The organism is Streptomyces sp. NPDC031379, assembly GCF_055569615.1.
In genome coordinates this window covers 288,651-344,496 of the sequence record NZ_JBVIIT010000004.1, presented here as the reverse complement: position 1 = coordinate 344,496, position 55,846 = coordinate 288,651, and the positions used below count along the sequence as shown (strand labels likewise).

Annotated in this window: 48 protein-coding genes, 3 tRNA genes and 5 pseudogenes (2 of these 56 only partly in view); 25 read left to right on the top strand and 31 right to left on the bottom strand. The window is 72.3% G+C overall.

Annotation, left to right across the window (positions count from 1 at the left end):
* From ACZ5CW_RS08375 to ACZ5CW_RS08335, 9 genes and pseudogenes are all read left to right on the top strand, one after another.
* A protein-coding gene (locus ACZ5CW_RS08375) for a hypothetical protein (protein ID WP_468599485.1) crosses the window boundary here: on the top strand, positions 1 to 221 show its final stretch. 673 nt of this gene lie to the left of the window's left edge; the window shows 221 of its 894 coding nt (coding positions 674-894); its start codon lies beyond the left edge, outside the window; its stop codon occupies positions 219 to 221.
* Between the two features lie 50 nt (positions 222 to 271).
* Positions 272 to 465 (top strand): annotated as a pseudogene (locus ACZ5CW_RS08370) (GntR family transcriptional regulator); the annotation flags it as partial.
* 2 nt (positions 466 to 467) lie between these two features.
* Positions 468 to 1,049: pseudogene (locus ACZ5CW_RS08365) on the top strand (FAD-dependent oxidoreductase); the annotation flags it as partial.
* Positions 1,046 to 1,753, top strand: a complete 708-nt coding sequence (locus tag ACZ5CW_RS08360; protein ID WP_468599484.1) for an HAD family hydrolase — start codon at positions 1,046 to 1,048, stop codon at positions 1,751 to 1,753. The pseudogene ACZ5CW_RS08365 and the gene ACZ5CW_RS08360, both read left to right, overlap by 4 nt.
* Positions 1,754 to 1,932: 179 nt before the next feature.
* A complete protein-coding gene (locus ACZ5CW_RS08355; RefSeq protein ID WP_468599483.1) occupies positions 1,933 to 2,712 on the top strand; it encodes an HAD-IIA family hydrolase in 780 nt (259 codons plus the stop codon).
* Positions 2,713 to 2,833: 121 nt separating this feature from the next.
* A complete protein-coding gene (locus tag ACZ5CW_RS08350) occupies positions 2,834 to 3,388 on the top strand; it encodes a hypothetical protein (RefSeq protein ID WP_468599482.1) in 555 nt (184 codons plus the stop codon).
* Between the two features lie 8 nt (positions 3,389 to 3,396).
* On the top strand, positions 3,397 to 4,056 hold the full coding sequence (locus tag ACZ5CW_RS08345; RefSeq protein ID WP_468599481.1) for a class F sortase: 660 nt from the start codon (positions 3,397 to 3,399) through the stop codon (positions 4,054 to 4,056).
* 93 nt (positions 4,057 to 4,149) lie between these two features.
* Positions 4,150 to 5,175 carry a glycoside hydrolase family 6 protein gene (locus tag ACZ5CW_RS08340; protein ID WP_468599480.1) on the top strand — a complete coding sequence of 342 codons (1,026 nt, stop codon included), beginning with the start codon at positions 4,150 to 4,152 and terminating at the stop codon, positions 5,173 to 5,175.
* A 201-nt stretch (positions 5,176 to 5,376) separates the two neighbouring features.
* On the top strand, positions 5,377 to 6,075 hold the full coding sequence (locus tag ACZ5CW_RS08335; RefSeq protein WP_468599479.1) for a CDP-alcohol phosphatidyltransferase family protein: 699 nt from the start codon (positions 5,377 to 5,379) through the stop codon (positions 6,073 to 6,075).
* 9 nt (positions 6,076 to 6,084) lie between these two features.
* Here the strand turns inward: ACZ5CW_RS08335 and ACZ5CW_RS08330 are convergent.
* The 5 genes and pseudogenes from ACZ5CW_RS08330 to ACZ5CW_RS08310 all read right to left on the bottom strand — a co-directional run.
* Positions 6,085 to 6,519 (bottom strand): annotated as a pseudogene (locus ACZ5CW_RS08330) (FAD synthase family protein); the annotation flags it as partial.
* Positions 6,516 to 8,051 carry a fibronectin type III domain-containing protein gene (locus ACZ5CW_RS08325; protein ID WP_468599478.1) on the bottom strand — a complete coding sequence of 512 codons (1,536 nt, stop codon included), beginning with the start codon at positions 8,049 to 8,051 and terminating at the stop codon, positions 6,516 to 6,518. The pseudogene ACZ5CW_RS08330 and the gene ACZ5CW_RS08325, both read right to left, overlap by 4 nt.
* 56 nt (positions 8,052 to 8,107) lie before the next feature.
* Positions 8,108 to 9,655: an oligosaccharide flippase family protein gene (locus ACZ5CW_RS08320; protein WP_468599477.1), complete on the bottom strand. Its 1,548-nt coding sequence runs from the start codon at positions 9,653 to 9,655 to the stop codon at positions 8,108 to 8,110.
* Positions 9,652 to 11,244, bottom strand: coding sequence for a hypothetical protein (locus ACZ5CW_RS08315; RefSeq protein WP_468599476.1), 1,593 nt, complete (start codon positions 11,242 to 11,244; stop codon positions 9,652 to 9,654). Before ACZ5CW_RS08315 ends, ACZ5CW_RS08320 begins: the two co-directional genes overlap by 4 nt.
* Positions 11,219 to 12,673, bottom strand: a complete 1,455-nt coding sequence (locus tag ACZ5CW_RS08310) for a hypothetical protein (protein WP_468599475.1) — start codon at positions 12,671 to 12,673, stop codon at positions 11,219 to 11,221. Before ACZ5CW_RS08310 ends, ACZ5CW_RS08315 begins: the two co-directional genes overlap by 26 nt.
* 179 nt (positions 12,674 to 12,852) lie before the next feature.
* Between ACZ5CW_RS08310 and ACZ5CW_RS08305 the strand changes: the two genes are divergently transcribed.
* Positions 12,853 to 14,091, top strand: a complete 1,239-nt coding sequence (locus tag ACZ5CW_RS08305) for a glycosyltransferase (protein ID WP_468599474.1) — start codon at positions 12,853 to 12,855, stop codon at positions 14,089 to 14,091.
* Between the two features lie 50 nt (positions 14,092 to 14,141).
* On the opposite strand, the gene ACZ5CW_RS08300 is transcribed toward ACZ5CW_RS08305, so the two are convergent.
* The 4 genes from ACZ5CW_RS08300 to ACZ5CW_RS08285 form a co-directional block, all read right to left on the bottom strand.
* A complete protein-coding gene (locus ACZ5CW_RS08300; protein ID WP_468599473.1) occupies positions 14,142 to 15,668 on the bottom strand; it encodes a PQQ-binding-like beta-propeller repeat protein in 1,527 nt (508 codons plus the stop codon).
* 205 nt (positions 15,669 to 15,873) lie between these two features.
* The gene (gene gmd / locus ACZ5CW_RS08295) at positions 15,874 to 16,917 is read right to left on the bottom strand and encodes a GDP-mannose 4,6-dehydratase (protein WP_468599472.1); all 1,044 of its coding nucleotides are present in this window, start codon (positions 16,915 to 16,917) and stop codon (positions 15,874 to 15,876) included.
* A 42-nt stretch (positions 16,918 to 16,959) separates the two neighbouring features.
* The gene (locus ACZ5CW_RS08290) at positions 16,960 to 18,075 is read right to left on the bottom strand and encodes a glycosyltransferase (RefSeq protein WP_468599471.1); all 1,116 of its coding nucleotides are present in this window, start codon (positions 18,073 to 18,075) and stop codon (positions 16,960 to 16,962) included.
* The gene (locus tag ACZ5CW_RS08285) at positions 18,072 to 18,644 is read right to left on the bottom strand and encodes an LbetaH domain-containing protein (RefSeq protein ID WP_468599470.1); all 573 of its coding nucleotides are present in this window, start codon (positions 18,642 to 18,644) and stop codon (positions 18,072 to 18,074) included. The genes ACZ5CW_RS08290 and ACZ5CW_RS08285 overlap by 4 nt, the downstream gene beginning before the upstream one ends.
* Before the next feature lie 54 nt (positions 18,645 to 18,698).
* Here ACZ5CW_RS08285 and ACZ5CW_RS08280 point away from each other — a divergent pair, with 54 nt between their 5' ends.
* On the top strand, positions 18,699 to 19,670 hold the full coding sequence (locus ACZ5CW_RS08280) for a GDP-L-fucose synthase family protein (RefSeq protein ID WP_468599469.1): 972 nt from the start codon (positions 18,699 to 18,701) through the stop codon (positions 19,668 to 19,670).
* Between the two features lie 19 nt (positions 19,671 to 19,689).
* Here ACZ5CW_RS08280 and ACZ5CW_RS08275 read toward each other — a convergent pair whose 3' ends face one another.
* The 5 genes and pseudogenes from ACZ5CW_RS08275 to ACZ5CW_RS08255 all read right to left on the bottom strand — a co-directional run bounded on the left by ACZ5CW_RS08275 (position 19,690) and on the right by ACZ5CW_RS08255 (position 26,314).
* On the bottom strand, positions 19,690 to 21,156 hold the full coding sequence (locus tag ACZ5CW_RS08275; protein WP_468599468.1) for a sugar transferase: 1,467 nt from the start codon (positions 21,154 to 21,156) through the stop codon (positions 19,690 to 19,692).
* A gap of 95 nt (positions 21,157 to 21,251) precedes the next feature.
* Entirely contained in the window at positions 21,252 to 23,189 is a 1,938-nt protein-coding gene (gene glxA / locus ACZ5CW_RS08270) for a radical copper oxidase GlxA (protein WP_468599467.1), read from the bottom strand.
* Entirely contained in the window at positions 23,186 to 25,207 is a 2,022-nt protein-coding gene (locus ACZ5CW_RS08265) for a glycosyltransferase family 2 protein (protein ID WP_468599466.1), read from the bottom strand. The genes glxA and ACZ5CW_RS08265 overlap by 4 nt, the downstream gene beginning before the upstream one ends.
* Positions 25,208 to 25,519: 312 nt before the next feature.
* Positions 25,520 to 26,138: pseudogene (locus ACZ5CW_RS08260) on the bottom strand (FadR/GntR family transcriptional regulator).
* Positions 26,139 to 26,240: 102 nt separating this feature from the next.
* Positions 26,241 to 26,314 (bottom strand) — tRNA-Lys (locus ACZ5CW_RS08255).
* 186 nt (positions 26,315 to 26,500) lie between these two features.
* Between ACZ5CW_RS08255 and ACZ5CW_RS08250 the strand changes: the two genes are divergently transcribed.
* The 6 genes and pseudogenes from ACZ5CW_RS08250 (at position 26,501) to ACZ5CW_RS08225 (ending at position 32,636) form a co-directional block, all read left to right on the top strand.
* Positions 26,501 to 27,799 carry a peptidoglycan-binding protein gene (locus ACZ5CW_RS08250; RefSeq protein ID WP_468599465.1) on the top strand — a complete coding sequence of 433 codons (1,299 nt, stop codon included), beginning with the start codon at positions 26,501 to 26,503 and terminating at the stop codon, positions 27,797 to 27,799.
* Between the two features lie 206 nt (positions 27,800 to 28,005).
* On the top strand, positions 28,006 to 29,139 hold the full coding sequence (locus tag ACZ5CW_RS08245) for an SPFH domain-containing protein (protein WP_468599464.1): 1,134 nt from the start codon (positions 28,006 to 28,008) through the stop codon (positions 29,137 to 29,139).
* A gap of 114 nt (positions 29,140 to 29,253) precedes the next feature.
* Complete coding sequence (locus tag ACZ5CW_RS08240) at positions 29,254 to 29,859, top strand: lytic polysaccharide monooxygenase auxiliary activity family 9 protein (RefSeq protein ID WP_468599463.1); 606 nt, start codon at positions 29,254 to 29,256, stop codon at positions 29,857 to 29,859.
* A 94-nt stretch (positions 29,860 to 29,953) separates the two neighbouring features.
* The gene (locus ACZ5CW_RS08235; RefSeq protein ID WP_468599462.1) at positions 29,954 to 30,385 is read left to right on the top strand and encodes a hypothetical protein; all 432 of its coding nucleotides are present in this window, start codon (positions 29,954 to 29,956) and stop codon (positions 30,383 to 30,385) included.
* A 95-nt stretch (positions 30,386 to 30,480) separates the two neighbouring features.
* Entirely contained in the window at positions 30,481 to 30,945 is a 465-nt protein-coding gene (locus ACZ5CW_RS08230; protein ID WP_468599461.1) for a DUF3592 domain-containing protein, read from the top strand.
* A 40-nt stretch (positions 30,946 to 30,985) separates the two neighbouring features.
* Positions 30,986 to 32,636 (top strand): annotated as a pseudogene (locus tag ACZ5CW_RS08225) (AMP-binding protein).
* A gap of 56 nt (positions 32,637 to 32,692) precedes the next feature.
* Here ACZ5CW_RS08225 and ACZ5CW_RS08220 read toward each other — a convergent pair.
* From ACZ5CW_RS08220 to ehuB, 6 genes are all read right to left on the bottom strand, one after another.
* Positions 32,693 to 32,766 (bottom strand) — tRNA-Lys (locus ACZ5CW_RS08220).
* A 132-nt stretch (positions 32,767 to 32,898) separates the two neighbouring features.
* Entirely contained in the window at positions 32,899 to 33,657 is a 759-nt protein-coding gene (locus tag ACZ5CW_RS08215) for an IclR family transcriptional regulator (RefSeq protein ID WP_468599460.1), read from the bottom strand.
* Positions 33,658 to 33,875: 218 nt separating this feature from the next.
* Complete coding sequence (ehuA, locus tag ACZ5CW_RS08210; RefSeq protein WP_468599459.1) at positions 33,876 to 34,652, bottom strand: ectoine/hydroxyectoine ABC transporter ATP-binding protein EhuA; 777 nt, start codon at positions 34,650 to 34,652, stop codon at positions 33,876 to 33,878.
* Positions 34,653 to 34,662: 10 nt separating this feature from the next.
* A complete protein-coding gene (gene ehuD, locus ACZ5CW_RS08205; protein ID WP_468599458.1) occupies positions 34,663 to 35,313 on the bottom strand; it encodes an ectoine/hydroxyectoine ABC transporter permease subunit EhuD in 651 nt (216 codons plus the stop codon).
* Positions 35,310 to 36,029, bottom strand: coding sequence for an ectoine/hydroxyectoine ABC transporter permease subunit EhuC (gene ehuC, locus ACZ5CW_RS08200; RefSeq protein WP_468599457.1), 720 nt, complete (start codon positions 36,027 to 36,029; stop codon positions 35,310 to 35,312). Before ehuC ends, ehuD begins: the two co-directional genes overlap by 4 nt.
* Complete coding sequence (gene ehuB / locus ACZ5CW_RS08195) at positions 36,026 to 36,943, bottom strand: ectoine/hydroxyectoine ABC transporter substrate-binding protein EhuB (protein WP_468599456.1); 918 nt, start codon at positions 36,941 to 36,943, stop codon at positions 36,026 to 36,028. Before ehuB ends, ehuC begins: the two co-directional genes overlap by 4 nt.
* Before the next feature lie 47 nt (positions 36,944 to 36,990).
* On the opposite strand from ehuB, the gene ACZ5CW_RS08190 reads away from it, so the two are divergent.
* A complete protein-coding gene (locus tag ACZ5CW_RS08190) occupies positions 36,991 to 37,485 on the top strand; it encodes a DUF3830 family protein (RefSeq protein ID WP_468599455.1) in 495 nt (164 codons plus the stop codon).
* Here ACZ5CW_RS08190 and ACZ5CW_RS08185 read toward each other — a convergent pair.
* Both ACZ5CW_RS08185 and ACZ5CW_RS08180 read right to left on the bottom strand, forming a co-directional pair.
* The gene (locus ACZ5CW_RS08185) at positions 37,466 to 38,872 is read right to left on the bottom strand and encodes an amidase (RefSeq protein WP_468599454.1); all 1,407 of its coding nucleotides are present in this window, start codon (positions 38,870 to 38,872) and stop codon (positions 37,466 to 37,468) included. The two genes, ACZ5CW_RS08190 and ACZ5CW_RS08185, sit on opposite strands and share 20 nt — an antisense overlap.
* Positions 38,873 to 38,889: 17 nt before the next feature.
* Complete coding sequence (locus ACZ5CW_RS08180) at positions 38,890 to 39,843, bottom strand: D-2-hydroxyacid dehydrogenase (protein ID WP_468599453.1); 954 nt, start codon at positions 39,841 to 39,843, stop codon at positions 38,890 to 38,892.
* 127 nt (positions 39,844 to 39,970) lie between these two features.
* Between ACZ5CW_RS08180 and ACZ5CW_RS08175 the strand changes: the two genes are divergently transcribed.
* From ACZ5CW_RS08175 to ACZ5CW_RS08165, 3 genes are all read left to right on the top strand, one after another.
* Entirely contained in the window at positions 39,971 to 40,756 is a 786-nt protein-coding gene (locus tag ACZ5CW_RS08175; protein ID WP_468599452.1) for a maleate cis-trans isomerase family protein, read from the top strand.
* Positions 40,753 to 41,484 carry a maleate cis-trans isomerase family protein gene (locus ACZ5CW_RS08170; protein ID WP_468599451.1) on the top strand — a complete coding sequence of 244 codons (732 nt, stop codon included), beginning with the start codon at positions 40,753 to 40,755 and terminating at the stop codon, positions 41,482 to 41,484. The genes ACZ5CW_RS08175 and ACZ5CW_RS08170 overlap by 4 nt, the downstream gene beginning before the upstream one ends.
* Positions 41,485 to 41,627: 143 nt before the next feature.
* Entirely contained in the window at positions 41,628 to 42,716 is a 1,089-nt protein-coding gene (locus ACZ5CW_RS08165; protein WP_468599450.1) for an LLM class flavin-dependent oxidoreductase, read from the top strand.
* Here ACZ5CW_RS08165 and ACZ5CW_RS08160 read toward each other — a convergent pair.
* Positions 42,695 to 44,500, bottom strand: a complete 1,806-nt coding sequence (locus tag ACZ5CW_RS08160) for a putative bifunctional diguanylate cyclase/phosphodiesterase (protein ID WP_468599449.1) — start codon at positions 44,498 to 44,500, stop codon at positions 42,695 to 42,697. The genes ACZ5CW_RS08165 and ACZ5CW_RS08160 overlap by 22 nt on opposite strands.
* 321 nt (positions 44,501 to 44,821) lie before the next feature.
* On the opposite strand from ACZ5CW_RS08160, the gene ACZ5CW_RS08155 reads away from it, so the two are divergent.
* On the top strand, positions 44,822 to 46,081 hold the full coding sequence (locus ACZ5CW_RS08155) for a M6 family metalloprotease domain-containing protein (protein ID WP_468599448.1): 1,260 nt from the start codon (positions 44,822 to 44,824) through the stop codon (positions 46,079 to 46,081).
* Positions 46,082 to 46,171: 90 nt separating this feature from the next.
* Here the strand turns inward: ACZ5CW_RS08155 and ACZ5CW_RS08150 are convergent.
* The 7 genes from ACZ5CW_RS08150 to ACZ5CW_RS08120 form a co-directional block, all read right to left on the bottom strand.
* Positions 46,172 to 46,245, bottom strand: a tRNA-Lys gene (locus ACZ5CW_RS08150).
* Complete coding sequence (locus ACZ5CW_RS08145) at positions 46,236 to 46,805, bottom strand: bifunctional DNA primase/polymerase (protein ID WP_468599447.1); 570 nt, start codon at positions 46,803 to 46,805, stop codon at positions 46,236 to 46,238. Before ACZ5CW_RS08145 ends, ACZ5CW_RS08150 begins: the two co-directional genes overlap by 10 nt.
* Positions 46,806 to 46,939: 134 nt before the next feature.
* Complete coding sequence (locus tag ACZ5CW_RS08140; RefSeq protein WP_468599446.1) at positions 46,940 to 47,308, bottom strand: hypothetical protein; 369 nt, start codon at positions 47,306 to 47,308, stop codon at positions 46,940 to 46,942.
* 124 nt (positions 47,309 to 47,432) lie between these two features.
* Entirely contained in the window at positions 47,433 to 48,770 is a 1,338-nt protein-coding gene (locus ACZ5CW_RS08135) for an AAA domain-containing protein (protein WP_468599444.1), read from the bottom strand.
* Positions 48,767 to 50,365, bottom strand: coding sequence for a hypothetical protein (locus ACZ5CW_RS08130; RefSeq protein WP_468599442.1), 1,599 nt, complete (start codon positions 50,363 to 50,365; stop codon positions 48,767 to 48,769). Before ACZ5CW_RS08130 ends, ACZ5CW_RS08135 begins: the two co-directional genes overlap by 4 nt.
* Entirely contained in the window at positions 50,356 to 51,624 is a 1,269-nt protein-coding gene (locus ACZ5CW_RS08125) for a hypothetical protein (RefSeq protein WP_468599440.1), read from the bottom strand. The genes ACZ5CW_RS08130 and ACZ5CW_RS08125 overlap by 10 nt, the downstream gene beginning before the upstream one ends.
* On the bottom strand, positions 51,521 to 52,465 hold the full coding sequence (locus ACZ5CW_RS08120; protein ID WP_468599438.1) for a phosphatase PAP2 family protein: 945 nt from the start codon (positions 52,463 to 52,465) through the stop codon (positions 51,521 to 51,523). Before ACZ5CW_RS08120 ends, ACZ5CW_RS08125 begins: the two co-directional genes overlap by 104 nt.
* A 239-nt stretch (positions 52,466 to 52,704) precedes the next feature.
* Here ACZ5CW_RS08120 and ACZ5CW_RS08115 point away from each other — a divergent pair, with 239 nt between their 5' ends.
* Positions 52,705 to 53,301: a histidine phosphatase family protein gene (locus ACZ5CW_RS08115; protein ID WP_468599437.1), complete on the top strand. Its 597-nt coding sequence runs from the start codon at positions 52,705 to 52,707 to the stop codon at positions 53,299 to 53,301.
* Between the two features lie 148 nt (positions 53,302 to 53,449).
* Here ACZ5CW_RS08115 and ACZ5CW_RS08110 read toward each other — a convergent pair whose 3' ends face one another.
* Positions 53,450 to 54,940: a hypothetical protein gene (locus ACZ5CW_RS08110; protein WP_468599435.1), complete on the bottom strand. Its 1,491-nt coding sequence runs from the start codon at positions 54,938 to 54,940 to the stop codon at positions 53,450 to 53,452.
* 266 nt (positions 54,941 to 55,206) lie between these two features.
* On the opposite strand from ACZ5CW_RS08110, the gene ACZ5CW_RS08105 reads away from it, so the two are divergent.
* Both ACZ5CW_RS08105 and ACZ5CW_RS08100 read left to right on the top strand, forming a co-directional pair.
* Positions 55,207 to 55,617 carry a hypothetical protein gene (locus ACZ5CW_RS08105; RefSeq protein ID WP_468599433.1) on the top strand — a complete coding sequence of 137 codons (411 nt, stop codon included), beginning with the start codon at positions 55,207 to 55,209 and terminating at the stop codon, positions 55,615 to 55,617.
* 72 nt (positions 55,618 to 55,689) lie between these two features.
* On the top strand, positions 55,690 to 55,846 hold the beginning of the coding sequence (locus tag ACZ5CW_RS08100) for a spermidine synthase (RefSeq protein WP_468599431.1). 713 nt of this gene lie beyond the right edge of the window; the window shows 157 of its 870 coding nt (coding positions 1-157); it begins with the start codon at positions 55,690 to 55,692; its stop codon lies off the right edge, out of view.

Here is a 55,846-nt window from a genome sequence, read left to right as displayed (position 1 = left end):
GGACCCCGACCACCCCGCCCGGCAGTCCGCCGGCCACGCCCGGCACCGCCACCCCCGATCCCTCCCCGACCTTCGCCCAGGAGGCGCGGGACGACGGGGAACGGGCCCGCGAGCTGGCGCGTACCGGCCCCGGACCGGACCGCGCCCTGCTCGCGGCCGCCGCCGGCCTGCTCGCGGTCGGTGGCGGGGGCGCGTTCCTGCTGGTGCGCAGGCGCCGCTGAGGCGCGGACCGCCGTACGGCACACGTCACCCCGTCTGCGACCATCCCTGCGTGGACTACCCGAACGACCAGGCCCCCGGCGCCCCCGTCCGCTCCGGCATCCCCGAGCACGGGCGCATCCCAAGTACTACGCGGTGAAGGCGCGGATCGCGGCGCTGCTGGAGGAGCTGGGGGAGGGCGGTGTCATCCCCACCGAGCGGGATCTCGCCGAGCGGTACGACGTCGCCCGCGAGACCGTGCGGCAGCTCACGGGGACGTGCACCACGCCGACGCGGTCGTCCTGTGCACCGGCGCCTGCCTCGGCGGCCTGGTCCGCGAACTCGCCGGGCCCGGGCTGCCCGTGCGCCGCGTCCGGCTGCAGATGATGCAGACCGACCCGCTCGGCGAACCGCTCCCCACCTCGGTCGCCGACGCCGACAGCTTCCGCTACTACCCCGCCTACGCCTCCCCGGCGCTGGACGAACTCGACGCCCGGCAGCCGCAGGCCGAGACGGCCGCCGCCCACCGTATGCAGCTGCTCATGGTGCAGCGTGCCGACGGCGGCCTGACCATCGGCGACACCCACGAGTACGAGCACCCCTTCGGCTTCGACACCCTCGAGGACCCCTACGACCACCTCACCGAGGTCGTCGGATCCCTCCTCGGCCGGCCGCTGCCGAAGATCCGCCGCCGCTGGGCCGGCGTGTACGCGCAGTGCACCGACACCAGCCGGGTCGTCCACCGGCAACAGGTGGGCGACGGGGTGTGGCTGGTCACCGGGCCCGGCGGCCGCGGCATGACCTGCTCCCCGGCGATAGCCGAAACGACCGCCGACGAACTGGGCTGGTGAGGAACGTGACCACAGACATCCGCGACATCCGACTCGTCGTCCTCGACATGGCCGGCACCACCGTCGCCGACGGCGGCCTCGTCGAGCGCGCCTTCGCGGCGGCCGCCGCCGAACTGGGCGTCGCGCCCGGCTCGGCCGACCACGCCGAGAAGCTGGACCACGTCCGCGCGACCATGGGCGAGTCCAAGATCTCCGTCTTCCGGCACCTCTTCGGCGCCGAGGACCTCGCCCGGCGCGCCAACACCGCCTTCGAGAAGGCGTACGGCGACCTCGTCGACGCGGGTCTCGTCGCCCCGGTCCCCGGCGCGCGCGAGGCGATCGAGGAACTCGCCGGCAGCGGTCGTACCGTCGTGCTGACCACCGGCTTCGCCCGCGTCACCCAGGACGCCCTCCTGGACGCGCTCGGCTGGCGGGACCTCGTCCCGCTCACCCTCTGCCCGGCCGACGCCGGCGGGCGCGGGCGGCCCTACCCGGACATGGTCCTGGAGGCCTTCCTGCGCACCAAGGCCGCAGAAGCGGTCCGGCAGGTCGCCGTCGTCGGCGACACCTCCTACGACGTGCTCAGCGGCGTACGCGCCGGAGCCGGCCTCGTCGCCGGTGTCCGCACCGGCGCCCACGGCGACGAGGCGTTCCGCGTGGCCGGCGCCACCCACGTCCTCGACTCCGTCTCCGGCCTGCCCGCCCTGCTCGCGGGAGCCCGGTGAGATGGGCATCCGCTCCGACTCCGTCACGGTCATGGAAGTCGGCCACCGGAAGCTGAGCGGGCCGGCCCGCTACCGACCGGGGTCAGGACCGGACCGCTCTGACTAGGCTGGGGGCGTCGGTACGCCGTGGTTCCGGCGCCCCCGCTTCTCGACCGTACGTACGCCAGGAGACGCACAACATGGCAGATCGCAAGCCCATCGAGTCATGGCTCACCGACATGGACGGCGTCCTGATCCACGAGGGTGTGCCGATCCCGGGCGCCGAAGCCTTCCTGAAGAAGCTGCGCGAGTCCGGCCGGCCCTTCCTCGTGCTCACCAACAACTCCATCTACACCGCCCGTGACCTGCACGCCCGGCTGCGGCGGATGGGCCTGGACGTGCCGGTGGAGAACATCTGGACCTCCGCCCTGGCCACCGCCCAGTTCCTGGACGACCAGCGGCCCGGGGGCAGCGCCTACGTCATCGGCGAGGCGGGCCTGACCACCGCACTGCACGACATCGGCTACATCCTCACCGACCACGAGCCCGATTTCGTGATCCTCGGAGAGACCCGCACCTACTCCTTCGAGGCCCTGACCAAGGCCGTCCGCCTGATCAACGACGGCGCCCGGTTCATCGCCACCAACCCCGACAACGTCGGCCCCTCCACCGAGGGCGACCTGCCCGCCACCGGCTCCGTGGCGGCCCTGATCACCGCCGCGACCGGCAAGAAGCCGTACTTCGTCGGCAAGCCGAACCCGCTGATGATGCGGGCCGGCCTGAACGCGATAGGAGCCCACTCCGAGACCTCCGCGATGATCGGCGACCGCATGGACACCGACGTGCTCGCGGGCCTGGAGGCCGGGATGCGCACGTTCCTGGTGCTCACCGGCGTCACCCAGCCGAACGACGTCGACCGCTACCCCTTCCGGCCCTCGCAGGTCGTCGACTCCATCGCGGACCTGGTCGACCTCGTCTGAGCCCACCGGTGCGGGCCGCGCCCGCCCGAAACCCGGCATCACCCGTTCGGAGCAGCGGAGCGGCCCCCGAGGATGCGGGGGCGCTCCGGCGGGGGGACCCTCCTCGTACTGGAGGTTCACGATGGGCTCACTACGTCTCACTCTCTGCACCGGAATCCTGGCCGTGGCCGGGTTCGCGCCGGCGGCCCACGCGGCGGACGGCGGCTCGGTCACCGTGACCCCCGCCTCCCCGGCGCCGGGCGCCGATGTCACCCTGAGGGTGAGCGGCTGCACCGGCGAGCGGGGCACCGCCGCCTCGGCCGCCTTCGTCGCCGACGCCCCGCTGACCGGCGGCCAGGGCGACCTGACCGGTGAGACCCGGGTCGCCTCCTCCCTGGAGCCGGGCGCCTACGGCGTGCGGATCACCTGCTCCGGCACCGTGATCACCGGCACGCTCACGGTCGTGGACGGGGCGGCCGGGCCGCTCGAGCAGCTCATCCGGCCACCCTCCGGCTCCGGCTCCGCGTCGCCCGTCGCCCCGGTCGACGCGGGCGGCGGTGGCACCGCGCACTTCGCCACGGTGGCCACCAGCGGGTCCGGTCCCGGCACCCTCCAGGCGGTGACCGGCCTGGCGCTCGCCGGGACCGCCGCGGTCGCCTTCGGGATCCGCACCCGCCGGAGCCGTGGCGCGCGCTGACGCCCGCCATGAGCGACCACCACGAGCGCGCCACCGGTACCGGGCGGCTCATCACCGGCCTGGCCTGGACGGTCCTGCTGCTGGGGCTGTGGCTGTGGGGGCGCGGTGTGACCGACGTACCGCGCGGCCCGGACGGCCCCGCCACGGGTGACGTGTTCGCCCTCGGTCGCGCCGGGCTGCCCAGCCCGGCGCGACCGCTGGGCGCCGCCCGCCCCCAGCGCATCGACATTCCCCAGCTCGGCGTCCAGGCGCCGGTGGTGGCCCGGGGCCTGGACGCCCGGGGCGCCGTCGACCCGCCGCCCTTCGGCCGGCCCGGCGTGGTCGGCTGGTACGGCTCCGGCACCGCACCCGGCGCCGCGGGAGCGGCCCTGATGGTCGGCCATGTCGACACCGAGACCCGGCCCGCGGTCTTCTACCGGCTCAGCACCCTCGAGCCCGGCGAGACCGTCCGGGTGATCCGCTCGGACGGCAGGGTCGCCGTGTTCACCATCGACGACGTGCGCGTCCTGCCCCGCGACGACTTCGACGCCCAGCAGGCCTACGGCCCCCACGAGCCGGGCCGCGCCGAACTCCGCCTGATCACCTGCGGCGGCACCTTCGACCGCGCGAGCCGCACCTACACGGCGAACGTGGTGGTCTCCGCCTACCTCACCGGCACCGATCCATGACTCGTGTGTCCCGCTCCCGCGTGGCCTCGTGACGGCCGCGGTGGATATGCCAGGATTGGCACCCGAACCAGTGCGCGCCCAGGGGGGAATCGCATGTACGACAGCAGGGTGACCCGGTCTTCGGCACGGGCGCGGGCGACCGCGGCGGTGCTGGGGGCGGCACTCCTGGCCGCCGGGTGCTCCTCCTCGGACGGTGACGGGGCACCGGACCCGGCGGCCCGGATCACCCAGCAGCCCAAGTCCGCCGACCCGTTCTGGGTCAACCCGAACGGCACCGCGGCCCGCCGGCTCGCCGCCTCCGTGAAGGCCGGCAGGAAGGCGGAGGCCGAGCAGATCCGGAAGATCGCCGAGCAGCCGGTGGGGGAGTGGATCGGCCCGGAGAACCCGGAGAAGGAGGCCCGCGGCTTCACCGAGGCCGCCGAGAAGTCCGACCGTACGGCCCTGCTCGTCCTCTACAACATCCCGCACCGCGACTGCGGCCAGTACTCGCAGGGCGGTGCCGCCGACGGCGACGCCTACCGTTCCTGGCTCGACGGGGTCGCCCGGGGCATCGGCGACCGCTCCGCCATGGTCGTCCTCGAGCCCGACGCCGTCCTGCACCTCGTGGACGGCTGCACCCCGGAGGAGTTCCACGAGGAGCGCTACGACCTCCTGAACGGCGCGATCGCCAAGCTCAAGTCCCTGAAGCACACCAAGGTCTACCTGGACGCCGGGAACGCCGGCTGGGGTCACCCCGACCAGATCTTCCAGCCCCTGCGGCGGGCCGGCGTCGACCGGGCCGACGGCTTCTCCGTCAACGTCTCCAACTTCTACTCCACCCAGAACTCCATCGCCTACGGCAAGCAGCTCTCGGCGAAGGTGGGCGGCAAGCCCTTCGTCGTCGACACCAGCAGGAACGGCAACGGACCGTACCGGGACGGCGACCCGTCCGAGCGGTGGTGCAACCCGCCGGGCCGGGCCCTGGGAGAGACTCCGACGACGAAGACCGCGGATCCGCTGGTGGACGCCTATCTGTGGGTGAAGAGGCCGGGAGAGTCCGACGGCCAGTGCAAGGGCGGGCCGAAGGCGGGTCAGTGGTGGGCGAGTTACGCGCTCGGGCTGGCCAGGGCGAGCGGCTGACCGACCGGCGGGTGAGGGGTGGCCGCGGCCTCCTCGGAGATCGGTGCCGGCGTTCCGGCCGTCACCGATGAGGCGCGGCACAGGAGTTGTCTCCGGTCGACATGAGCCGGTTCATCATATCCTTATGTCACAATTTGTCCGGTTATGCTTCCTGTAGTGCCATCCGTGGAGCCACCCGTACGACCACCCATAGGGGATGAAGTGACGGCGTTCGCAGACGTGCTCAGACTGCTGTCGACGGCGCAGAAGCCGGCTGTGGGGGTGTCGCTCTACACCCGGTTCGTGAACCGCCCGGCCGGCCGGCTGTTCGCGGCGATGGCCTACCGGATCGGGGCCACGCCGAATCAGGTGACCCTCCTCAGCGCGCTGTTCACGTTTCCCGCCCTGGCCGCCGTCGCCCTGGTGCCGCCCGGGCCCGGCCTGTCGGTCTGTGTGTGCACGGCCCTGGCCGTGGGCTTCGCCCTGGACTCCGCCGACGGGCAGCTGGCCCGCAGCCGGCGGACGGGAGGCCCCGCCGGGGAGTGGCTCGACCACGTCCTGGACTGCGTCAAGGTCGTGAGCGTCCACACGGCGGTGCTGGTGGCGCTCTACCGTTTCTTCGACGTGCCCAGCCCGGTCCTCCTGCTGGCGCCGCTGCTCTTCCAGTTGGCGGCCGTGCTGGTCTTCTTCGTCGCCATCCTCACGGAGAAGCTGAAGCGCCAGAAGCACGAACCGCTGCCGGCCTCGCACTCGGCCCTGCGGTCCGTGCTCCTGCTGCCCGTCGACTACGGCGTGACCTGCCTGGGCTTCCTATTCCTGGGGAACCAGGCTCTCTTCCTCGGGGTGTACTGCGCCCTGCTCGTGGCCCATCTCGTCTTCCTGCCCGCCTTCCTGGTCAAGAGCTTCCGCCAGCTCAGCTGAGCGAGGCCCGCTCCCGTGGGGCGAGGCGAGGACGTCGAGGGCGGTGCGCAGCAGCGTGCTCGACGTGTGCAGGGTGTACGGGAAGTAGACGACCGCCACACCGACCTCGGCGAACCGGCGCTCGAGGGCGCTCCCCTTCTGCGTGCCGCGCCAGTCGTCGCCCTTGAAGACGGCGTCGAAGCCGACCCTCTCCCACATGTCCATCTTGTCGTCCGTCGCCTCGACGACGGCCTCGTCGACGCACCGCAGGCTGCGGACGATGTCCAGCCGCTCCGAGAGCGGCACCACCGGCGCTCTGCCCTTGACCCGGATCACCTGCTCGTCGCTGACGACGCCCGCGACGAGAAGGTCGCACCGCTCCCGGGCGCGGCGCAGGATGTTGAGATGTCCGACGTGGAAGAGGTCGAAGACGCCGGGTGCGTACCCGATGCGGTGTCTCCTCATGACTGTCCCGGCCTTTGCGCGTAGGCGGTCGTGGTGACCGTGAGGGGAGCGGACCTGGCGGCGGTGCGCCGCCCGTCGGTCACTTCGATCGTGTAGTGGTGGCGGGTGCCGGCGGTGACCGAGTCGGTGTAGCTCATCAGCGGGCGGTTCCAGGGGGCGGACCGCTGCCGCAGCGTGGCCACGCGCTTTCCGTCACGGCGGATCCGGTACGTGAGCACCGCGTCGTCGCGGTCCCAGGCGGCCCGCCAGCCGAGCGTGACCCGTCCGGAGCGGCTGTCCGTCAGCGAGAGGGCGGGAGGATCCTGGACCGGGGCGTCCGAGGTGGTCCCGAAGCGGGTCAGGGACTGCTGGGACTTGCCGTTGACCTCGGTGAACTCGCCCCCCACCCAGAGGATTCCGCGGGCCGCCACCATGGTCCGCGGGCCGACCCCTTCGCCGACGCCGTCGTCCGTGTCGGGATACCAGTGGAGCAGGGCGCCCCGGGCGGCCGACTGGGCCAGCAGGTGCCACCTATGGTCGCGCTCGGGGAAGCCGCCCGGCGTCTCCTGGCAGTCGTGGGCATGGGTTCCGGTGTAGAGAACGCCTCGGTAGGGCAGGACGACCTGGGTCGCGCCGTGGCAGCTGTCCTTCCACAGCAACCGGCCGTCGGTCAGCCGTCCGGCGAGACGTCCGTCGAAGGTGCCGGGGCCGTCGCCCTCGGCCCCGAGGTAGAAGGTCGCCCCCTTTCGCGCCAGCGACTTCACCCGTGAACTCTCCGGGATCCAGTCGGGATAGGAGGCCACGGTCGCGCCGGTTTCGGGATCCAGGGCCACCAGCCCGTGCTCCCAGTCGCCGTCGACCTCGTCGAACTCGCCGCCGACCAGGATCTTCGCGTGGTCGGGTGCCGCCAGGAGCGCCCGCACCGACCCGCTGACCTCCGCCTGGAACGGAAGCAGCTCACCGCCTCGCGTGAATGCCGCTACGTGGCTCCTCGGCCGGTCGCCGACGTCCAGGAAGTCGCCTCCCAGGTACACCGTGCGGTCCGTGACGTCGATGGCCCGGACGGCCCCCGACAGGGCGGGCCGGAAATCCTTGCGCAGCGAGCAGCGCGCCGTGTCGAAGGCGACCGCGTTGGCCACGCCCTCACCGTCGACCTCGCCGAAGGAGCCTCCGACGTACAGCACCTTGCCGTCGGGTGACGCCCTTATCGTGCGTACGGCGCCCTCGCCGCCCGTGAAGGAGTGGGTGCACGGCAGCAGTTTGCCGGTGACGGCGTCGAAGGCGGCGAAGCTGCTGCGCGCCACCTCCCGCTCGCCCGGCTCAGCGCCCGGCGGTCGGACGTTGTCGAAGGTGCCGCCGACGTACACGACACCGCGTGCGGTCGCCACCGACCAGACGATGCCGTCCGTCTGCCAGGTCGCCAAGGGGGCGGCGGTGAAGGCGGGCTCGCCGGTGGCGGGCTTGCCCGACGCTGTGGTGAGTGATGCGGTGGTGAGGACCACCATGGCGGAAGCCGTGATGGCGGTCCTCGCCGTGAGGTGGCGCAGGCGCATGGAACATCCCGGGGGTGATGATCGGCGGGAGGGGGAGTGAGCGGAGTGACGCGGCCTCAGGCGGTGCGTTTGCGCAGCACGGCGACGAGATCGCTCACGCCCAGAGTCGTACGAAAATGCCATAGAACGGTGCCGAACACGCACACCGCCAGAGTGATTCCGAGGGCGAGGCCGGTGCCCGTGTCACCGGCCAGCAGCCGGACGGGAACCACCGCGGCCGTGGTGAGGCCCAGGCCGACGCCCAACGCGGTGAGGTACCCGCCGTCGACGGTCGTGAAGCCGGGATCACGTCGCACCAGGGCCGCCGCCCCGAGGTTCTCCACGACGATCGCCGCCCCCCACGACAGCGCGGCGCCCAGGGCGCCCAGGTGCGGCACGGTGAGTACGCCGACGCTCAGCTGCACCGCGAAGGCCGCGCCGGTGACCACGAGGTGCCAGGAACTCCGGCCGGCCATGAGCATCACCGTCTGGGCGTTGCCCACCCCGACGTTGACCGCCGAGGCGACACAGAGCACGATCAGCGCGTCCGACCCCTGGGTGAACTCCGGCCCGAACAGGGACAGGACGGTCTTGGGGAAGTCGGCGAGGAACACCAGCAGGGGCCAGGAGAACAGCACGATCCACCGCGTGGAGACGCGATGCAGGTGGCAGGCCTCGTCGAGCTGGTCCGTGGCGAGCAGCCGGCTGATCTCCGGCGCGAAGGCCAGCCGGACGGCGAGCTGCAGCAGTGTCGCCGCGCTGATGACCCGGCCGACGGCGGTGTAGATGCCCGCCTCCTCGCTCGTACCCAGGCTGGACAGCAGGATGACGCCCACCCAGACCGCGCTGATGTCGAAGACGGAGGAGATCGCACGGGGCGCGGAGAACGCCCAGAACCCGCGCCGGGCCGCGGCCGCTCCGAGCGGGGGAGCGGGCACGTCCTGCCGGCCGGCACGGCAGCGGCGCAGCGCGAGCCAGGCGGCGAGGGCGCCGGTCAGCGTGGGGACGAGCCAGGCCACGGCCAGGCTCAGCACGCTCGGGGCCAGGACGGCCACGGGTACGGCGATCAGCACGCGCAGCACCGGCTTGCCGATCTGCTCGACGCCGACGAGCGGGAGCACCGTGCCGTAGCCCTGGGTCGCGCCGAGCCAGATCAGGGTGACCGTGGCCAGCGGGAGGAACACCGAGAAGAGCCGGACCAGGGTGACCGCGTCGCCCGGGGCCAGGTTCGACAGCAGGGCGGTGGCGGCGGGGGGAGACAGGAACAGCACCGCGGCCGCCGCCGTGCTCGCCACGGCGCCCGGGACGACGGCGGTGCGCAGGAGCGCGCCCACGTGCCGGCCGTCGTCCGTGGCCACGTCGCGGGAGATGAAGCGCACCAGCCCGGTGTCGGCGCCGAGCTTGCAGGTGTTGCCGAGGATGGTGAAGACGGCGACACCGGTGAACACCGCTCCCGCTCCGTGCGCCCCGAGCGCCCGGGTGACCAGGGCGACGAGCAGATAGCCGAAGAGAGCACTGACGGCCGAGCCCAAAAAGCCCCACCAGCCGCCGCGCGCGGTGGCCGCGATCCCGCTCGGGACGGGCCTGCCGCGGGCGGTGGGTACGGCCGTGCCGGGGGCGCTCATGCTTGTGTGGCGGCGACCGTGGCGTCCGGCGCTGACGAGCCCGGCTGGGCCTGGGCGGGCATCTCCGGGGTGACGGGTGCGTCCGGCGCCGTCGGCCGGCGCCCCAGGGTCCAACGCCGTTCGTGGGCGCCGGCGTTCGTGCCGACGACCGCGCCCAGCACGCGCCCGCCGGAGCAGCCGACGAGTTCGCGGACCCGCCGCAGGTCGTCGCGCCGGGTGCGGTCCAGGCAGGCCAGGACGAGGACGCCGTCCACGCGCTGGGCGACGGCGGGGCCGTCGGTGTGCTCCAGCAGGGGGCGGGTGACGACGAGCGCCGACTGTGCGGTGCCGGCGCGCGACAGCTCGCGGGTCACCATGGGGGACGCCGGGATCCCGCCGGTGGCGGTCCCCGGTGTGCCGGGGGTGAGGGTGAACCGTCCGGCCGCGCCCGCGTTGACGAGGGCACGGCCCTCGGGCAGGCCGGCGGCCTCGGCGTCGCCGCTGCCGCCCGCGTTCACCAGCGGCAGCCGGGCCGCGAGGCCGGGGGCGCCTCCGGTGGCGTCGACCAGCAGTACGTCGTCGCCGCACTCGGCGAACGCGGCGGCGAGGTTCACCGCGGCGGCCTCGGTCATCGCGTCCTGTCTCGGTGCCACGATCAGCAGGGAGCCGCCGGGTGTACGGCCGCCGCCGTGCCGGAGGCGGAAGGCGAGCGTGCGGTAGGTCTCCACGTGGCCGCCGGGGGTGCGGCCCAGCTGCAGCAGTTCGCCGCCCGGGCCGGTGTCCGGGAGGATGCCGAGGACGGGAGCACCCAGCGCGCCCTGGACCTCGGCGATCGAGCGGGCCCGCGGTTCGAGGGCGGAACGCAGCGAGGCGAGCGCGAGGCCCAGAGCGAGGCCGCCGAGCAGACCGAGACCGATGAGGGCCGTGAGTCCGGGGCCCGCCGGGAGGGCCGGCGGCGTGGCCGCGCGGACGATGTCGCCGCCGGTGGTGTCGCGGGAGCGGATGTCCGCGATCCGCTTCTGCAGCGTGTTGATCTGGTCGGCGAGGCCGGGGTTGGGGTTGTCGTCGTCCTTCTTCTGCTTGGCCAGGAGCGGGGTGAGCTGCTGCTTCAGACCGCTGGTCATCCGGTCCGCCGTGTCCTTGGTCCTGGCCTGGCGGTCGGCGAGGTAGGCGTCGAGGAAGGCGTTGGTCACCCGTGCCGCCCGTCGCGGGCTGGTGGCCGTGTAGGCGAAGTTCAGGACCTGCGCGTTGGGTGCGAAGCTGACGCTCAGGTCCCTGCTCAGCGCGGCGGCGTGGGACGGCTCGTGCAGCGTCCGTGCCGCACGGGCCGCGACGTCGGCGCTCAGGGCGATCTGCCGCTCCGTGCCCATGCTCACCTGGTTGTCGACGGACACGCCGAACGGGCTGAACGGGTCGGTCGTCGAACGGACCAGGACCTCACCGGTGGAGGTGTAACTGCGACCGCCCAGCAGCCCGAGCAGCAGTGCGCCGAGCAGCCCCAGGGCGGTGGCCAGCACGATGGTCCCGCGGTACCGCAGCAGCTGACGCAGCTGGTCGCGGAGCCGGTCCGGCTCGTTGTACCAGTCATCGAAGCTGGTGGGACAGGTCACGAATGCCTCCTGTTCCGGAGATCGGGGTGCGGCCGGCGCTCGTGGGCGACGGCGACGGTGAGGGGGCCCGGGACGGCCGGGCGGCGCGGGTCGTGATGAGGAGCGGCAGGGCCAGCAGCAGGAACAGCGGTCCCACGACGCCCATCAGGCTGCCGCGCAGGAAGATCATTTGATAGAAGGCGAAGGCGGGGACGAACAGCACGGCCAGCGTGTCCCGTTCGCCGCGCAGCCGCTCCCGCAGGTCGTCCATCCGGCGTCCGGCCGCCCCGAGCAGAGCGAAGACGGCCGCCACGGCGGGCGCGCCGGCCCACAGGTAGCTCTCGATCCACAGCGGTGCCGAGAGATTCTTGAAGGAGTAGCCGGCCCAGTCGGCGAGGGCGACGCCGGTGTCCTGCGGTTTTCCGGGCCACATCGAGCGCGGAACGGCGAACAGGGCGGGACCGAGCGCGGTGGACGGCGAGAAGCCCTTCTCCTTGACGTAGTCGATCCCGCTCTGCATCTGCTGGTAGGCGTCGTAGTCCATGTTCGTGGTGAACTGCTCGGCCAGGGAGATCACGTGGACCGCTTCCCGGTGGTCGTAGCGGAAGTAGTCGCTGTAGGGGAAGACGAGCAGCACGGTCGCGGTGAGCGCGGCGGCGACGCGCCGGAAGGTGCGCGGGCGGCTGAACCGGCCGACGGCGAAGAACAGGACCAGAAGGACCGTTCCCGCCCAGAAACGCGGCCTGCTGACGGGGTTGTTGACGATCACGTTGAGCGCGATCAGCGGCGGGAGCAGCAGCAGGCGCAGGTTGCGCAGCAGCCGGTCGCTCGGCGTCGTCGCGCGGGACAGCTGCACCAGGGCCACCAGTGCCCAGAACGCGGGGACCGCCACGGACCACACGGCCAGCGTCCGCGTCGAGTCCGAGGCGGCGCCCGACTGCCACACCGCCTGCCGGCTGGTGAAGAAGACCTCCACGCCGCCCAGCTGGGGGATCAGTACGGCACCGAGCGCGAGCGCCATGCCGGACAGCAGGAGTACGCGTACGGGCGCGAACCTGCGGGTCAGCAGGGGTTCGAGCCGGACCGGCCGGCCGCCCGGACGCCGCCGGGCCAGTGCCGCGCCGGCGCTGTAGGCGAGCAGCCCCACCTCGGTCAGGGCCGTGGCGGCGAAGGCCGTGGTCTCGTCCGCACGGTAGTCGTGGGAGTAGGTGCGGGTGGCGAGCATGGCGAGTGGGGCCAGCCCGAGCCACACATAGGAGAAGAGCCAGAATCCGAGGGCGGTCAGCCGCACCCGGGTGTCGGTGAGCACTCGGGTGAGTGCTCCGCCGGTGTGTGCGAGGACGACGCACTGGAGGGCGAGGGCCGGCCCGAGGTGCGTGCCGGGAGTCAGCAGAACCAGTGCGGGCAGCAGGGCGACGAGGACGAAGGCCCAGCCGAACACTGCGGCCACGCAACGGACTTGACCGTCCTGCACCTGACACCTCGATACAGAGAGACCAACGGCGGATGAATGAGGGCAAACTGAGTGAATAGGGGCAAGCCAGTTATAGCTCAGGCGGCTGTCTCATCCGATCGAGTCATGGCGCGTTTCGCTGGATATTGCAGTAATTCGCCCCTTAGTGTTCCTATATGTCCAAACTCCTCGAGGGTCGCCGTCTCCTTCTCGTGTCGACCAACTACGCGCCCGAACACACCGGAATCGGGCCCTACTCGACCGGGATCGCGGAACACCTGGCGGCCGGTGGCGCCGAGGTCGACGTCCTCGCGGGCATGCCGCACTATCCGGCCTGGCGCGTGCAGGACGAGTACCGGGGACGCTGGCGCATGGTGGAGCACCGCGGCGGCGTCCGGATCCACCGGCGGCGCGGATACGTCCCCTCGCGGCAGACCGCGGCGCGCCGGGCGGCCTACGAACTGAGTCTCATGGCGCACGGCTGCGTCCGGCCGCCGGCCCTGCGCCCGGATCTGGTGCTCAGTCAGATGCCCTCCCTCGCGGGAGGCGTCGTCGGCGGCCGGGTCGCCCGGCGTCACGAGGTGCCCCACGTGGTCGTGGTGCAGGACCTCATGGGAGCCGCTGCCGCGCAGAGCGGAATCACCGGCGGCGGCCGCGTGGCCTCCCTGGCGGCGGGGGTGGAGGCGAGGATCCTGCGCTCGGCCGCCCTGGTCGGTGTGGTGCACGAGTCGTTCCTGGACCGCGTCACCGCGGCCGGTGTGCCGGCGGCCCGCGTCCGGGTCGTGCCCAACTGGACCCACGCCAGGCCCTCCCGCGCCGACCGCCGGGCGGTACGGGCCCGGCTCGGCTGGGGGGAGGGTGAGTACGTCGTGCTGCACGCCGGGAACATGGGCCTCAAGCAGGGGCTCGAGGTGCTGATCGACACCGCGCGGCTCGCGGCCTCCAGCACCCCGCGCCTCCGGGTCGTGCTCATGGGGGACGGCAGCCGGCGGGCGCACCTGGCGCGCCTGGCCGCGGACCTTGCGCAGGTGGACCTGCTGCCGCCCGCGGCCGACGCCGACTTCACCGACGTACTGGCCGCGGCGGACCTCCTGGCGGTCACCCAGCGAGCGTCCGTGCTGGACATGAGCCTGCCCAGCAAACTGACGTCCTACTTCGCCAGCGGCCGTCCGGTCGTGGCCTCGGTCGCCGCCTCGGGGGGCACGGCCGGCGAAGTGCGGCGCTCGGGCGCGGGCGTCGTGGTGCCCGCGGAGGATCCCGAGGCACTGTACGGAGCCGTCCGGGCGCTGGCCCAGGACCCCGGCCGCGCGGCCGCCCTCGGCGCGCGCGGCCCTGCCTACGTCCGGGAACGGCTCAGCCCTCAGGCCGGCCTGGGCCGGATCACGGCGCTGCTGTCCGAGGCCCTGGCCGGCTAGGGGGTCTCGTTCGGATCAGGTCGGACCCGGGCTGATCCGAACGAAGGCCCCTAGGGCTTCCCGGCCTTCGCGGTCACGACGACCGGTCCCGACACGGGCGAAGCGTTCCGGCCGTCGGTGACGGTGATCGTGTACCGGTGCCGGGATCCGGGGGCGACGGAATCGGTGTACGCCATGTCCGGGCGGCTCCACCAGACCGACCGCTGCTTCAGCGAGGCGACGCGCTGGCCGTCACGCTGGATCACGTAGGTCAGCTCCGCGTCGTCCCGGTCCCACGTGGCACGCCAGGTGAGCGTGACGCGGCCGGCGCGGGGGGTCGCCGCGGTGAGCCGGGGAGTTCCTTCCGGGGCGGCGGAGCCGGGACCGGCGGAGAAACGCGTCAGGCTCTGCTGCGGCCGGCCGTTGACCGTGGTGAACTCACCGCCCGCCCAGAGGATTCCACCGGCCATCACCAGCGCTCGGGGGCCGTTCCGCTCGCCGATTCCGTCGTTCGTGTCGGGAAACCAGTGCAGGATCCGTCCGTCACTGGCGGCGTTGGCCAGGAAGTGCTGGCGACGGCCCTCCGGGAATCCCCCGGGCGTCTGACTGCAGTTGTGCGCGTGGGACCCGCTGTAGACCACGCCCTGGTAGGCGACGACGGCCTGGGTGGCGCCCTGGCAGGTGTCCTTCCACAGCATCCGCCCTTGGGACAGCCGGCCGGCGATGCGGCCGTCGAAGACGCCCGTGCCCTCGCCCTCGGCTCCCAGATAGAAGGTGGAGCCTTCGCGTGCCAGCGACTTCACGCTCACTGTGGTGGGCGGGATCCAGTCCGGGTAGGAGGAGACGGTCGCACCGGTGCCGGGATCCAGGGCGACCAGCGCGGCCTCGTCCATGCGGTTGACCTTGTGGAAGTCGCCGCCGACGAGGACCATTTTGTGGTCGGGTGCGGCGAGGAGGGCCAGGACCGGCTTGTCGATGTCGGCCTTGAACGGCAGCAGTGCGCCGCTGGGGCTGAACGACGCCAGACGCCTGCGTTCCTGGCCGCCGGCGGCCAGGAAGTCGCCGCCCACGTACACCGCATTGGCGGTGGCGTCGATGGCCCGGACGGTCGCCTCGACACGGGGCCGGAAGTCCTTGCGCAGCGAGCAGTCGGCCGTGTTGATCGCCGCCGCGTTGGCCACGCCCACGCCGTCGACCCTGCCGAACGATCCGCCGGCGTAGAGCACCTTGCCGTCGGGCGACGCCTTCAGCGCCCGTACGGAGTTCTCGGGGCCCGCCGTGAAGGTGTGGCTGCACGGCAGCAGCTTGCCGGTGGCGGCGTCGAACGCGGCGAAGTTCTTGCGGCGGACCTCCTGCCGGCCTGGTGCGGCGCCCGGCGGGCGGACGGTGTCGAAGGTGCCGCCGACGTAGACGACACCGCGGGTGTAAGCGACCGACCAGACGATGCCGTTCGTCTGCCAGGTCGGCAGAGGCGCGGCGGCGAGGGTGTTTCCGAGGCGTGCCTCGGAGCCGGACGCGGTCGTGAAGGAAGCGGCCGAGAGGAGGGCCACGGCGGAGGTCGCCGTGAGGATCCGCCTCGTACTTTTGCTCAGGCGCATGGGACATCCCGGGTTGCAGGGGTACGGAGAGCGCCACGGATGAAGGGCGCGAGTAACTGCGAGGGTGAGACTTCGTGTACCGACCCCGCGTCCGAGGCGGTGGTGCCGCCGTGTCGCACGCAGAACCGGTACCACAGCGGCGTCTGACGGCCGCGGCGCGGTGGATGAGGGGCGGTCCCGTGGACCGCCCCTCATCCGGTGTGTGTCAGCGCTGGACGGGAGTGGGCAGCAGGGGCGCCGCGATCGTCTGGCCGCCGGGAGCCACGACGTGCCCGAGGTCGGCCAGTTCCGCGTCCACCATCAGCCGGGCCAGTTCCGGCGTGTGCACGGTCGCCCGCCAGCCGAGCACCCGCTCGGCCTTGCTCGCGTCGCCGACCAGGTCGTCGACCTCGGTGGGGCGCAGGTAGCGCTCGTCGAAGCGGACGTACTCGCGCCAGTCGAGGCCCACATGGGCGAAGCACTGCTCCACGAAGTCACGCACGCTGTAGCTGGTGCCGGTGGCGACCACGTAGTCGTCCGGCTCGTCCTGCTGCAGCATCCGCCACATCGCCTCCACGTACTCGGCGGCATAGCCCCAGTCCCGGCGGGCATCGAGGTTGCCGAGATGGACGACGTCCTGCAGACCGGCCTTGATCCGGGCGGCGGCCACGGCCACCTTCCGGGTCACGAACGTCGGGCCGCGACGCGGCGACTCGTGGTTGAACAGGATGCCGTTGACCGCGTACAGACCGTATGCCTCACGGTAGTTGCGGGTCATCCAGTACGCGTACACCTTCGCCGCCCCGTAGGGCGAGCGGGGGTAGAGGGGGGTCCGCTCGTGCTGCGGCGGCGGTGTCGCGCCGAACATCTCCGAACTCGACGCCTGGTAGAAGCGGCAGTCGAGGCCCGTCCTGCGGATCGCCTCCAGCAGCCGTGTGGTGCCGAGGCCCGTGGTGTCGCCGGTGAACTCGGGCTCGTCGAACGACACCCGCACATGCGACTGGGCCGCCAGATGGTAGACCTCGTCCGGCCGGACCTGCTCCAGCAGGCCCGCGATCCGGGTCCCGTCGGTGAGATCGCCGTAGTGCAGGAACAGGCGAGCACCGGCGTCGTGCGGATCACGGTAGAGATGCTCGATGCGCTGGGTGTTGAAGGTGGACGCGCGGCGGACGATGCCGTGCACCCGGTAGCCCTTCTCCAGCAGCAGCTCTGCCAGGTATGAACCGTCCTGGCCCGTGATACCGGTGACGAGGGCTGTCTTGACAGTCACCCGCTCTCCTTAGCTTGGAACACTGCTCTGACGGCCGACGCGTCAGAGATGCCGATAGAACCCTTCGAGCCGGTCCGTGACCGCGTGGATGGAGAAGACCTCCTCGACCGCACGCCGGCCCTCGGTCACCAGAGACCTGCGCCTGTCCTCGTCGGACAGCACCTCGCACACCGCGTCGGCCAGGGCCCGCGGGCTGCCGTCGGTGACCATCCCCGCACCCCGGCGCGCCAGCTCCGGCGCCATGCCGCAGGTGTCCGTGCACACCACGGGGGTGCCGGCGGCGAGCGCCTCGATGACCGTCATCGGGAACGGCTCGTCGACGCTCGGCAGCACGTACACGGCGGCCCTCGACTGGACGCGCAGCGCCTCGTCGTACGCCAGAGACCCGCCGTAGGTGACGACGTCCTGCAGCCCCCGGGCCGCGATGAGCCGGCGCACCGCCGGCAGCGAACCCTCGTCCGCCCCGTACAGGCTGAACCGCGCTCCCGGAACCCGCCGGTGCACCAGTGCGGCCATCTCGACGAACGCCTCGGGGCGCTTGCGGGGGTGCAGCCGGGCGAGGAAGAGGACCCCCGGCTCCCGCCGGTCCTGTTCCGCCGCCTCCTCACGCCGCTGCGGCCGCACCCCGTTGGGCAGGAGGAGCAGCGGCGGACCGTCCGGGCCGACCACCTCGGCCAGCGCCAGGCGCTCCCGTTCGGTGAGCACCAGACAACCGCGGGCCCGGCGCAGCAACGGCACGTACAGGCGGTCGAAGAGCCGGACCACGGCCGCGCGCCGGGGCTCGACCATCCCGTGCGTCTGGGCCAGGAACTTCTTGCGGCGCAGCACGGCCACGGCGAGAGCGGTGAGGGAGACCAGGTCCCGCCCGGCGTGCAGGTGCACCACGTCCGCCCTGCCCAGGCTGTGCCACAGGTCCCGGACGAGCAGCGGGTGCATGAGCCCCGTGAAGCGGCCCGGGAGCAGCGCGCGGGCCGGACGCGTGTGCAGCGGCACCGTGCCGATGCGCACCGGTGCCCGGGACTTGCCCCGCCACAGGGACACCAGCGCGACCTCGTGGCCGCGCGCGGCGCACTCCTCCAACTGCCCGGCCGCCACGCTCGTCGGACCGCCGTAGGCCCCGTCGTCGCTGACGAGCGTCACCACGTGGACAACCCTCATACCGTGACTCCCGTCGTGACCACCGCGCCCGGGCCGACGTCGCGGCGGGCGACGGCGCTGGCACCCACCACCGCGCCGCGCCCCACCGTGACGCCGCGGAGCACGACCGCCCGGGCCGCGACCCAGGCTCCCTGCTCCAGCCGGATGGGCCCGTTGTCGAACTCGAAGGTGCGGCTGGCGCGCCGGTGGCTGCCTGTGCACAGCAACGCCCCCTGGGAGACGCACACATCGCTGCCGATCGTGATCGGTTCCAGGTTCAGCAGCCAGGCGCCCTCGCCGATCCACACGTCGTCGCCGATCTCCAGCCGCCACGGCCAGTGGACCCGCACGCCGTGCCGGATCAGCACCCCCCGCCCGACCCGCGCGCCGAAGGCCCGCAGCACGGCGGGCCGCCAGCGGGCCGGGAACCACCACTTGAGGAACGCGAGATGGAGAACGGCGAACCAGGCGATCTGTACCGGCAGAGGGCGTCCTTTGTCGTAACCGGCTCCGGTGAACCCACGCAGGGAACGGTCCACGGCGGCAGTCCTCCCCGAGATCCGAATGATGACTCTGAGGGGAGTTTCCATGAAAGATGTGTGTAATTCGGTACATAAACGCGTGTTGCTGGCAGACTCGGCCATATGGAAGAACTGCTCGCCACTCCCGCCCGTGTGTACGTCGCCGGCCACCGGGGACTCGTCGGTTCCGCACTGGTCCGCCGGCTGCTGGCGGACGGGCACGATGTCCTCGTCCGGGACCGGTCCCAACTCGACCTTCGTGACGCCGCAGCGACGGCGGCGTTCCTGCGTGACGCCCGGCCGGACGCGGTCGTCCTGGCCGCGGCCAGGGTGGGAGGCATCCTGGCCAACAGCACGCAGCCGGTGCAGTTCCTCGAGGACAACCTGCGGATCCAGCTCAGCGTGATCCCGGCCGCGCACGCCGCCGGCGTACGGCGGCTGCTGTTCCTGGGGTCGTCGTGCATCTACCCCCGGCTCGCACCGCAGCCCATCCGGGAAGGCGCCCTGCTCACGGGCCCCTTGGAGGCGACCAACCAGGCCTACGCCCTGGCCAAGATCGCCGGCATCGTCCAGGTCCAGTCCTACCGGCGGCAGTACGACGCGTCGTACATCTGCGCGATGCCGACGAATCTGTACGGCCCTGGGGACAACTTCGACCCGGAGTCCTCCCATGTGCTGCCGGCCCTCGTCCGCCGCTTCCACGAGGCGAAGCACTACGGGCTGGACGAGGTCGTCCTCTGGGGCAGCGGCACCCCGCGCCGGGAGTTCCTGCACGTGGACGACCTCGCCGACGCGTGTGTCACGCTGCTGCGCCGGTACGACGGCGACGAACCGGTCAACGTGGGCTGCGGGGAGGACCTGACGATCCGGGAACTCGCCGAAGTCGTCGCGGAGGTCGTGGAGTTCCGGGGGCGGATCGCCGTCGACCCGACGAAACCGGACGGCACCCCGCGCAAGCTGCTGGACGTCTCCCGCATGACCGGCCTCGGCTGGCGGCCCAGGATCGCCCTGCGGGACGGTATCGCCGCCACCTACGCGTCCTGGCTGAGCGGCATGGAGCCACCGGCTCCGGCCTCAGCGGCGGTGGGCGTCTGAACCGGCGGCGCCCACCGGCTCAGTAGGCCCCGCGTCCGTCCAGCACCGCGCGGACGGTCCGGGCCATCACGCTCATGTCCCAGGTGCAGGACCAGTTGTCCACGTAGCGCAGGTCGAGCGAGACGGTCTCGTGCCAGGACAGTTCGGATCGTCCGCTCACCTGCCACAGCCCGGTGAGGCCCGGCTTGACGCTCAGCCTGCGCCGCTCCACCTCGTCGTAGCGGGCCACTTCCTCGGGCAGGGGCGGACGGGGGCCGACCAGCGACATGTGGCCGAGGAGCACATTGACCAGCTGGGGGAGTTCGTCCATCGAGTGGCGGCGCAGAACCCGGCCCAGACGCGTGATGCGCGGGTCGCGGCGCATCTTGAACATGTGGCCGTCGTTCTCGTTGGCCTCCTCCAGACCGCTCTTCATCCGGTCCGCGCCGACCACCATCGTCCGGAACTTCCACATGGGGAACGGCACACCGTCCTTGCCCACCCGTGTCTGGCGGTACAGGACGGGCCCGGGCGAGTCCAGTCGGACGGCGAGGGACAGGGCGGCGAACACCGGCGCGAGGGCGAGGACGAGGAGGAGCGCACCCAGCCGGTCGATGACGGACTTGGCGAACGTCTGCGCGCCGTGGCGGACGGGCGGTGCGATGTGCAGCAGGGTCAGGCCGGCCGCCGTGGTGAGCCGCACCCGGCGGCGGGCCACCTCCACGACGCCGGGCAGCACCATGAGCGGGCAGTTGCGGTCGTGCAGGGCCCACGACAGCCGGCGGAGCCGGTCCCCCGAGAGGTGCCGGCCCGGTGCCACGAAGACCAGGTCGGCGCCGAGGTCCTCCGCCGCCGCGACGACGGAGGCGTCGTCCTCGCCGGTGCCGTCCGCCCCGTCCGTCCGGAGCCGGACGCACACCGGTACCCCGGCCGGCACCTCGCCCTCGCCCACCGCGCAGGCGCCGACCACCACGTACTCGTGATCGGTGCGCTGGGCGAGCTGCCCGATGACGGCGTCCACCGCCCCGGCCTCCCCGACCACGAGCACCCGGCGCAGTGCCCGGGCATCCCGGCGCTGGGCCCGCAGATAGCGGTGGATCACCTTGCGGACGCCCGCGGCGACCACGAGCGACGGCAGCAGCGCGGCGACCGCCATGGCGGGCACGCTGCCGAGACCGAACATGGCCCGCAGCAGCGCGAGGACGCCGAGCAGCACCAGCCAGTCACGGAACACCGGCCCCACGGGGCCGCCTTCGCTCCAGACCCAGTGGACGTAGCGCTTGCCGATCAGGCCCACCAGCAGCCAGACGAGGGCGGCCACCGCCGTCTGGTGCACGGCGTGGCCCTCGTCCGCCGCGACGAGGGCCGCCGCCACGGGCAGGGCGACCGCCACGAGGTCGGTGCCGGCCGCGACGAGTCCGCACCAGCGGACCTGCGTGTCCGTTCGACCGATCGGCCGATGCGCCGGAGGTGTCCACCGTGACGCATCGACTCCGAATCGTTGCATGGCTGTCTCCTGCTGCCGGGTTGCCTACTCTTATGTCATGTTTAACCTACTCGTCCATAGTTATGGCGTATTGATGACGGATGGTCATACTTTAACTAGGGGACCTTCACCCACTGCGCCTTAGACGGCGTCCCCTGGTCGTCGTCGACGAAGAGCATGTACCAGCCGGACTGCACCAGATTCCGGCTCTTCGGCACGGTCACCGTGATCCGGTCGCCGGAGGTCGTGAAGTCCAGGGCGATGGAGCGCTGATCCACGTCCGTGACATGCGTCGAGGCGCTCGGCCGGATCAGCCGCGCCTTCTTGATGCTGGCCGCGTGCTCGGAGGTGAACGTCCCCGAGGCGCCACGGGCGATCGTCCGCGGACCGCCGGCGAGTGTCGGCCGGGAGTCCCGGTACAGATACGGCGGCGTGTAGATCTCGATCCGCTGCTCGAACTTCCCCGGCTTCGTGTTGGCCTTGTCCGCGTACAGCGAGTCGGACCCGAAGAACATCACGCGCCCGTCCGGCAGCAGGATCGACCCGGAGTGGTAGTTCCGCCCCACCAGCGGGTCGGCGACCTCGGTGAAGCTGTTGCTGTCCGGGTGGTACAGCCGCGCCTGGAGGATGTCGGAGTCGCCGCGCCCCCGGTAGTCCTCCGAGCCGCCCGAGACCAGCACGGTGTCGTCGGGCAGGATCGAGGACTGCGGATACCGTGTCCCCTTCGCCAGCTCGGGGCCGTCCACGAACGCCGGATTCTTCGCCTTGAGGTCGATCAGCCGCGTCTTCTTGCTCGACAGCTTCGACTCGCCGACCCCGCCACCGCCGATCACCATGAACTTCTCGTCCTGGGCCGGAGGCAGCAGCACCGTCCCGGACGTCTCCATCATGTTCGCGTCGCCGAGCCCCGGCAGTTTGGTGAACTTGTTGGTGTCGACGTCCCAGATCCCCGGCTTCCGGCCCACGTTGTCCGGGCCGTACCCCGCGTTGGAGCCCGAATAGAAGATCTTCCCGTTCTGCATCAGGAACAGCGCCGGGTACGTCGGGAACTGCCGGTCCTGCTTCGTGTACGTCCACTTCTTGGTCTTCGGGTCGAAGACCTCGTTCTTGCCCGGCACCAGCTGCCCGATGTCGTCGAGCCCGGACACGCTGAGGATCTTGCCGTCCGACAGGGTCGTGAGCGTCGGGTACCAGCGGGCCTCGTTCATCGGGTCGACCTTGATGTACCGCTCGGCGGCCACATCGAACTCGTAGGCGTCCCGGATGCCCTGGAAGTCCTTCTTGTCGAGGGCGAGCTTCTGCGCGATGCCGTAGGTGTTGCGGGCGTCGACGCCGGTCAGGCCCTGGATCCGGTAGTTGTCCTGGGTGCCGGTCTCGTACGCGGTGCCGCTGCGCTGCGCCTCGACGTAGATCCGGCCCAGACCCGGGTCGTTGCGCAGGAACGCGCCGGTCTTCGGGTCGAAGACCTTCTTCGCGCGCGGGACGAGCACCGGGTCCTTCGACACGAACGTCTTGCCGTTGCTCTTGCCGGTGAACTTCGTGCCGGCGGGCAGCGTGATCGGCTTGTCCGGGTTCTCGTTGTGCACGATCATCAGGCCGCCGGCCTTGGTGACGTCACCCTTGAGCTTCTCGTACCGCTTGGTGCCGCCCGCGATCAGCAGATTGCCGTTGGCCAGCTGGGTGTGGCCGGTGCAGAACAGGTCGCTGGGCGTGGGGATCTTCTTGATCGTGCCCTTGACCGGGTCCCAGACCCGGGTGTCGAACTTCTTCGCGTCGAAGTTGTCCTGGTTGTTGCCCGAGCCCGCGACCAGCAGCACCTTGCCGGTGTGCAGGAGCGCCGCGTGGATGGTGTCCTGGCGGTACTCCTCGGGGAACTGGACGATGTCCCAGTGGCCGTTCGCGGCCTTGTACTCGGGCTTGTTGATCTTGTACTGGTGGTAGTGCTCGGTCCCGAAGCGGTAGAGCCACGGTCCGTTCATCCCGGCCAGCGCGATGACCACCGCCGTGCCTATCGCGAGTCGACGGGCGCGGCGGCGGCCGGCCTGGTCCTTCATTCCTTACGTCCCCCAAGTCCACCAAGGGCGATCTGCATGGTCTGGTCGTTCTCCCCGTCCGGGCCCGCGCCCGGCCCACCGTGCGAGGCGGCCCAGCTCGGCCGCTGCTGCGGGGTGTGCGGCGCGCGGGCCGCGTACTGGGCGGGTACCGCGTCCTGCGGCCCGGCCGGCGCCGGGGCCGGGGCGGGCGAGGGCGCGCCCGCGCCCATCGCGTGCCGGGGCTTCTTCTTCGCCTGCCGCATCTCGTGACGCCAGACGAACATCGGGAACGCCGTGACGAGCATGGCGAACGCGGCCCAGGTCACCATCGCCGGGTGGGAGTGGCCGAGCACGAATCCGGCGACGACGGACGCGCCGAAGATCACGATGAAGTACCAGTGGTACCGGAAGGTGGCGAACCAGGTGTCCGGGCTTGCCGAATCGCCCTTCGGGGTGACCACGAACTTGCTCTTGCGGCGCAGCAGGGAGTCGATCAGCGCCTTGGCGTAGAGGGGCGCGGACAGGGCCGACATCACCATGCCGGCCACACCGCCGGAGCCCTCCGGCTCGTGCGGGGAGACGTTGTGCCGCCGGTTCCAGACGTACAGGCCGATCTGCAGCGCGGAGGCATTGCCGTACAGCATCAGCCACACGGTCGGGTCGATGTTCACACCGGAGGCGCCCAGGCCCAGGAACAGTGCGCAGCTCAGCGCCGCGAGGATCCAGTTGAGGGCCGACATCGGATAGAAGATGATCATCATCGTGTAGTTGAAGAGCTTGCCCGGCGGCAGCGAGAACCAGCCCTTCCAGTACTGCTTGAGGATCGTCTCGTAGGTCCCGCGCGACCAGCGCATCTGCTGGGTGAAGAAGTCCGTCCAGGCGGCGGGGCCCTCACCGACCGCGAGCACGTCCGGGGTGTACACCGACCTCCACTTGCGGCCGGTGGCCGGGTTCTTCGCCCGGTGCATCTCGAACCCGGTGGCCATGTCCTCGGTGATCGAGTCGTACAGGCCGCCGATCTGCTTGAGCGCCTTGATCCGCACGGCGTTCGAGGTGCCGACGAACATCGGGGCGCCGTAACGGTTGCCGGCGCGCTGGATCAGGGCGTGGAAGAGGAACTGCTGCGACTCGGCGGCCTTGGTGACGAACGTGTCGTAGTTGCCGTAGACCTGGGGGCCGATGACGAAGCCGACGTCCGGATCGCGGAAGTAACCGAGCATCCGCTCCAGATAGTTGGGCAGCGGTACGTGGTCGGTGTCGACGGAGGCGAAGAAGTCGTACTGGTCGCCGTGCGCCTCCAGCCAGGCGTTGTAGTTGCCGTGCTTGGTCTTGGCGCGGTGCGGGCCCTTGGCCTGGTTCCACTTGACGACGCCCTTGCGGGAGAAGTGGTGCACGCCGAGCCGGGCGCAGACCTCCTTGACGGCCGGGTCGTCGCCCTCGTCCAGCAGCCACACGTGCATCAGGCCCCGGTGACGCAGCTTCACGGCCGCCTCCAGGGTCTTCGTCACCATCTCCAGCGGCTCCTTGCCGGGCACGAAGGAGGTGAGGAAGGCGACGCGGGTGCCGGTCTCGGGCACCACCGGCACCGGGTCGCGGGCGACGAGCGTGGCGTGCGCGTTGGACAGCACGTTCATGCAGCGGAAGAACTCGATCAGGCCGATCGAGACGAGCATGACGATGTCCAGCGCCGGCAGGAAGTCGTAGGCCGGGTAGTCGCGTTCGGTCCAGTGCTCCGGCTGCAGCAGCCAGAACAGCAGCACCAGGGAGAGCACCGGGGCCGCGCCCAGCATGAGCGCGGCGCGTATCCGGTGCGGTTCCTGCGAGAGCAGCGACCGGTACTGCACCGTGTACGGCTTGGTCGGATCCGGCTGGGTCAGCGGGCCCGCGAGTCGGCTGTAGTGCTCGTAGTCGTATCTCGGCAGGCTCTTCCTGATCCGGCGGAACTGGCCCGTCTGGTGGCTGACCGCCCTGAGTTGCGTGGTCTGTGACGGGTCGTCGTGAGCCTGGCTCGGTCCGGCGCCCGGCGGCGTCGACGTCATGAGTCATCCCCCCACACGCAGGTCAACGCGTGTTTGTCGGTCCTTCCCGCCCGGCCGGCCCCCCTTGGCCCGCGCGTGCGGAGTCAGTGATGGGTCGCAGTCACCACGTCCTGCCCACCCTATAGACACGGGACGACGACCTTCCGGTTGCATGATGCCCCCCTCGGCATCGGTTCATGAACGGGGCCCCTCTCCCCGTCGGTGAGCAACCGGTTTCTTCCCCCCAACTGCCGCCAATCGGCGGTGGCATGGACAACCAGGGTTCTACGGTGTCCAGCATGATCGCAAGACGCGAAACACGGTGTTTGCCGGTCAAACCCGTTCATTGTGGCGCGCGTGGGGCTCGGGAGGCTGAGGTGCGCCGGTGGTGGAGAGGCGGGTGCGGATGTTGCCGAAGTGGTCTCGTATGGCCTCCTCCACCCGCAGGGAATCACCGGACCGGACCGCGTCCAGGATCTCCCGGTGCCGGCGGCAGGTGACCCGCGGGTCCTGCGGCACATCCACCAGATCTCGCTGAACGCGGTGGAAGGCGTCCCGGAACGCCTCCAGCACCTCGCTCGGCAGCACGTTGTCCAGCCCCCGGGAGAGGGTGGCGTGAAAGGCGCGGTCGGTCTCGGCGAGGCCGACCCCTTTCGCGGCCTCCTGTTCCATACGGTCCACGAGCGCGTTCAGTTCAACGAGGTCCGCCTCCGGCAGCCGGCCGGCCGCGACACCAGCCCGCTCTCCACGGCCTCGCGCAGTTCCAGCAGCTGCAGCAGGGAATCCTCGCCGCGGTAGTGCCCGGCGACGGTACGGAAGGCCAGGCCCTCGATCATCGGCGCGAACGACATCGGGCCGACGGCTCGGGTTCGGTCGGCAGCACGGCGCCCGAGGGTGGCCGCCGGTCGACGATCGGCTTCTTGATCCGCTCCTGGAGGTCCCGGGCTGCCACGGCGAGAGCGCATCCGGCCAATCGGGGGGAGGGCGCTGTTCCGGCCGGGGGATCCCGGGCATGCGGAAGGCCCCCCGCTTTCGCGAGGGGCCTTCCGGTCGGTGCGCCGCCAGGGACTCGAACCCCGGACCCGCTGATTAAGAGTCAGCTGCTCTAACCAACTGAGCTAGCGGCGCCTGCTGACGAAGAAAACTCTACCCGACCTTTCGGGGTGCTCCTGACCACCCTCGGGTGGTGCGGCGGGCCCCCGGCGGGCCGCCTCCATCATTCGGACCGTCAACATGCGCGCCTCGGGGACACTTGGAAAACTGATCAACGTGCACACACGCGGACAAATCCCACCCGAATGTGAGGCAGATCGCATGACCGCTCCGGTGTTCGAGGAGTTTGATCCCGCGAGCGACTGCGGCTGCCCCGGCTGCATCCACTGGCGCCGGGTGAGCCCCCGCCTGTCGCCCGGCAGGCTGGGCGGTCACCCCGCCGCTTGCGGGGTCGTGGTCGTGGCGGCCGCGTCCGCCGCCCTCGGCGCGGCTCCCCCGGCCGCGGCCCACGCCGCCGGTCACTCGCCGCACCGCCAGGCCGAGCCCGGGGACGGCGAGCCCGCCACCCCCCAGGGCACCAAGGCCCCGCTGCACGGCTCGGCGGGCAAGCCCGTCGAGCCCGGCACGGACCCGATGCCCGCCACCACCCGGACCCAGATCATCAACCGGGCCAAGCTCTGGGTGGCGGCGAAGGTGCCGTACAGCATGACCTCCTACTGGTCCGACGGATACCGGCAGGACTGTTCGGGCTATGTCTCCATGGCCTGGGGCCTGCCGGGCAACGAGTGGACGGGCAGCCTCGGCTCGTTCGGAGTAAAGATCACCAAGGCGGAGCTGCAGCCCGGCGACATCCTGCTCTACCACAACCCGGACAACCCCGAGAGCGGCTCCCACGTGGTGATCTTCGGCGGCTGGACGGACTACACGCACACCTACTACACGGTCTACGAGCAGACGCCCCCGCGCGCCCGCAGCCAGGCCACCCCCTACCCCTACTGGAGCCACGCCGACAAATACGTCCCCTACCGCTACAAGAGCGTGACCGCCGGCACGGCGGGCTCGCAGGCGGCCGCCGGGAAGGCGCGGGTCTCCTATCCGGGCGCGGCCTACTTCGGCCCCGGTGCCGACAACAAGTACGTCACCCGGCTCGGCGAGATGCTGATCGCCAGGGGCGCCGGCTCGTCCTACGCCCAGGGGCCGGGGCCGGTCTGGAGCGAGGCGCACCGGCGCGCGACCCGGGCGTTCCAGCTGGCCCAGGGCTGGACGGGCGCGGACGCCGACGGGATGCCCGGCCCGCGCACCTGGGAGCTGCTGGCCACGGGCAGGGGCAAGGACGTCACCCCGGGTGCGGCCGGTCCGGGCCGGCCCGCCTCGCACGGGGTGCCCGGTTATCCCGGCCGGAACTTCTTCCGCCCCGGGGCGACCAACGACCACGTCACCCGGCTGGGTGCCCAGCTGGCGAAGAAAGGATTCGGCAGGTTCTATCCCAGGGGTCCGGGTCCGCACTGGGGCGAAGCGGACCGGCGCGCCGTGGAGGCCTTCCAGCGCACCCAGGGCTGGCGGGGCGGCGCGGCGGACGGCTACCCGGGTCCGGAGACCTGGCGACGGCTGTTCGCCTAGCCGGCCCCGACCACCCGGGCCCGACCACCCGGGCGCCCCGTCACCGAGGTGGGCCCCGTCACCGAGGCCGACCCCGTCACCCGGACAGGCCCAGGTCACCCGGGCAGGCCACGATCACCCGGACGGGCCACGATCACCCGGACCGGCTCCCTCCCCACCCCATCCCCCTGTTCATGACGCATCTGGCGCGGAGGCTGGAGGCACGCATGAGTACGACCACGTCACACACCCCACCCGAATCCGAGGGGCAACCGGAGGGCGCCGCCGCCGCGGGCACCCGTCCGGTCCGGCTGATCCAGAACGAGGCGACCACCGAGATCCCCGTCCACCTGCTCTTCCGGGACGACCTCGACCCGGTGAAGGTGCCCCTCAAACCGGCCGTGGTGGGCCGCCGGCAGGGCACCGGTGAGCAACCCCGCACCAGGCGCCCGGTGCCGGTGCGCAGACGGCCCCTCCCGCAGGTCGACCCGGAACTGGTGGAGCGCCCGGCGCGGGCGCTGCCGGGGGCGGCCGGGTTGCTCGCCGGGGCCTGCGGGCTCACCGGATGCCTGGCCACCACCTGGTGGGCCGGGCTGATGCCGCCGCTCGCGGCGCAGACGCTGGGCCTGCCGGCGTACGCGGGTGCCGGCCTGGGTCCGGCGCAGTGGGCGGCGTACGCCGGGGCCGGGGCGCTCGGCCTGGCCGGCTTCGGCGGGCTGACCCGGGGGCGGACCGGCCGGGCCTGGGTGCTCGGTCTGTTCGGCCGGTACCGGGGGACGGTCCGGCGCACCGGGCTGCTGTGGGTGAACCCGCTGGTGCTGCGCCGCCGGGTGGACGTACGGCTGCGGCACTGGCGCAGCGAGGCGATGACCGCGACGGACCCCGACGGCATGGCGCTGCGGGTGGTCGTGCTGGTGGTGTGGCGGGTGCGGGACACCGCCCGGGCCACGCTCGGCATCGAGGACCACGAGACGTACCTGCGCGAGTGCGTGGAGGCGGCGCTGGCCCGGGTGCCGGTGGAACCGGCGGGCGGGACGCGGGGCGGGGTGACGGCGGCCGGTGACGCGCTGACCCGGCTGGTGGCGACGGAGGCCGCGGGAGTCGGTGTGGAGGTGTTCTCGGTACAGCCGGTCCGGGTGGAGTACGCCCCCGAGGTCGCCCCCGCGATGCACCGGCGCCGGATGGCGGCGCTGGACGCCCGGCAGCGGGCCAGCATGCTCACGTCGGTGGTGGACTCGGTGGAGGACACGGTGACCCGGCTGACCATGCGCGGGCTGGTCGAACTGGACGACTACGAGCGCAAGGTGCTGGTCCGTGACCTGACGGTGGCGTTCTGCTCGGGACGAGGGGAGCCGGTGTAGCCGGCCCCGCGATTGGTATGGACATGTTCAACTCACGGTAATACCCTGCGACTTGGTCTAGACCTACTCCCTGCACAGCTCACTGAACTCCCCACGTTCTCCAGGAGCGGCAGCATGCGCACCAAGACCAAGTTGTCCGCAGTCGTGCTGGGCGCGGTGACCGCCGGAGCCTTCGCGCTCTCCACCGGCGGTGCCAGCGGGCACGGCTACACCGACCTCCCCATCAGCAGGCAGAAGCTCTGCCAGAACGGCACCGTGACGAACTGCGGCCCGATCCAGTGGGAACCGCAGAGCGTCGAGGGCCCCAAGGGCTTCCCGGCCGGCGGACCCGCCGACGGCCAGCTCTGCAACGGCGGCCTGGGCCAGTTCGCCCAGCTCAGCTCGCCGAAGACCCCGTCCGGCGGAGCCTGGCCCACCACCAAGGTGACAGGCGGCCAGTCGTACACCTTCCGGTGGCAGTTCACGGCCATGCACGCCACGACCGACTTCAAGTACTACGTCACCAAGCCGGGCTGGAACCAGAACCACGCCCTCGCCCGTTCGGACCTCAACCTCACCCCGTTCCTGACGGTGCCGTACAACGGGCAGCGCCCGCCGGCCACGCTCAGCCACAGCGGCACCCTGCCGTCCGGGCTGAGCGGACACCACGTCGTCCTCGCGGTGTGGACGATCGCCGACACGGGCAACGCGTTCTACGCCTGCTCCGACGTCACCTTCTGAGCAGCGTTCGGGTAGGGTCCGCGTGCGCCGGCGCCGGGGGTTTCCGGTTCCCGGCGCACGTGAATCCCGCAACCGACGTACGGGGGTACGCGCCGTGGACGCGTTGTTCGACATAACCATGCTGGGCCTGCTCGGCTTCGCGGTCTGGGCCGCGGTGGCGCTGGTGCGCCGCACGGCGCAGCGGCGCGCGGCCTGGGAGAGCGGGCTGACCGCGCAGGCGCGGGTCGTGCGGGCCTGGGCCACCACCCAGGTCGTCAACAACGCGGCCCGCCGGGTGCAGTGGCACGAGTACGACTTCACCACGCACGACGGCCGCGCCGTGCGCTTCAAGGAGAGCGGCGGTCCGCGCGACCGTGCCGAGGGCCACCAGGTCCTCGTCCACTACGCCCCGCACGAGCCCGACAGGGCCACCGCCTGCGAGCCGCAGCCCGGCAAGGACATGGCGAGCACGGTCGTCTGGCTGGTGCTGCTCGCGGGCTGCGCGGTCTTCCTCGTGCACGAGTGGATCGAACTGTCCCGGTTCTGATACTGAGCTTCCCTTGAGCCGGGCCACCCCGACGGCCGGGTACGTTCCTGCACACCGGCCGAGCGAGGCCGGGGGCAGCGACCTCGGGGGCACTCATGGAACCGTTCTTCTACGCCCTACCCGTTCTGGTGATCGCGGGCTGCGGGTTCGCCGCGTATCTGCTGGTCCGCCGCGCCCGGCGGCTCAGCAGGACTTGGGCGCACGGCCTGACGGCCGAGGCGCGCTGTCTGCGGATGTACACCACGACCAGCGGGGGCGGCGGGGACACCTCCGTGCGGACCACCCTGCACCACGTCTACGAGTTCGCCACCCGCGAGGGGCGCACGGTCCGCTTCGAGGAGGAGGGCGGTCCCGCGACCGTCCTCGAGGGCGACTTCGTCACCGTGCGGTACCTCCCGGAGCAGCCCCGGCTGGCCACCGCCCTCCCGCCCTCCCGCGGCCGCCTCGCCTTCACCACCGGCTTCGGTCTGACCTTCCTCGGTGTGGTCGTCACGTTCTGCGCCGGCTTCATCGTCGTCGCCCACATGATGTTCTCGGAGTCGGCCGGCCTGGTTCCGTAGCCCTCCACATCTGACGGTATGTCAGTTACCGTGCGGGGTCATGGAGTCCGCGACGCGTACGGTCGCCGAGCTGGTGGCGGCGCGGTGGGGGGACCACCGGCCGGGGCTGTGGTGCGAGGAGCGTGTGCTGACGCAGCACGAGGTGGCGGCCGGGGCGGCGGCCCGGGCCGCGCTGCTGGCCGATCTGCTGCCGGCCGGTGCCGTACCGCACCTGGGGCTGCTGCTCGACAACACCGAGGAGTTCCCGCTGTGGCTCGGGGCGGCCGCCCTCGCCGGGGCGGCCGTCGCCGGGATCAACCCCACCCGCCGGGGACCTGAGCTGGCCCGGGACATCCTGCACACCGAGTGCCCGGTCCTGGTCACCGAGCGGGCCCGCCTGCCCCTGCTGGCGGGCATGGATCTGCCGGGAGTGCGGATCCTGGTGACTGACGGCGCGGAGTACGGCCCTCTCCTCGCCCCGTACGCCGGCGCCGTGCCCGACCCCTCCCGGGCCACCCCCGCCGACCGGCTGCTGCTCTACTTCACCTCCGGCTCGACCGGCGCCCCCAAGGCCGCGATCTGCTCCCAGGGGCGGCTGGCGGCGGCCGGACAGGCCCTGGCCGGGCAGTTCGGGGTCCGGGCGGACGACGTGCACTACGTCTGCATGCCGCTGTTCCACGGCAACGCGGTGATCGCGGACTGGGCGCCCGCCCTGGTCGCGGGCGCCGGGGTGGCGCTGCGCCGGAGGTTCTCGGCGTCCGGGTTCCTGGCGGACGCGCGCCGCTACCGGGCGACCTACTTCACCTACGTCGGCCGGGCGATCCAGTACCTCCTGGCCACCGAGCCCCGGCCCGACGACCGGGACAACCCGCTGCGGCTGGGCTTCGGGACGGAGGCGGGTGCGGTGGACGCGGCCGCCTTCGAGCGGCGGTTCGGGGTGCGGCTGGTGGAGGGGTACGGCTCCTCCGAGGGAGGGGCCGCGATCCGGTGGGCCCCGGGCACCCCGGCGGGCGCGGTGGGGCCGGCCGTGCCCGGGCTGGCGGTGCTCGATCCGGCCACGGGGCGGGAGTGCCCGCCGGCCGTCTTCGACACCGCCGGGCGGTTGCTCAACGGCGACGAGGCCATAGGCGAGCTGGTCAACCGGGCGCCGAACCCCTTCGAGGGCTACTGGCGGAACCCGGCCGCGGAGGCCGAGCGGCGCCGCGGAGGGGCGTACTGGACCGGGGACCTCTTCTACCGGGACTCCGGCGGGCACCTCTACTTCGCCGGCCGCACCGACGACCGCATCCGCGTCGACGGGGAGAACCTGGCCGCCGCGATGATCGAGAACATCGTCGCCCGGTACGAGGGCGGTGGCCGTCGCCGTGTACGGCGTGCCGGACCCGGTGACGGGTGACCAGGTGATGGCGACGATCGCCGGAACCTTCGACCCGGAGGGGTTCGCGGAGTTCCTGCGGGCCCAGCCGGACCTGGGGACGAAGATGGCGCCCCGGTTCGTGCGGGTGGTGCGGCGGATGCCGGTGACGGCGACGAACAAGATCCACCGGGCGCTGCTCAGGCGAGAGGGGTGCGACTGCGCCGATCCGGTGTGGTGGCGGCCACCGGGGGAGGAGTCGTACCGGAGGCTCACGGCGGAGGACGTCGAGGATGCCGCCGCCTCAGGGGGCGCGGGTGGCGAAGCCCCCACCGCGCACGGCGGAGCCGGGCGATAACAGAGATGGCCGACCAGGTTCGCACTGTCTGCGAACGTGGCCGGCCATCGTCATCGTGCGCCGCCAGGGACTCGAACCCCGGACCCGCTGATTAAGAGTCAGCTGCTCTAACCAACTGAGCTAGCGGCGCATGACTCTCGCCTTCCGCTCTTCGCGGCCGGCGACGAAGAAAATACTACCTGGTCCGCAGAGGTGCTCGTGACCACCTCGGGGGACCCAGGGGGTTTCGTTCGGATCAGCCGAGCTGATCCGAACGAAACCCCTAGATCGTCAGCGAGAGCAGGACCGGTGCGGCGTTGCGGTTGAGCGCGTCGGCGGCCTGCTTCAGGCGGTGCGCGTGCTCCACCGGGAGGGACAGGGCGAGGCATCCGACGGCCGAGCCGGCCGTGATCGGGACGGCCGCGCAGACCGTGCCGACCGCGTACTCCTGGAGGTCGAGGACCGGGACCGTCGGCGGCTGGGACTCCAGGCGGGACAGCAGCAGCTTGTCGCTGGTGATGGTGCGCGAGGTGAGGCGGGCCATCTTGTGCCGGGAGAGGTGGTCGCGGCGGGCGTTGTGGTCCAGCTGGGTCAGCAGGCTCTTGCCGACGGCGGTGGCGTGGGCGGAGAAGCGGAAGTCGACCCACTCGTTGACCGCCGGGGTGCCGGGCCCGGCGGCGTACTGGGTGACCTTCACCTCGCCGTCGACGTACCGGCTGATGTAGACGGCCGCGCCGACCGAGTCCCGCAGCCGGTCCAGGGTGTGCTGGAGCTTGTCGCGCAGGGCCCGCTCCCGGTCGTGCGCCGAGGTGAGGCGGCGCAGGGTGTCGCCGGTGACGTACGCCCCGTCGGTGATCTGCTCGACGTAGCCCTCGCGGCGCAGCATGCGCAGCAGGGCGGTGAGCCGCTCGGAGCCGAGGCCGGTGCGGCGGGCCAGCTCGGTGTCGGTGACGCCGGCCGAGTGGCGCGCCACGGTCTCCAGCACGCGCAGGGCGTCCTGGGCGGAGTGGTACGGGGCGGTCGGCTCGTGCATCAGCGCCACGGTGTTTCCCCCTGCGCTCGCTCTCTGGGCCGCGAAGCCGCGGATCCGGTCGGCGGATCGTCTCCACGATAGCCGCCAAAGGCCCGCCGCGGAGAGGGGGTTGGCGAGATTGTGTCCCGCGCGCCCGCCCTCCCAACTGCGACGCACATCCTCTGGCATATGCCAGCGTCATTCCCCAGCGGTCGGACCTCGGCTGTTCCCGTCTTCACACCTCGTGGTCACAGCACCGCGCTGAGGAATTCCCGGGTACGGTCCCGTTCCGGATCGCTGAAGATCTTCTCCGGCGGGCCCGTCTCGATGACCCGCCCCGAGTCGAACATCAGCACCTGGTCGGAGATGTCCCGGGCGAAACCCATCTCGTGGGTCACGCACAGCATCGTGATGTCCGTGCTGCGGGCGATGTCCCTGAGCAGATCGAGCACTCCCGCGACCAGTTCCGGGTCGAGCGCGGAGGTCACCTCGTCCAGCAGCAGCACCCGCGGCCGCATCGCCAGCGCGCGGGCGATCGCCACCCGCTGCTGCTGGCCCCCGGAGAGCCGGGTGGGCTTCGCGTCGCACTTGTCGGCGAGCCCCACCAGGTCCAGCAGCTCCCGGGCCCGCGCCTCGGCCTCGTCCTTCGACATGCCGAGCACCCGCACCGGCGCCTCGGTGATGTTCCGCAGCACCGACATGTTCGGGAACAGGTTGAACTGCTGGAACACCATCCCGATCTTCTGGCGCACCTCCCGGACCTGCTTCTCCGACGCCGGGAACAGGCGCTCCCCGTCGACGGTGATCGTGCCCTCGTCCGGCTTGGTGAGGGTCATCAGCAGCCGCAGGATCGTGGTCTTGCCGGAACCGGACGGGCCGATCAGGGTCACGTGCTTGCCGGGCTCGACGGTGAAGCTCAGGTCGTCGAGCACGGTGTGGGACCCGAAGCGCTTGGTGACGCCCTCCAGGCTGACCAGCTCACCGCCGGCCGTGACCGCACCGGTGCTCGCGTCGGGTTCTTTCATCAAAGGGGTGTCAGCGGACAAGGCGTCGCTCCAGGGCTCGCAGAAGAAGGGAGGCCAGGTAGGAGATGAGGATGAAGGCCACCCCGATCACGGTCAGGGGCTCGGTGAACTGGAAGTGCTGCTGGGAGAAGAGCCGGGCCCGCCCGAGCATCTCCAGCACGGTGATCACCATCAGCATCGGCGTGTCCTTGAGCATGGCGATCACGTAGTTGCCGAGGGCGGGCACCACCCGGCGGATCGCCTGCGGCAGGATCACCGCGGTCCAGGTCCGCCGCCGGGGCAGGTTCAGCGCGGTCGCCGCCTCCCACTGGCCGACGGGCACCGCCTCGATACCGGCCCGGTAGACCTGCATCGTGTACGTGGAGTAGTGCAGGCCGATCGCGAACACGCCGGTCGCCAGCGCCGAGAAGGTCAGTCCCCACTCGGGCAGCACGTAGAAGAGGAAGAACAGCTGGACCAGCAGCGGGGTGTTGCGTACGAACTCCGTCACCACCCCGACCGGCCAGCGCACCCACCGGCTCGGTGCGCGCATCAGCAGCGCCCACACCAGGCCGAGGGAGAAGGACAGCAGCGAGCCGAGGGCGAGGGCCTGCAGGGTGACCAGCAGACCGTGCCAGAAGGCCGGCATGAAGTCGCTCACGGCGTTCCAGTCCCACTTCACGCGACACCACCGCCCACGCCGGTCGTCTGCGCCCGCTTCAGCTCACGCGCCGCCGACTCCGTGCCGGGATCCTTGCCGATCCCGGCCTTCAACCGCTTCTCCAGGCCGCGCATCAGCCGGGTCAGCACGAAGGCGATCGCGAAGTAGATCAGCAGGACGTATGTGTAGATCTCCGCGCTCTGCTGCAGCGCGAGGCGCACCAGATTGGCGCTGAACGTCAGATCGCCCATGCCCATGACGGACACCAGCGCGGTGCCCTTGAGCAGCTCGATCAGCAGGTTGCAGAAGGACGGGATCATCTCCGGCACCGCCTGCGGCAGCAGAATCAGCCGCAGTCGCTGCGCCGGCGTGAAGCTGAGCGCGATGCCGCCCTCCTGCTGTGCCGGATCGACCGCGTTCAGCGCGCCGCGCACGATCTCCGAGCCGTACGCGCCGTACGTCAGCCCGAGCGCCAGCGTGCCCGCCCACATCGGCACCAGCTGCCAGCCGAACGCGACGGGCAGCACGAAGAACACCCAGAAGATCATCACCAGCGCGGAGGTGCCGCGGAACACCTCGGTGTAGAAGCCGGCGAGGAACCGGACGATCCACAGCCGGTGGGTGCGTGCGACGCCGACGGCGAAGGAGACCGCCGTGGCCAGCAGCGCGCTGAACACCAGCAACTGGACCGTGGTCCATATGCCTTTCAGTACAAGGTCCCAGAGCCCCGAGGTCATCCGCCGCACAGCTCCTTCGCGGTGAGGTCCGTCATCTCGGCCTTGGTGAAGCCGAAGGGCTGGAGGATCCGGAACAGCTCCCCGCTCTTCTTCAGCTTGCGCAGCTCGGCGTTGAAGGAGTCCCGCAACCTCGTCTCGGTCGGCCGGAACGCGAACGCTCCGCCGTCGACGTGCGGTTCGCCCTTGACCAACGGCGCGAACGGCTTGGTGGCCTCCGCCTTGCCGGACTTCCGCACGACCTCGCGGGCGGTGAGCGCCGTACCGGCGAAGACGTCGACGCGGCCCGCCTCGACGGCGTTCAGCCCGGCCACCTGGTCCGGGACGATCAGGATGTCGCTCTCCGCGTACCCGGCCTCCACCGCGTACTGGATCTCCGCGTACCCGGTGCCGGTGGCGAACTTCGCCTTCTTCTCCACCACGTCCCGGTAGGAGTGCAACCCCTTCGGGTTCCCCTTGCGGACGATGAACGAATCCAGCATCTGGTAATCCGGATCGGCGAAGATCACCTGCTCGCAACGCTCGGCGTTGACGTACATCCCGGCGGCCACGACGTCGAACTGCTGCGAGTTCAGCCCCGGGATCAGCGAGCCGAACTCGGTCGGCACCGGCTGGACCCGGTCCACCCCCAGCCGCTTGAAGATCACTTTCGCCAGCTCGGGCGCCTCCCCGGTGAGATGGCCGTCCGTGTCGATGTACCCGAACGGGATCTCACCGGCGATCCCGAGCCGTACGACACCCTGCGCGCGCAGCCGGTCGAGCAGGTCGCCGCCGTTCTCGCCGGACGCGGACGCCACCCGGGTGCAGCCCGCCGCACCCAGGGCGCCGAACGCCGCGACGGCGGCGAGAACCGAGCGGCGACTGTGTCTGTGTTCCGGCCGGAATGTGTGTACGTCGTTCCCAAGTGGTGGAGCCATGGCGGCGCGGCTACCCAAGCGCATCCGGGCTATGCACCCTGGTTTTCATGGCCGATCGATTCGTCACCGTCTCGCTCGACAAGCGGGACGTGCACTGCACGGCACGACTGCTGGACGACCGCGCGCCTCTGACCTGCGCGGCAGTGTGGGAGGCACTGCCGCTGGCGGGGGACGTCTACCACGCCAAGTACGCGCGCAACGAGATCTACGCCCTCTTCCCGCCGTTCGCCTCCACGGAACCCCCACTGGAGAACCCGACGGTCACCCCGATTCCCGGCGACCTCTGTTACTTCTCCTTCGCCGGTGCCGAGCTGGGCACGAAGGCCTACGGCTACGACCGCGAGGTCCGTCCCGGCACCACCGTGGTCGACCTGGCCCTGTTCTACGAGCGCAACAACCTGCTGCTCAACGGGGACGTCGGCTGGGTGCCCGGCATCGTCTGGGGCCAGGTGACCGACGGCCTCGACGCGATGGCCGAGGCCTGCAACGACCTGTGGCGGACGGGGGCGGCGGGGGAGCGGCTCAGCTTCCGGAGGGCGTGACGTTCCCCGCGAGGGGGAGGCCGGCTTCGTACAGGGCGTGCGCGGCGCGCAGCACCAGATCGTCCCGGTGCCGCGCGGCGACGATCTGCATGCCCACCGGAAGACCCTCCCCGTCCAGCCCCACCGGTACGGTCGCCGCCGGCTGCTGGGTCAGGTTGAAGGGATACGTGAACGGTGTCCAGCCCGTCCAGCGCCGGTGAGCGGAGCCCCCCGGCACCTCCCGGCCCGCCTCGAACGCCGTCACCGGCAGCGTCGGCGTCACCAGCAGGTCGTAGCGCTCGTGGAAGCTGCCCATCCGGCGCCCGAGACGCATGCGGACGTCCACCGCGGCCAGATACTCCAGCGCGCTCGTCCGGGCGCCCTGCGCGCAGATCTCCCGCAGCCCGGGGTCCAGCAGCTGCCGCCGGTGCGGGGAGAAGCCCTGGGTGAGCCGGGCCGCGCCGCTGAACCACAGGGTGTGGAACGCCTCCACCGGGTCGCTGAAGTCGGGGTCGCTCTCCTCGACGTACGCCCCCAGGTCCGCCAGCCCGGCCACCGCCCGCCGCACCGCCGCGGCGACGCCGGGCCGGACCGCCACCTGCCCGCCCAGGGACGGTGAGTACGCCACCCGCAACCCGCGCACGCCTTCCCGCAGCCCCTCCCGGAAGGAGCACGGCGCGGGCGGCAGCGCCGACCAGTCGCGCGCGTCGGGAGAGCCGATGACGTCCATCAGCAGGGCCGCGTCGGCCGCGTCCCGGGTCATCGGGCCCGTGTGCGACAGCGTGCCGAACGCGCTCGCCGGATACAGCGGCACCCTGCCGTACGTCGGCTTCAGCCCGAAGATCCCGCAGAACCCGGCCGGGATCCGGATGCTGCCGCCCCCGTCGGTGCCCAGCGACAGCGGGCCCGCGCCGAGCGCGACGGCCGCCGCGCTGCCGCCGCTGGAGCCGCCCGCGGTGCGTGTCGGGTCGTACGGGTTGCGGGTCACCCCGGACAGCGGGGAGTCGGTGACGCCCTTCCAGCCGTACTCGGGGGTGGTCGTCTTGCCGAGGAACACCGCGCCGTGCTCGCGCAGCCTGGCCACCGGGGGCGCGTCCTCGTCCCAGCTCCCCTGCTCGGAGACGGTCCTGGAGCCGCGCAGGGTCGGGTGCCCGCGCAGCAGCAGGATGTCCTTCACGGTCACCGGCACCCCGTCCAGCAGCCCGGCCGGCTCACCGCGCCGCCAGCGTTCCTCCGACTCCCGGGCCCGGGCGAGCGCGTCCTCCTCGGTGAGCCGGACGAACGCGTTCACCTCCGGCTGGATCCGCCGCGCCCGCTCCAGGGCCTCGACGGTCGCCTCCACAGGACTGAACTCGCCCTTGCGGTATCCGTCCAGGAGCCGGCCGGCGGTGAGGTCGGTGAGCTGCATGCACCCTCCATCGGGTCTCAGTGACCGGGCACGTAACCACGCTTCTTGTCGACCACGTTCAGCAGTGATCTGCCCGCCGCCCAGCGCTCGTACAAGTCCACGAACTGCACGCCCAGTTCGTCCCGCCAGCCGATCGTGTCCCCGCTCATGTGCGGGGAGACGATCAGCTCCGGCAGCTCCCACAACGGGCTGTCCGCGGGCAGCGGTTCGGCGGCGAAGACGTCCAGCGCGGCGCCCGCGATCCAGCGCCGGGTCAGCGCCTCGGCGAGGGCGTCCTCGTCGACCAGCTGTCCGCGGCCGACGTTCACGAAGAACGCCGAGGGCTGCATCACCCCGAACCGGCGGGCGTCGAACATGCGGTACGTCTGCTCGGTCAGCGGCGCCGCGGCGATCACCCAGTCCGCGCGGGAGATCAGCCGGTCCAGGTCGGCCGGACCGTGGATGCCGGTCCGCGGCACCCGCCCGACCAGCGCCGTCGTCACGTCCAGGGCCTTCAGCGTGCGGACGATCGCCCGGCCGATCGGGCCCGAGCCGACCACGCACGCGCGGGTGCCCGCCACCCGCCGGCTCTCCCGGTGCCGCCAGATCCGCTCCCGCTGGTGCTCCAGCGTGCGCGGCAGATCCTTGGCGACCGCCAGGACGAGGGCCGCCACGTACTCGGCGATCGGCTGGTCGAAGATCCCACGCGCGTTGGTGACCACCGTGTCGGACGCGGCCAGTTCCGGGCACATCAGATGGTCCACGCCCGCGCTCGCGGTGTGCACCCAGCGGGGCCTCGGCCCGTCCCCCGGCCAGGCCTCGCGCACCGCGTGCGAGGTGAAGTCCCACACCAGCAGGGCGTCCGCCTCGGGCAGCCGCTCGGCCAGGTGCGCGGCATCGGTGTGCACGATCCGGGCACGGCCGGTGAGGCGGCCGAGCCGGGGCGGCGGTTCGGCGTCGAGGACCACAAGGGTGGGCGGGGTCGGCGTCATACGGGGCGGCTCCCGGCGTCTGACATGCACGGATTGACCACGCTCGCACCCGAACCTACCGTCGTCAACACGGGCGTGTTCGCGATCCGTTGCCCACTCGTCTCCCAGCGTGAGGCCGGTGTCAGCCATGGACGTCTCCTTTCTCGGCGGCCCCCGCCCGCAGCGCGGTGTCGGCGTGGTGGCCCCCTTCGACTTCGCCCTCGACCGCGAGCTGTGGCGCTGGGCGCCCGACGAGGTGTCGCTGCATCTGACCCGGACCCCGTTCGTGCCGGTCGAGGTGAGCCTGGACCTGGCCCGGCTGGTCAGCGAGCACGAGACCCTCGGCGAGGCGGTCCGCGCGCTGACCGCCGTCGCCCCCGAGGTCGTCGCCTACGCCTGCACCTCCGGGAGCTTCGTCGGCGGGATCGCGGGGGAGCGGGCGATGTGCGCGGCGATGACCCGGGCGGGCGCCCTGCCCTCGGTGACCACCTCCGGGGCGCTGCTGGAGGCGCTCGCGGAGCTGGGGACACGACGGGTCGCGCTGGTCACGCCGTACACCGTGTCCGTGACCCGGGCACTCGAGGAGTACGTCGCCGAGGCCGGCATACGGGTCACCGGCTGTGCCTTCATGGGACTGACCCGGCACATCTGGCAGGTGCCGTACCGGGACGTCGTCGCCATGGCCCGGCGGGCGATCCGCCCCGGCGCCGCCGACGCCCTCTTCATCTCCTGCACCAACCTCCCCACCTACGACGTCATCCCCCAACTGGAGGCCGAACTGCGCATGCCGGTCATCTCGGCCAACCAGGTCACGATGTGGGCGGCGCTGCGCCGACTGGGTACCCGAGCGGTGGGGCCCTATCAGGCGCTGCTGGACGCGGCCGCGCGCGAACGGCCCGTACTGCCCGAAGAGACGCAGGAAGGCTGGACATGACCGCACTCGGTTTCCTCTACCCGGGCCACTCCGCCGAGGACGACTATCCACGCATCGAGCAGCTCCTGGGCAGCGACATCCGGCTGGACCTGGCCCACACCGACATCGGTGAGGACGCGCACCGGGTGGACGCGCTGCGGGAGATGGGCTCCGCGGAGCGGCTCGCCGCGGGTATGGAGGGGCTGCGGCTGGCCGGGGTCGAGACGGTGGTGTGGGCGTGCACCAGCGGCAGCTTCGTGCACGGCTGGCAGGGCGCCCAGGACCAGGTGCGGACGCTGGCCCGGCAGGCCGGGATGCCGGCCTCCTCGACGTCCTTCGCCTTCGTGCACGCCGCCCGGGAGATCGGGGTGCGGCGGGTCGCCGTCGGCGCGACCTACCCGGAGGACGTGGCGACCCTGTTCGCGGAGTTCCTGCGGGCCGGCGGGCTGGAGGTGGCCGGGATGTGCTCCTCCGGGATCGTCACGGCGGCGGAGGTCGGCACGTGGCAGGAGGAGGACGTGCTGACGCTGGCGCGGGCGGCCGACGTCTCCGAAGCGGAGGCCGTGCTGCTGCCGGACACGGCGCTGCACACGGCCGCGCACATCGGGGTGCTGGAGAAGTCCCTGTCCAAGCCGGTGCTCACGGCGAATCTGGTGACGGTCTGGGAGGGCTTGCGGCTGGCCGACCGGCGGGTGAACGCGCCCACGCTGGGGTCGCTGTTCACCCGGGAGCCGCTGGTGCAGGCCTAGGGGGCTTCGTTCGGATCAGCCCGGGTCCGCGCTGATCCGAACGAAACCCCCTAGGGACCGGCCCGGTCGGCCGGAATAAACGGAGACCGCCTCCTGTTACAGCGGCGCAGGACAGCACACGCCACAAACAGGAGGCCCACACCGTGTCGGCAGACGAGATCCGGGGCACGACGCACGGGACCGCCCCCGTCCCCCTCTCCGTACTGGACCTGGTGACCGTCGGCACGGGCAGTACCGCCACCGACGCCCTGCGCACCAGCGTCGAGCTGTCCCGGCTGACGGAGTCCCGCGGCTTCCACCGGTACTGGGTCGCCGAGCACCACTCCATGCCCGGCGTCGCCTCCTCCTCGCCCGCCGTGATCCTCGCCCACCTCGCCGCCCACACCGACCGCATCCGGCTCGGCTCGGGCGGCGTCATGCTGCCCAACCACGCCCCGCTGGTGATCGCCGAGCAGTTCGGCACGCTGGAGGCCCTCGCGCCGGGCCGCGTGGACCTCGGCCTCGGGCGGGCCCCCGGCACCGACGGCGCGACGGCCGCCGCGCTGCGCCGCAGCGAGACCCTCGAGGAGGGCGCCGACGACTTCCCGCAGCAGCTCGCGGAGCTGATCCGCTTCCTGGACGACGACTTCCCCGACGGGCACCCCTACGGCCGTATCCACGCGATCCCGGGGCCGGTCCAGGGCACCGCGCCCGGCGGGGTGCAGTCCCCGCACCGCCCCCCGATCTGGCTGCTCGGCTCCTCCGGGTTCAGCGCCCGCCTGGCCGGGATGCTCGGCCTGCCGTTCGCCTTCGCGCACCACTTCTCCGCGCAGAACACCATCCCGGCCCTCGACTTGTACCGGCAGACCTTCCGCCCCTCCGCCGTCCTGGACGAGCCGTACGCCCTCATCGGCGTCTCCGCCCTCGCGGCCGACGACGAGCGGGAGGCCCGCCGTCAGACCCGGGCGATGGCGCTGAACATGCTCCGGCTGCGCACCGGCCGCCCCGGTCTGTTCCCCGACCCGCAGGAGGCCGAGCGGCACGAGTTCAGCCCGATGGAGGAGGAGTTCATCGGCTCCTGGACCGCCAACATCGTGCAGGGCACCGCCGACGAGGTCCGCGCCGGCCTGGACGACCTCCACAAGCGCACCGGCGCCGACGAGCTGATGCTCGTCTCCCACGCCCACCGCGGCGAACTCCGGCTGCGCTCCTACGAGCTGATCGCGGACGCCTACGGGTTGCCGACCGCGTAGGTCTGCGCCCCCAGCAGCTCGGAGATCCGATCCGGCGACACCGGGCGGGAGTACAGCCAGCCCTGACCGGTGTCGCAGCCGATCCGGCGCAGCCGGCTGGCCTGGGCCGAGGTCTCCACACACTCCGCGGTGACGGTCAGGCCGAGGCGGTGCGCCAGCTGGATCATCGCCTCCACGATCACCTCGTCGGCCGGGTTGGGGGCGATCGCCTTCTTGTCGCCCTCGTACTGGAAGCCGCGCACGAAGGAGCCGTCCAGCTTCAGCACCGACACCGGCAGGCGGCTCAGATAGGCGAGGTTGGAGTAGCCGGTGCCGAAGTCGTCGATGGCGATGCGCACCCCCATGTCGCTGAGGGCCTGCAGGGCCTGGAGCGGGCGGCCCGCCGAGCCCATCACGGCGGACTCGGTCAGCTCCAACTGCAGCAGATGCGGGGCCAGTCCGGTCTCGGCGAGGATCTCCGCCACGTCGGCCACCAGGTCGGAGTCCCACACCTGGCGCACCGCCACGTTCACGCTGACGAAGATGGGCGGCTCGCCGGGGTGGTCCACCTGCCAGCGGCGGGCCTGCCGGCAGGCCGTGTTCAGTGCCCAGCGGCCGAGCTGCACGATCGAACCGTCCTCCTCGGCCAGTCCGATGAACCGATTCGGCGTCAGTGTGCCGAACTGAGGATGATTCCAGCGGATCAGCGCCTCGACCCCGCTGAGCCGTCCGTCCTCCATGCCCACCAACGGCTGGTACTCCAGGGCGAACTCACCGCGTTCGATGGCGGGGCGCAGGGTGGAGGAGAGGGCCTGGCGGGTCATGCGGTGCGCGTTGCGCTCGGGGTCGAACAGCGTCCAGCGGCCCTTGCCGTCCGCCTTCGCCCAGTACAGGGTCGTGTCGGCCGCCTGCATCAGGCCCGTCGCCGTCGTGCCGGCCGCGTGCCGTTCGACCACGCCGATGGACGCGGTCAGCGACAGCCGCTGGCCGGCCAGGTCGAAGGGTTCCTCCAGGGCCTTCAGCGCCGACTCGGCGAGGTCGGCGAGCTGTTCGGTGCCGGTGGAGTCCTCGACGAGCAGCGCGAACTCGTCGCCGCCGAGCCGGGCCACCAGGGGGGTCGCCGCGCGGGCGTACCCGGCCTCGTCGGCGACACGGTTCAGGCGTTCGGCGGCGGCCGCGAGCAGCCGGTCGCCGACGCGGTGTCCCAGGGTGTCGTTGACGGCCTTGAACCCGTCGAGGTCCAGGTAGCACAGGCCGATCCTGCCGGTGCCGCTCTGCTCGTACGACTCCGCCTCCAGCGCGGCCGAGAGCCGCTCGAAGAACAGGGTCCGGTTGGGCAGCCGGGTCACCGGGTCGTGCATCTGCAAGTGCCGCAGCCGTGCCTGGAGTTCACGGCGGGCGCTGATGTCGGCGACCGAGAGGAGGACGCCGGGGCCGTCGGCGGCCAGCGGGGACACGGTGACCTGCACCCACAGCGAGCGCCCGTCGGGATGTTTCAGCCGGCGGCTGCAGCGCAGCCTCGCCTGCCGGCCGCGCAGGACCTCGCGGTAGGCGTGCCAGGTACGGGCGTCCGAGGCCAGGTCCACCAGGTCGGCGGCGACCCGCCCGGTGAGCGCCTCCGGATCCGTGCCGAGCAGCTCGCCGAAGGCGGGGTTGGCCCCCGCGACGATGCCGTCGGGGTCCACGACCGCCATGGCGAGCGGGGCAGCCGCGAAGACACGGTGGTAGGTGGTGTGGTCACTGTCTGTAACGGCTGACCGGTCGAGGTCTGCCGCGGGCGTCGGCCCTTCGGACGTTCCGCTCACCGCTCGCTCCCGCAGTGCACTCGATCTCTGTCCGTGCCGGAAAGTGTGCCGATCATAGAGGCTGGCCCCGGGCCCTTCCAGCCACTGTCCAGTCTCCCGGATGGAGCAGGGCTTCTGACAGATCGTTTCTGCCCGCACCTGGACAGGTTCTTCAGGCCCCCGACCAGTTGTGACGTTCCGTGAGTGTTTCGGGGTGTCGGGCGCCGGAGCGCACCGGCGTACGGGCGGGGCGCACTCACCCTTCTGGTGCAGGCAAACAGGGCATAAAACAAGAAAGCGCAGCAATCTGGGTGCGGGTCCCGCGAACCGAATCCGGAGGTCATGTCCGTGCCCAAGCTGCGCAGCACCGCCGCCGTGTGCACCACGCTGTCGGCGCTCGCCGCGACCTCGATCCTCACCGGCCCGTCGGTCGCCGAGCCCTTCTCGACGGCCCCCTGTGCCCTGCGGCGGACCGAGGCCCACCACTCGGAGGGCGTGGACACCTGGAACACCGCCTACACCCGCCCGACCGGCGCGCTCGACGCGGTGCTGGTCTACCTCTCCTTCCCGGACGCCGTCCCGCACGCCACCCCCGCCGAGCTGACCGCCGACCACTTCCCGGCCACCAGCCGCTTCTTCGAGCAGGCCTCCTACGGCAGGTTCACGCTGCGCCCGCACCCGCTGAAGCACTGGCTGCGCATGCCGCGCCCGTCCACGTCGTACGCCATAAGGCGGGACTGGAGCGCCGAGGACCGGGCCGCCTATCTGCGGGACGCGTTCGCCGCCGCCGACAAGGAGGTCGACTTCTCGCGCTACCCGGTCGTGTACTTCGTCGCCGACCCGGACGCGCCCGGCGTGGACTCGGACGCCACGAAGGTCGTGAACCTCGACACGCCCCTGCGCGTGGACGGCACGGACATCCGCCGGGTCGTCACCGTGTTCGAGAAACACCCGCCTGACCGGCTGGTCCTCGCCCATGAGACCGGCCATGTCTTCGACCTGCCCGATCTCTACCACCGGCCGGTCGACGGCAAGGGCGACTGGGACACCTACGTCGGCGACTGGGACCTGATGGGCAGCCAGTTCGGCCTCTCGCCGGATCTGTTCGCCTGGCACAAGTGGAAGCTGGGCTGGCTGGATCCGCGCCAGGTGGCGTGCGTGCGCGGCGCCGACCCGACCCGTCTCACCCTGGAACCGCTGGCCGCCGGTCCGGGCGTCCCGGTGCGGGGCACGGGCGGTGCGCCCGCCTTCGGCCTCGGCAACGGAGTGAAGCTGGCCGTCGTGCGCACCGGCCCGGACAGTGTCCTGGCCTTCGAGGCGCGCGGCACGGCCGGGAACGACCGGGCGTCCTGCCGGCAGGGCGTGCTGGTCTACCGGGTCCGCAGCGGTGCCGAGTCCGGCGGCGGCCCGGTCGAGGTCGTGGACGCCCACCCGCACACCGAGTCCTGCTGGGAGAACTCGGTGTATCCGCCGCTCGCCGACGCCCCGGTCGCCCTCGGGGAGAGCTTCACCGTGCCCGGGGACGGCGTGCGGGTGGAGGCGGAGGGCCGGACGGCGTCGGGGGCCTGGACGGTGAAGATCACGCCGGGAATGAGGGACTGAACGTCCTGGGCCTTCGTATACCGTCCCGCGTCTTCGTATACGAAAACGGCGGGCCGGATTCTTTCGAACCGGACCCGCCGTTTCCTCGCGTGCGCCGCCAGGGACTCGAACCCCGGACCCGCTGATTAAGAGTCAGCTGCTCTAACCAACTGAGCTAGCGGCGCCTGCTGACGTCGTAGACCTTAGCATCCTGATCGGCGGGAGGAAAAATCGATATCCGTACGGCGGCCCGGGCGGCTCGTACGGCCGCCCAGAGCGCGACCTCGGGGCCGGGCAGCCAGGGGTGCCGGGTGTCGGGGGCCACCAGCCAGCGGGAGGCGCCGGGGGCGTCGCCGCCGGTCAGGGGCGGGACGGTCACCGCGTCCCCCGTGCCGTGACACAGCAGGGGCGGCACCGCCTCCGCCCGATGGGAGCCCCACTCCTCCCAGGCCAGCAGCGAGGGCAGCCGCTGGGCCGTGCCCGGGGCGGCGAACAGCAGCATGCGGCCCCGGAACACCGCGACCGGGCCCGATCCCGGCCCCTCGTCCCACAAGCGGTCCAGCATCCGGCGCCCGAAGATCGCCGGGGCGCTGACCACGTCGAAGGTGGTGCCGCAGGGCAGGACGACCGGGGCGTCCGGGCGTTCCTCCCAGAGGGCCAGCGTGCTCCGTGGATACGTTCCTGCCGAGGCGAGCCAGGCCAGGCCGTCGGAGGTGGCACAGGTGACGTTCGGTGCACTGCTCATGACACCTACATGTACCGAACGTGAGCGCATCGTTTCCCTGGGTTGCCGAAAACCGGGACACGAGCACACCGGGAGGAGTATCTTGCCCGCCCGGCATATGCCAGGCGGGGATGGCAGGGGCCGAGGCCACCGGACTACACGGGGTCCGGTGACGTCCGTCCTTCGGTGTCCCCCCGCATCAGGTCCCGCCCGAACTCGACCATCCTCTTCGCGTAGTCCTCGGTCCACTCCGCCCGGTCGGCGATGTCCGCCGGGGTCAGCCGGTCGAACCGGCGCGGGTCGGCGAGCTGGGCCGCCGCGATGGCCTGGAACTCCACGGCCCGGTCGGCGGCCGCGCGGAACGCCTGGGTCAGCTCCGTCGCGCGCGCCAGCAGCGCCCGCGGGTCCTCGATCGACTCCAGGTCGAAGAAGTGCTCGGGGTCGGAGGCCGCCTCCGCGGGCTCGAAGATCAGGGGCGCGGGGCGTAGCCGCGGTTCGGTACGGCGCGGCGTGGGCTCCGCCATGTCTTGTCTCCTCCACATACGGTTCGCTGGGCCCTTCAGGTGGGCCACCGTCCATTGTCCCGCGCCCGCGCAAGGGCCTCTCATGGCCGAGGGGTCACTCGGTGTTCCGCCAGGTGGGTGCCGGTCAGGGGTGCCAGGTCACCCGGTGTTCCGCCAGGTGGGACAGGACGGCGTGGTTGGCCTCCCAGCCATCGGGAAACTTCACCAGCGTTCCCAGCCGGACCGGTTCCGTGGACGGGAAGTCGTCCAGGAGGTCGCCCACGCCGGCCCGGCAGACCACGATGCAGGCGTGGCGGTGGCGGGAGGCCAGGACGCACAGGCGGCCCGTCTCCAGGTGGAAGGCCGTGGCGTCGGGACGTCCGGAGAGCGGGTGCAGGACGACCGTGACGTCGTACTCGCGGCCCTGGAGCCGGTTGGCGGTGTCGACCGTCACGTCGGACACACCGAGGTCGGTCAGGGCCGCGCGGACCGCCGCCGCCTGGTCGCGGTGGGCCGTGCCGACGGCGATGCGGTCGGCGGTGAGGGGCGCGGGGTCGGCGGAGCGCTCGGAGACGGCCGCTCCTCCTCTGTCCAGCAGGCGCCGGACCACCGTCGCCACCGCCCGCACCGCCTCCGGGTCCGTGCGCGGGGTGTGGCGGGCGGGCAGCTCCAGCAGACCCCAGCCGGACTCCGCCGCCTCGTCGATCACCCGGTCCGGGCCGGAGCCGTCGGAGGCGACGGCGAAGGCGAGACGGCGGTCGCCGTGGCCGGTGCCGCTGCGGAACGGGGTGTACGGGTAGAAGGCGTCCGAGACCAGCGGGGCCGCCGAGGCGGGCAGCCGCCAGGAGACCGGGAGGCGGTGCTGGGGGAGGCCCGGATTGTGGGCCAGGAGAGTGGTGACCGCGGACGCCGACGGGTCGTACGACAGGCCCGCCCACTGCTCGCTGCCGACGATCGCGAACGGGTCCAGCTGCCCCGGGTCGCCCACGAACAGCGCCCGCTCGAACAGGCCGGCCACGGCGAGCAGGGAGTCCGAGCGCATCTGGTACGCCTCGTCCACGATCGCGTGCCGCCAGGGCTCGTCCACCTTCACGTGCGCCCACTTCGCGGCCGTGGAGAGCACGACCGGGAGGCCGTTCAGATCGGCCGCCTTCGCCGACGTACGCACGTTCGGCAGGTCGTCCAGCGCCTTGTCGTACGCGTCGGTGTCGCTGCTGTGCAGGCGGCCCACCGGCAGCTCCGGATCCTTCTCCGCCAGCCGCAGGACCAGGTCGTCCACCTGGGCGTTCGTCTGCGCCACCACCATCAGCGGGCGGCCCGCGCCGGCCAGTTCGAGGGCCGCGCGGACCACCAGGGTGGACTTGCCGGCGCCGGGCGGGGAGTCGACCACCACGCCCCGCTCGGTGCCGTGCAGGGTGTCGCGCAGGATCGCGTCGGTGGCGCGGGCGGCCGCGGCTCCGGGGTCGAAGTCGACGGTCGTCACAGCACGTCCTCCTCGGTGAGCGTGTCCGGGGCCTCCGCCGCGGGCTCACCCGGCGGCCCGCCGTGCGTCCACGGGGTCTCCTCCGGGTCGGGCAGCTTCGCCCCGCCGCGCTGCTCGTGCTCGAAGAGGGTGAAGCAGACCCGGTCGCCCTTCTCCGGCACCGAACCGGGCTCCGGCTCCCGGCCGCGGCCCATCTTGTCCATGATCCGCAGCACCAGCAGCTCCCCGTCCGCCGCGGCCTCGAGGCCGACGAACTCCGCCGACTGGGGCTTGCCGCCCAGCGAGCGGTACACCTTCGCGCGCTCCGCCAGATGCGGCCGGTCGTCCGTGCGGACGGTCACCAGCGGGCGCGGGCTCGGCCGCTTGCCCTCGCTGTACGCCATCACGACATCGGTCACCTCACCGGCGAAAGCCTCACCGGCCAGCCGCCGCCCCGCCATCACCAGCGGGTCGTCCAGCGCCTCCTGCGCCTCCAGGCGGGCCTGCTCCCGCTCGCGGGTGGCCAGTTTGTTCGCCGCCGTCACCGCGTCGTCCCGGCGCGGCTGCGGCGGCTCCCCGGCCAGCACCCGGTCACGGTGACCGGTGAACGACCAGCGGTCCCGGGTCCAGCGCTCGGCGACGCGCGTGCCCTCCGGCAGCGTCCGCAGCAGGTCCAGGCCCTGCCACACCGCGTCCCAGGTCGGCCGCGTGCGGCTCTCGACCAGGTCGCGGATCTCCCGCTCGGCCGTGGTGAGCGCCGCGAGCCGGTCGTCGGCGTCCAGCGGGTCCTCGGCGGCGGCGAGCGCGGTACGCGCGCGGTCGTAGCGCTCGATCGCCGGGGCCAGCAGCTTGTTGTCGAACGCCGGGTCGGTGGCCGGACCGGCCGGCGGGCACCGCAACTGCCCGGCCGGGTCCCGCTCCAGCTCGGCCGCCCGGGCGGCCTCGGCGCCGGTGGTGCCCTCGGGCGGGTCGATCCAGGCGAGCAGCGCACCCAGGTGCTGGTCCTCCAGGCCGGACTGGCCCGTCGCCCAGTGCCGGGACAGCACGTCGGTGAGGGCGAGCAGCAGCGAGGAGCCGGGGACCCGGGCCCGCTCGCCGTAGTGGGTCAGCCACCGGCCGAGCAGCGGCACCCGGGGCGGCGCCGGGTAGGGCGCCTCCGGGTCCTGCTCGGCGGTGCGGCGGAACCGCATCGAGCGGCCCAGCAGCCGGACGAAGTCCAGGCCCGCGCGGCTCGGCACGATCAGCTGGGGCGCGTCCGCGCACAACTCGACCTCGACCTTGACCCGCTTGCCGGTCTCCGGGTCGGTCTCGGTGCGCTCGGCCGCCTCGACGGCCTGCGCGTGGGAGTCGACGCAGGGCAGGACGACGTCGGCCAGTTCGGCGAGGAACGCGAAGCGCAGGTCGCGGTCGCGGGGCTGCGGCACGACCAGCAGGCGGGGCGCTTCCCGGTCGGTGCCGACCAGCGCGCCGAGCGGGGCGCCCGCCTCACCGGCGGTGGTCAGCGGCACGAACACCAGCGGGCGGTCGGACAGGTGCCGGTGGCGGACGGTCGCGGCGGGCTGGGCCCGGCCGCTGCTGACGGCCTCGAGGCGGGCGAGGGTGGTGATCAGCGACACGGGGCCACCTCCGGGCGGTCCACGGCCGGCAGGGTCTCGGCGCGGGACGCCGCCGCCCGGTCCGCCGTCCGGAGGGCCTCCGCACGCAGCCGCGCCGCCCGGCGCAGTGCCGCCACCGCCGGGTCGGTGGGGTCACCGCTCTCGCCGCGGGCTGCCGCGAGAACCTCCTCGACCGTGGTCAGGCCGCCCAGTTCGGCCCGCAGGGGCCGGCCGAGGCGGGTGACGGCGCCGGCCGCGCGGGAGCGTTCCCGGCAGTGGAAGGCCAGTTCGCAGGCGGACAGGCATTCGGGCGCGTACGTCGCCGGGACCGCGGCCACGGCGGCCGTCAGTTCCTCGGCGGGCCGGTCCGGGGCGAAGCACGTGCCCTCGGGCAGGGAGCCGGCGATCTCCTCGATGCGGGTGAGCCGGGCGAGCTGGCGTGCGGTGACCGCGCGCTGCTTGCGGATGTCCACGGCCGAGCCCGCGGGCAGGTTGGAGAAGTCCCTGGGGCACACCAGCAGCACCCGGTGCCGCACGCGCGGGGCGGGGGCGTCGTCAGGGGCGCGCACCTCCGGCTCCGCGCCGAGGCGGGCGGCGACCTCCTCCAGCGCGAGCACGTACACCGCCGCCTGCCGGGCGGCCGCGCCCACCTTCCCCGGGTCCGCCGAACCGTCGAGCATCGGGAAGGACTTGATCTCCACCACCGACCAGCTGCCGTCCGGGTGCACCACCACCGCGTCCGGCTCCAGGAAGGCGAGCGAACCCGCCACGTCCAGGGCCAGCATCGGATGGTCCAGCAGCGTCCAGCCGCCCGCGCGCGTGGCCTCGCGCAGCGCCAGCGCCGTACGGGCCGTGCGCCCCTCGGGGCCCTGGGCGGTCAGGTCGGGCACGGCGGCCGTCTCCGGCGCCGCGGCGCCCGGGTCCAGGCGGGCGTGTGCCAGCCGCAGCAGCTCCGCGCCGCCGTCCGCCTTCACCTTCGCCTCGAACGCGTTGCCCCGGGTCAGCGCGAACTGCGACTGCCCGAAGCCGGCCGGTGCGCCCAGCGCGCTCGCCAGCCACGCCTTGTCCACCCCGGCGCCGTCCAGGATCGCCCGCCTGCGGCACCCGGGGTTCGCGGCGAGCGCCGCGAGGGCGCGCGCGTCCAGGGCCTTGGCCGGTACGTCGGGACCGCGCAGCTCAGCGAGCCGGTGCCGGAGCCCCTTCGCCCGCGTCGGCGGGGGAGGCGTCCGGTTCGCCTCCGGCGTCGAGCTGCGACTCGCGCTGCCGTGGAATTCGCTCACCCGCGGAAGTCTGGCATCCGGCACTGACAACCGGGGCACCGGTGCCGTCCGCGACCGGTGCGGGGCGCCGCACCAGGCGGGCCTTGAGCAGATCCGCGGCCCGCATCACCGGCGGCGCCAGCAGCAGCCCGACGCCCATCACGGCGACACCCGCGGCCGCGTCCAGGAAGTAGTGGTTGGCGGTGCCCATGACGACGAGCGCGGTCAGCAGCGGGTAGGCCACTCCGAGGATCTTCGTCAGGCGCGTGCCGCCGTACCGCCACAGCATCACACCGCACCACAGCGCCCAGCCGACGTGCAGGCTGGGCATCGCCGCGTACTGGTTGGTCATCCCGCCCATGCCGCGCGGCGCGCTGGCCTCGCCGCCCCACCAGCCGTACGAGCTGTAGTGGGCCATCGTGTCCACGAAGCCGTGGTGGGCCGAGAGCAGGCGGGGCGGGCAGGTCGGCAGCAGGGTGAAGCCGATCAGGCCGATGAACGTGGACGTCATCAGCCAGGTGCGGGCCGCCCGGTAGTACGGGAGGCGGGCCCGGAACATCCAGACGAGGACGGCGGGCGTGACCAGGTAGTGCAGCGAGGCGTACCAGAAGTCGGCCGGTACCCCGAGCCACGGCTCGCGCGTGAACAACCGGTTCAGCGGGTGCTCGGCGTTCAGGTACAGCAGCTTCTCGATGCGCAGGATCGCCAGGCCGTGGTCGACGGCGCCGGTGACATCACCGCGCGCCAGGAGACGGCCGGCCGAGTAGCAGCCGTAGACCAGGAGGATCAGCGGCAGTTCGGTCCACCAGCGCAACCGGGGACGGACGGTCACCTCGGTGCCCGGTGTCTCGGTCTGCGGCATCCGATCGCCCTCCCCCTCCTGCTGTGCGGTCCGCCCCCCGCGGGCGACCGTGCCACTTTACGGTGTCCTGTGACGGCCTTTGAGGGCACTCCCCGTTTCGCCCGCGCGGGCGTTCAGTCCTCGAAGACGTCGGGATCGCCCGCCGGGTTGCCCCGTCCCGGGGTGAGCGATGATGGAGGGACCCCGTCCTCTCGTCTTCGTGGCGTCCGTGTGGGCGTCCCTCCCCGGAAAGGTCTCCCATGGCACCGCGCATCCTGCTGGCCCGGCACGGACAGACGGCGTGGTCGCTGTCCGGCAAGCACACCGGCCGGACGGACGTGCCGCTGCTGGAGGAGGGCCGGCGCGGGGCCAAGCTGCTCGGCGAGCGGCTGCATCACGCCCCGCTGGACGGGCTGGCGGAGGCGGAGGTGCGGACGAGCCCGCTGTCCCGCGCGCGGGAGACGTGCGAACTCGCCGGCTTCGGTGACCGCGCCACCGCGTGGGACACGCTGATGGAGTGGGACTACGGCGCGTACGAGGGCATGACCCCGGCCGAGATCCAGGCCGTCCGGCCCGGGTGGCTGATCTGGCGGGACGGCGTCCCCGAGGGGGAGAGCCTCGCCGAGGTCACCGCGCGCGCGGACGCGGTGGTCGACTGGGCCCGCTCCGCCGACCGGGACGTGCTGGTCTTCGCCCACGGGCACATCCTGCGGTCGATCGGCGCGCGCTGGCTGGGGCTCCCGCTGGACTTCGCGGCGCGGATACGCCTGAACCCGACCTCGCTGTCGATCCTCGGCTGGGCCTACGGCGAGCCGGCCGTCGAGAGCTGGAACGACGTGGGGCACCTGGCCGGCTGAACGGTCGCCGCCGGCCCGGGGCGGGGTCGCCCGCCGGCGCCGTGAAGCCGACGGCACCGCGACTCCGCGGTGGCGCGGAAATCCGGCGACCGGCCACGACGCCCCCGCGGCCCGGCGACCGCCCGGCACCCGGCCCGCGCGACCGGGACTACGCCCTGCCCGTCCTCGGCATGGACGCGTGCCGGTCCAGGAAGTCGGACACCCCCGACGCCCGCCGGTGCGGCAGCAGCACCCTCGCCGTGCCCGCCAGCATGGTCTGGATGCGGGAGGACTGGACCTGGTCCAGCAGCGTCAGCACGCGCAGCCCCGCCGCGGCCGCCTCGTCGGGACGGCCCTCGCGGGCGAGGTCGTCGGCCAGCTCCGCGGTGTACAGCGCGATGTTGCGTGTGAAGTGCGGATCCTGCAGCCGGGCCGCACGGCGGGCGTGCTGCGACGCGCGCCGCCAGTCGCCCAGCGTGGACCAGCACTGCGCCTCCAGCCCCTCCAGCTCGGCCTCTCCGTAGAAGCTCATCCACTCGGGGTCGGCGTCCGAGCGGCCGCGTGCGAAGAGGGCCTGGGCCCGCACCAGGGCCTGTTCGCAGCCGGTGCGGTCGGCGAGCCCCGCCCAGCCGCCCGCCTCGCGCAGCGCGAGCAGGGACATCAGGCGCGCGGACCCCAGGGGGCGGGCGGCGCGCTGGGCGGCCTGCGCGGACCGGAGCGCTTCCCGGGGGCGGCCGGCGTCCCGGGCGAGGAAAGCCGTGTTACAGAAGGCGTGCGCCTCCAGCGCCGGGTCGCCGGTCACCCGGGCGGTGGCCAGCGCCTCCGCGTAGTGCGAGCGGGCATCGTCGAAGCGGCCGGAGTCGTGGGCCAGCCAGCCGACCGAGATGGAGAGTTCACCCGCGCCCGCGTGCAGCCGGTCGGCGGTGGTCTGCCGGGTCGCGCCGGCGTCCAGCAACGCGTAGGCCGCACGCAGCGGGGCCGCCGCGCGCCGGTAGAGGCCGTCCGCGCCGTGCCGGTCGTCGAGCAGCCGGATGCGGCGGACGGCCTCCTCCAGGGCGGCCGCCTCGGAGGACCCGGGCCTGCGCCGGGTCCGGCCCGCGGCCGCCGCGTCGGTGGTGAGCCCCAGCGGGCCCAGCGTGGCGGCGGCAACCGTGGCGCCTCCGCCGGTCATGAATGCGCGACGCAGCACGTCGCTCTCCTCGTGGTTCAGGTGGTCGTTCGCGTACGGCTCGTGCGGGTCGTACGGGTTCTGCGGGTTATTCGGGTCGTGCGGGTCATACGGGTCCTGCGTCTCATACGGCTCGGACGCCTCGCCCGTCTCAAGCGTCCCGCCGGCCTCGGCGGGCACGTCCGCCGCGCCGCGCGCCGAGCGCCCACGGACGGACGAGCGGGGCGAGAAGCCGAGGTCGGTGAGCGTGCGGCCGGGGAACATGTGCAGGAACACCCGTTCATACGCGTAGTTCGGGCAGCGGATCTCGCCCGCCTCGACCCGGCCGACATAGCGCGCGTCACAACTCACCCGCTCACCGATCTCGCGCGCGGCACGCCGTACGAGCGCCGCGAACTCGGCCGGTGAACGCCTGCCGCGCAGTTGCCGGAAGGCGAGGTTCGGCCGGGGTGGCCGTTCGGACTGCGACGAGGTCACGGTTGACGACGCCATGGCCGGGTCCTCTCGTGCGAACCGTCGAACCATGCCGGTGCCGGGACGGATTCGGGACGAGTTGTCCGAGTGACGCCCTGGTTCCGGCGGGCATGAACGTACCCGTTGTGAAGGACCCGCCACGCTGTGTTTGGCTACAAACCGGATATCTCATCCACGATCTGCCATGAAGTGCCATCCTTTGCGGCGCACTTGTGCCGTAGCCGTTGACGCGCTCACGCGTTGGACTCCGTGGACCGCAACAGGGCTGTGTGGTGGAGGCCGGCATGGAGACCAGCCAGAGCAACGAACCTTGTACGCCGCCGTCGTCGGCACCCCCGTCGGGCAAAGTCCCGGGCTGCGACCTCGTGACGGTGCCGGCCCGGCAGGGGCTGGAGGCGGTCGACATCCTGCGGCGCGGGGCCGCGGACGCGGTGGGGCCCGTCCTGCACGACGACGGCTGCGGCACCCTCGGCTTCCTGGTGCCGGCCGGCACGGCGGCCTGCTGGGACGTACCGGGCAGCATCTGCACCGAGACGGACGGCCGCGGACTGCGGCTGAACCCCGAGCCGCCGGTGAAGGGCTCCGACTGGCTGCTGCCGCCCGGCGAGGCCGACCTCGCCACCGACCCGGTGGTGCTGCGCCGGGCCCTCGGGGAGGCGGCCCGGCTGATCGAGGCGGCCGACAACTGCCGGTGAGGCGGTGGGCCCCAGCGACGGCCGGCAGCCGCCGGTGCGGCACCTGCCCGGATCACCTGCGAAACTGGACCGATGGGCAGGTCCAGGAACACGCGGCGCAGGTCTGCCGCCGTCGAAGCCGTCGAGGAGGCGGTCGACGGCGGGCTCGCACAGCTCGTCCCCGACCCCGACCGCGGCCGGGCCTGGACCCTGCTGATCGACGGGGCGCCGCAGTCGCACGTCGACCTGG

Coding starts and splice junctions, on each gene's coding strand:
- ACZ5CW_RS08355 (WP_468599483.1), top strand. CDS start 1,933: ATGGCAGATCGCAAGCCCATCGAGTCATGGCTCACCGACATGGACGGC.
- ACZ5CW_RS08350 (WP_468599482.1), top strand. CDS start 2,834: ATGGGCTCACTACGTCTCACTCTCTGCACCGGAATCCTGGCCGTGGCC.
- ACZ5CW_RS08345 (WP_468599481.1), top strand. CDS start 3,397: ATGAGCGACCACCACGAGCGCGCCACCGGTACCGGGCGGCTCATCACC.
- ACZ5CW_RS08340 (WP_468599480.1), top strand. CDS start 4,150: ATGTACGACAGCAGGGTGACCCGGTCTTCGGCACGGGCGCGGGCGACC.
- ACZ5CW_RS08325 (WP_468599478.1), bottom strand. CDS start 8,051: ATGCGCCTGCGCCACCTCACGGCGAGGACCGCCATCACGGCTTCCGCC.
- ACZ5CW_RS08320 (WP_468599477.1), bottom strand. CDS start 9,655: ATGAGCGCCCCCGGCACGGCCGTACCCACCGCCCGCGGCAGGCCCGTC.
- ACZ5CW_RS08305 (WP_468599474.1), top strand. CDS start 12,853: ATGTCCAAACTCCTCGAGGGTCGCCGTCTCCTTCTCGTGTCGACCAAC.
- ACZ5CW_RS08300 (WP_468599473.1), bottom strand. CDS start 15,668: ATGCGCCTGAGCAAAAGTACGAGGCGGATCCTCACGGCGACCTCCGCC.
- ACZ5CW_RS08290 (WP_468599471.1), bottom strand. CDS start 18,075: ATGAGGGTTGTCCACGTGGTGACGCTCGTCAGCGACGACGGGGCCTAC.
- ACZ5CW_RS08285 (WP_468599470.1), bottom strand. CDS start 18,644: ATGGAAACTCCCCTCAGAGTCATCATTCGGATCTCGGGGAGGACTGCC.
- ACZ5CW_RS08280 (WP_468599469.1), top strand. CDS start 18,699: ATGGAAGAACTGCTCGCCACTCCCGCCCGTGTGTACGTCGCCGGCCAC.
- ACZ5CW_RS08275 (WP_468599468.1), bottom strand. CDS start 21,156: ATGCAACGATTCGGAGTCGATGCGTCACGGTGGACACCTCCGGCGCAT.
- glxA (WP_468599467.1), bottom strand. CDS start 23,189: ATGAAGGACCAGGCCGGCCGCCGCCGCGCCCGTCGACTCGCGATAGGC.
- ACZ5CW_RS08265 (WP_468599466.1), bottom strand. CDS start 25,207: ATGACGTCGACGCCGCCGGGCGCCGGACCGAGCCAGGCTCACGACGAC.
- ACZ5CW_RS08250 (WP_468599465.1), top strand. CDS start 26,501: ATGACCGCTCCGGTGTTCGAGGAGTTTGATCCCGCGAGCGACTGCGGC.
- ACZ5CW_RS08245 (WP_468599464.1), top strand. CDS start 28,006: ATGAGTACGACCACGTCACACACCCCACCCGAATCCGAGGGGCAACCG.
- ACZ5CW_RS08240 (WP_468599463.1), top strand. CDS start 29,254: ATGCGCACCAAGACCAAGTTGTCCGCAGTCGTGCTGGGCGCGGTGACC.
- ACZ5CW_RS08230 (WP_468599461.1), top strand. CDS start 30,481: ATGGAACCGTTCTTCTACGCCCTACCCGTTCTGGTGATCGCGGGCTGC.
- ehuA (WP_468599459.1), bottom strand. CDS start 34,652: ATGAAAGAACCCGACGCGAGCACCGGTGCGGTCACGGCCGGCGGTGAG.
- ehuC (WP_468599457.1), bottom strand. CDS start 36,029: ATGACCTCGGGGCTCTGGGACCTTGTACTGAAAGGCATATGGACCACG.
- ehuB (WP_468599456.1), bottom strand. CDS start 36,943: ATGGCTCCACCACTTGGGAACGACGTACACACATTCCGGCCGGAACAC.
- ACZ5CW_RS08190 (WP_468599455.1), top strand. CDS start 36,991: ATGGCCGATCGATTCGTCACCGTCTCGCTCGACAAGCGGGACGTGCAC.
- ACZ5CW_RS08185 (WP_468599454.1), bottom strand. CDS start 38,872: ATGCAGCTCACCGACCTCACCGCCGGCCGGCTCCTGGACGGATACCGC.
- ACZ5CW_RS08180 (WP_468599453.1), bottom strand. CDS start 39,843: ATGACGCCGACCCCGCCCACCCTTGTGGTCCTCGACGCCGAACCGCCG.
- ACZ5CW_RS08175 (WP_468599452.1), top strand. CDS start 39,971: ATGGACGTCTCCTTTCTCGGCGGCCCCCGCCCGCAGCGCGGTGTCGGC.
- ACZ5CW_RS08170 (WP_468599451.1), top strand. CDS start 40,753: ATGACCGCACTCGGTTTCCTCTACCCGGGCCACTCCGCCGAGGACGAC.
- ACZ5CW_RS08155 (WP_468599448.1), top strand. CDS start 44,822: ATGTCCGTGCCCAAGCTGCGCAGCACCGCCGCCGTGTGCACCACGCTG.
- ACZ5CW_RS08145 (WP_468599447.1), bottom strand. CDS start 46,805: ATGAGCAGTGCACCGAACGTCACCTGTGCCACCTCCGACGGCCTGGCC.
- ACZ5CW_RS08140 (WP_468599446.1), bottom strand. CDS start 47,308: ATGGCGGAGCCCACGCCGCGCCGTACCGAACCGCGGCTACGCCCCGCG.
- ACZ5CW_RS08120 (WP_468599438.1), bottom strand. CDS start 52,465: ATGCCGCAGACCGAGACACCGGGCACCGAGGTGACCGTCCGTCCCCGG.
- ACZ5CW_RS08115 (WP_468599437.1), top strand. CDS start 52,705: ATGGCACCGCGCATCCTGCTGGCCCGGCACGGACAGACGGCGTGGTCG.
- ACZ5CW_RS08110 (WP_468599435.1), bottom strand. CDS start 54,940: ATGGCGTCGTCAACCGTGACCTCGTCGCAGTCCGAACGGCCACCCCGG.
- ACZ5CW_RS08105 (WP_468599433.1), top strand. CDS start 55,207: ATGGAGACCAGCCAGAGCAACGAACCTTGTACGCCGCCGTCGTCGGCA.